The organism is Micromonospora sp. CNZ309 (assembly GCF_002846525.1).
This window is the reverse complement of the sequence record NZ_PJNG01000001.1, coordinates 1447042-1503661: the sequence shown is the minus strand read 5'-3', so window position 1 is coordinate 1503661 and position 56620 is coordinate 1447042. Positions and strand designations below refer to the sequence as shown.

55 protein-coding genes and 1 pseudogene (1 of these 56 cut by a window edge) are annotated in these 56620 nt (G+C 73.8%); 28 read left to right on the top strand and 28 right to left on the bottom strand.

The genetic code is table 11. The features are described from left to right. The 3 genes in view from CLT72_RS05985 to CLT72_RS05975 are tightly spaced (at most 60 nt apart) and all read left to right on the top strand, a layout consistent with a single transcriptional unit that may run on beyond the window. On the top strand, window positions 1-75 hold the 3' end of the coding sequence (locus tag CLT72_RS05985; protein ID WP_101409880.1) for a glycerophosphodiester phosphodiesterase family protein. 687 nt of this gene lie to the left of the window's left edge; only the last 75 of its 762 coding nucleotides appear in the window; the start codon falls outside the window, past its left edge; it ends in the stop codon at window positions 73-75. Window positions 76-93: 18 nt separating this feature from the next. Further along, window positions 94-1482: an MFS transporter gene (locus CLT72_RS05980; RefSeq protein WP_101409879.1), complete on the top strand. Its 1389-nt coding sequence runs from the start codon at window positions 94-96 to the stop codon at window positions 1480-1482. A gap of 60 nt (window positions 1483-1542) precedes the next feature. Beyond that, entirely contained in the window at window positions 1543-2253 is a 711-nt protein-coding gene (locus tag CLT72_RS05975) for a thymidine kinase (protein ID WP_101409878.1), read from the top strand. A 3-nt stretch (window positions 2254-2256) separates the two neighbouring features. Here CLT72_RS05975 and CLT72_RS05970 read toward each other — a convergent pair whose 3' ends face one another. The 3 genes from CLT72_RS05970 to CLT72_RS05960 form a co-directional block, all read right to left on the bottom strand. After that, on the bottom strand, window positions 2257-2715 hold the full coding sequence (locus CLT72_RS05970) for an Rv0361 family membrane protein (protein ID WP_101409877.1): 459 nt from the start codon (window positions 2713-2715) through the stop codon (window positions 2257-2259). Between the two features lie 61 nt (window positions 2716-2776). After that, window positions 2777-3424 carry a response regulator gene (locus tag CLT72_RS05965; RefSeq protein ID WP_101409876.1) on the bottom strand — a complete coding sequence of 216 codons (648 nt, stop codon included), beginning with the start codon at window positions 3422-3424 and terminating at the stop codon, window positions 2777-2779. Continuing rightward, window positions 3421-4377: a HAMP domain-containing sensor histidine kinase gene (locus CLT72_RS05960; RefSeq protein WP_101409875.1), complete on the bottom strand. Its 957-nt coding sequence runs from the start codon at window positions 4375-4377 to the stop codon at window positions 3421-3423. The genes CLT72_RS05965 and CLT72_RS05960 overlap by 4 nt, the downstream gene beginning before the upstream one ends. A gap of 313 nt (window positions 4378-4690) precedes the next feature. Between CLT72_RS05960 and CLT72_RS05955 the strand changes: the two genes are divergently transcribed. Then, window positions 4691-5176 (top strand): cation:proton antiporter regulatory subunit, encoded by a 486-nt coding sequence (locus tag CLT72_RS05955; RefSeq protein ID WP_158241975.1) that lies wholly within the window; start codon window positions 4691-4693, stop codon window positions 5174-5176. A 31-nt stretch (window positions 5177-5207) separates the two neighbouring features. Here the strand turns inward: CLT72_RS05955 and CLT72_RS05950 are convergent, their stop codons facing one another. The 7 genes from CLT72_RS05950 to CLT72_RS05920 all read right to left on the bottom strand — a co-directional run bounded on the left by CLT72_RS05950 (window position 5208) and on the right by CLT72_RS05920 (window position 11596). Further along, window positions 5208-6206, bottom strand: a complete 999-nt coding sequence (locus CLT72_RS05950; RefSeq protein ID WP_101409873.1) for a tyrosine-type recombinase/integrase — start codon at window positions 6204-6206, stop codon at window positions 5208-5210. 47 nt (window positions 6207-6253) lie between these two features. Further along, complete coding sequence (gene abc-f, locus CLT72_RS05945) at window positions 6254-7891, bottom strand: ribosomal protection-like ABC-F family protein (protein ID WP_101409872.1); 1638 nt, start codon at window positions 7889-7891, stop codon at window positions 6254-6256. Window positions 7892-8167: 276 nt separating this feature from the next. Then, window positions 8168-8599, bottom strand: a complete 432-nt coding sequence (locus CLT72_RS05940) for an Hsp20/alpha crystallin family protein (RefSeq protein ID WP_101409871.1) — start codon at window positions 8597-8599, stop codon at window positions 8168-8170. 97 nt (window positions 8600-8696) lie between these two features. Continuing rightward, the gene (locus CLT72_RS05935) at window positions 8697-9158 is read right to left on the bottom strand and encodes a GNAT family N-acetyltransferase (protein WP_250101061.1); all 462 of its coding nucleotides are present in this window, start codon (window positions 9156-9158) and stop codon (window positions 8697-8699) included. Window positions 9159-9183: 25 nt separating this feature from the next. Then, complete coding sequence (locus CLT72_RS05930) at window positions 9184-9702, bottom strand: DUF2087 domain-containing protein (protein WP_101414967.1); 519 nt, start codon at window positions 9700-9702, stop codon at window positions 9184-9186. A 62-nt stretch (window positions 9703-9764) separates the two neighbouring features. Beyond that, a complete protein-coding gene (locus CLT72_RS05925) occupies window positions 9765-10397 on the bottom strand; it encodes a response regulator transcription factor (RefSeq protein WP_101414965.1) in 633 nt (210 codons plus the stop codon). Next, complete coding sequence (locus CLT72_RS05920) at window positions 10394-11596, bottom strand: sensor histidine kinase (protein ID WP_101409870.1); 1203 nt, start codon at window positions 11594-11596, stop codon at window positions 10394-10396. Before CLT72_RS05920 ends, CLT72_RS05925 begins: the two co-directional genes overlap by 4 nt. A 252-nt stretch (window positions 11597-11848) precedes the next feature. On the opposite strand from CLT72_RS05920, the gene CLT72_RS05915 reads away from it, so the two are divergent. From CLT72_RS05915 to CLT72_RS32545, 11 genes are all read left to right on the top strand, one after another. Continuing rightward, window positions 11849-12847 carry an ABC transporter permease gene (locus tag CLT72_RS05915; protein ID WP_250101097.1) on the top strand — a complete coding sequence of 333 codons (999 nt, stop codon included), beginning with the start codon at window positions 11849-11851 and terminating at the stop codon, window positions 12845-12847. Further along, window positions 12844-13524: an ABC transporter ATP-binding protein gene (locus tag CLT72_RS05910; protein WP_101409868.1), complete on the top strand. Its 681-nt coding sequence runs from the start codon at window positions 12844-12846 to the stop codon at window positions 13522-13524. Before CLT72_RS05915 ends, CLT72_RS05910 begins: the two co-directional genes overlap by 4 nt. Window positions 13525-13613: 89 nt before the next feature. Beyond that, complete coding sequence (locus CLT72_RS05905) at window positions 13614-15074, top strand: hypothetical protein (RefSeq protein ID WP_101409867.1); 1461 nt, start codon at window positions 13614-13616, stop codon at window positions 15072-15074. 948 nt (window positions 15075-16022) lie between these two features. Then, complete coding sequence (locus CLT72_RS05900) at window positions 16023-16424, top strand: recombinase family protein (RefSeq protein ID WP_350823338.1); 402 nt, start codon at window positions 16023-16025, stop codon at window positions 16422-16424. After that, a complete protein-coding gene (locus tag CLT72_RS05895; protein WP_101409866.1) occupies window positions 16424-17992 on the top strand; it encodes a potassium transporter TrkG in 1569 nt (522 codons plus the stop codon). The genes CLT72_RS05900 and CLT72_RS05895 overlap by 1 nt, the downstream gene beginning before the upstream one ends. After that, window positions 17985-18653 (top strand): potassium channel family protein, encoded by a 669-nt coding sequence (locus CLT72_RS05890; protein ID WP_199184491.1) that lies wholly within the window; start codon window positions 17985-17987, stop codon window positions 18651-18653. Before CLT72_RS05895 ends, CLT72_RS05890 begins: the two co-directional genes overlap by 8 nt. A 200-nt stretch (window positions 18654-18853) precedes the next feature. Beyond that, entirely contained in the window at window positions 18854-19075 is a 222-nt protein-coding gene (locus CLT72_RS05885) for a hypothetical protein (protein ID WP_350823341.1), read from the top strand. 141 nt (window positions 19076-19216) lie between these two features. Next, complete coding sequence (locus CLT72_RS05880) at window positions 19217-19909, top strand: class I SAM-dependent methyltransferase (protein ID WP_101409865.1); 693 nt, start codon at window positions 19217-19219, stop codon at window positions 19907-19909. A 192-nt stretch (window positions 19910-20101) separates the two neighbouring features. After that, on the top strand, window positions 20102-21301 hold the full coding sequence (locus tag CLT72_RS05875) for an FAD-dependent oxidoreductase (protein WP_101409864.1): 1200 nt from the start codon (window positions 20102-20104) through the stop codon (window positions 21299-21301). 130 nt (window positions 21302-21431) lie between these two features. Continuing rightward, window positions 21432-22328 carry an RNA polymerase sigma-70 factor gene (locus tag CLT72_RS05870; protein ID WP_101409863.1) on the top strand — a complete coding sequence of 299 codons (897 nt, stop codon included), beginning with the start codon at window positions 21432-21434 and terminating at the stop codon, window positions 22326-22328. A gap of 147 nt (window positions 22329-22475) precedes the next feature. After that, window positions 22476-22640 (top strand): zinc ribbon domain-containing protein, encoded by a 165-nt coding sequence (locus tag CLT72_RS32545; RefSeq protein WP_358168012.1) that lies wholly within the window; start codon window positions 22476-22478, stop codon window positions 22638-22640. A 7-nt stretch (window positions 22641-22647) separates the two neighbouring features. On the opposite strand, the gene CLT72_RS05865 is transcribed toward CLT72_RS32545, so the two are convergent. Further along, on the bottom strand, window positions 22648-23052 hold the full coding sequence (locus CLT72_RS05865) for a hypothetical protein (RefSeq protein WP_144082202.1): 405 nt from the start codon (window positions 23050-23052) through the stop codon (window positions 22648-22650). A 47-nt stretch (window positions 23053-23099) separates the two neighbouring features. Between CLT72_RS05865 and CLT72_RS05860 the strand changes: the two genes are divergently transcribed. The 3 genes from CLT72_RS05860 (at window position 23100) to CLT72_RS05850 (ending at window position 27862) form a co-directional block, all read left to right on the top strand. Further along, window positions 23100-25952 (top strand): CHAT domain-containing tetratricopeptide repeat protein, encoded by a 2853-nt coding sequence (locus CLT72_RS05860; RefSeq protein WP_144082201.1) that lies wholly within the window; start codon window positions 23100-23102, stop codon window positions 25950-25952. A gap of 65 nt (window positions 25953-26017) precedes the next feature. After that, window positions 26018-26455, top strand: coding sequence for a hypothetical protein (locus tag CLT72_RS05855; protein ID WP_101414963.1), 438 nt, complete (start codon window positions 26018-26020; stop codon window positions 26453-26455). A gap of 168 nt (window positions 26456-26623) precedes the next feature. Beyond that, window positions 26624-27862, top strand: coding sequence for an IS701 family transposase (locus tag CLT72_RS05850; protein WP_199184706.1), 1239 nt, complete (start codon window positions 26624-26626; stop codon window positions 27860-27862). A gap of 41 nt (window positions 27863-27903) precedes the next feature. Here CLT72_RS05850 and CLT72_RS05845 read toward each other — a convergent pair whose 3' ends face one another. From CLT72_RS05845 to CLT72_RS05825, 5 genes are all read right to left on the bottom strand, one after another. Beyond that, window positions 27904-28269: a nuclear transport factor 2 family protein gene (locus CLT72_RS05845; protein ID WP_101409859.1), complete on the bottom strand. Its 366-nt coding sequence runs from the start codon at window positions 28267-28269 to the stop codon at window positions 27904-27906. 107 nt (window positions 28270-28376) lie between these two features. Continuing rightward, entirely contained in the window at window positions 28377-28817 is a 441-nt protein-coding gene (locus tag CLT72_RS05840) for a DUF6194 family protein (RefSeq protein WP_101409858.1), read from the bottom strand. A gap of 195 nt (window positions 28818-29012) precedes the next feature. Further along, window positions 29013-29846 (bottom strand): nitroreductase/quinone reductase family protein, encoded by an 834-nt coding sequence (locus CLT72_RS05835; RefSeq protein WP_101409857.1) that lies wholly within the window; start codon window positions 29844-29846, stop codon window positions 29013-29015. Between the two features lie 416 nt (window positions 29847-30262). Next, window positions 30263-30739, bottom strand: coding sequence for a DnaJ family domain-containing protein (locus tag CLT72_RS05830; RefSeq protein WP_101409856.1), 477 nt, complete (start codon window positions 30737-30739; stop codon window positions 30263-30265). Between the two features lie 61 nt (window positions 30740-30800). Next, complete coding sequence (locus tag CLT72_RS05825) at window positions 30801-31358, bottom strand: GNAT family N-acetyltransferase (protein WP_101409855.1); 558 nt, start codon at window positions 31356-31358, stop codon at window positions 30801-30803. Window positions 31359-31480: 122 nt separating this feature from the next. On the opposite strand from CLT72_RS05825, the gene CLT72_RS05820 reads away from it, so the two are divergent. Continuing rightward, complete coding sequence (locus tag CLT72_RS05820; RefSeq protein ID WP_101409854.1) at window positions 31481-32131, top strand: LysE family translocator; 651 nt, start codon at window positions 31481-31483, stop codon at window positions 32129-32131. An 83-nt stretch (window positions 32132-32214) separates the two neighbouring features. On the opposite strand, the gene CLT72_RS05815 is transcribed toward CLT72_RS05820, so the two are convergent. Continuing rightward, a complete protein-coding gene (locus tag CLT72_RS05815) occupies window positions 32215-34251 on the bottom strand; it encodes a beta-galactosidase (RefSeq protein ID WP_101409853.1) in 2037 nt (678 codons plus the stop codon). 160 nt (window positions 34252-34411) lie between these two features. On the opposite strand from CLT72_RS05815, the gene CLT72_RS05810 reads away from it, so the two are divergent. Beyond that, the gene (locus tag CLT72_RS05810) at window positions 34412-36751 is read left to right on the top strand and encodes a TIM-barrel domain-containing protein (protein ID WP_101409852.1); all 2340 of its coding nucleotides are present in this window, start codon (window positions 34412-34414) and stop codon (window positions 36749-36751) included. A gap of 49 nt (window positions 36752-36800) precedes the next feature. Here the strand turns inward: CLT72_RS05810 and CLT72_RS05805 are convergent, their stop codons facing one another. The 3 genes from CLT72_RS05805 to CLT72_RS05795 are packed head-to-tail and all read right to left on the bottom strand — an operon-like array spanning window position 36801 to window position 40434. After that, window positions 36801-37763, bottom strand: a complete 963-nt coding sequence (locus CLT72_RS05805) for a carbohydrate ABC transporter permease (protein WP_250101052.1) — start codon at window positions 37761-37763, stop codon at window positions 36801-36803. Continuing rightward, entirely contained in the window at window positions 37760-38770 is a 1011-nt protein-coding gene (locus CLT72_RS05800; RefSeq protein WP_101409851.1) for an ABC transporter permease, read from the bottom strand. Before CLT72_RS05800 ends, CLT72_RS05805 begins: the two co-directional genes overlap by 4 nt. Continuing rightward, the gene (locus CLT72_RS05795) at window positions 38767-40434 is read right to left on the bottom strand and encodes an extracellular solute-binding protein (protein WP_101409850.1); all 1668 of its coding nucleotides are present in this window, start codon (window positions 40432-40434) and stop codon (window positions 38767-38769) included. The genes CLT72_RS05800 and CLT72_RS05795 overlap by 4 nt, the downstream gene beginning before the upstream one ends. 190 nt (window positions 40435-40624) lie before the next feature. Between CLT72_RS05795 and CLT72_RS05790 the strand changes: the two genes are divergently transcribed. From CLT72_RS05790 to CLT72_RS05775, 4 genes are all read left to right on the top strand, one after another. After that, a complete protein-coding gene (locus CLT72_RS05790) occupies window positions 40625-41845 on the top strand; it encodes an ROK family transcriptional regulator (protein WP_250101051.1) in 1221 nt (406 codons plus the stop codon). Window positions 41846-42075: 230 nt separating this feature from the next. Further along, the gene (locus CLT72_RS05785; RefSeq protein WP_101409848.1) at window positions 42076-44529 is read left to right on the top strand and encodes a glycoside hydrolase family 3 C-terminal domain-containing protein; all 2454 of its coding nucleotides are present in this window, start codon (window positions 42076-42078) and stop codon (window positions 44527-44529) included. After that, complete coding sequence (locus CLT72_RS05780) at window positions 44526-45584, top strand: LacI family DNA-binding transcriptional regulator (protein WP_101409847.1); 1059 nt, start codon at window positions 44526-44528, stop codon at window positions 45582-45584. Before CLT72_RS05785 ends, CLT72_RS05780 begins: the two co-directional genes overlap by 4 nt. Continuing rightward, window positions 45581-47827: a glycosyl hydrolase family 95 catalytic domain-containing protein gene (locus CLT72_RS05775; RefSeq protein WP_250101049.1), complete on the top strand. Its 2247-nt coding sequence runs from the start codon at window positions 45581-45583 to the stop codon at window positions 47825-47827. The genes CLT72_RS05780 and CLT72_RS05775 overlap by 4 nt, the downstream gene beginning before the upstream one ends. 72 nt (window positions 47828-47899) lie before the next feature. Here CLT72_RS05775 and CLT72_RS05770 read toward each other — a convergent pair whose 3' ends face one another. The 5 genes and pseudogenes from CLT72_RS05770 to CLT72_RS05755 form a co-directional block, all read right to left on the bottom strand. Further along, window positions 47900-48409 carry an NUDIX hydrolase gene (locus CLT72_RS05770; protein WP_101414960.1) on the bottom strand — a complete coding sequence of 170 codons (510 nt, stop codon included), beginning with the start codon at window positions 48407-48409 and terminating at the stop codon, window positions 47900-47902. 10 nt (window positions 48410-48419) lie between these two features. Next, on the bottom strand, window positions 48420-49244 hold the full coding sequence (locus tag CLT72_RS05765) for an SDR family NAD(P)-dependent oxidoreductase (protein ID WP_101409846.1): 825 nt from the start codon (window positions 49242-49244) through the stop codon (window positions 48420-48422). After that, window positions 49241-50029 (bottom strand): NAD(P)/FAD-dependent oxidoreductase, encoded by a 789-nt coding sequence (locus CLT72_RS32540; protein ID WP_486484363.1) that lies wholly within the window; start codon window positions 50027-50029, stop codon window positions 49241-49243. Before CLT72_RS32540 ends, CLT72_RS05765 begins: the two co-directional genes overlap by 4 nt. A 146-nt stretch (window positions 50030-50175) precedes the next feature. Continuing rightward, window positions 50176-50565: pseudogene (locus CLT72_RS32535) on the bottom strand (flavin-containing monooxygenase); the annotation flags it as partial. Window positions 50566-50626: 61 nt separating this feature from the next. Further along, window positions 50627-51277, bottom strand: coding sequence for a TetR/AcrR family transcriptional regulator (locus CLT72_RS05755; protein ID WP_284039690.1), 651 nt, complete (start codon window positions 51275-51277; stop codon window positions 50627-50629). 70 nt (window positions 51278-51347) lie between these two features. Here CLT72_RS05755 and CLT72_RS05750 point away from each other — a divergent pair, with 70 nt between their 5' ends. Next, window positions 51348-52694, top strand: coding sequence for an MFS transporter (locus CLT72_RS05750; protein WP_101409845.1), 1347 nt, complete (start codon window positions 51348-51350; stop codon window positions 52692-52694). Between the two features lie 114 nt (window positions 52695-52808). Continuing rightward, window positions 52809-53945 carry a coiled-coil domain-containing protein gene (locus tag CLT72_RS05745; RefSeq protein ID WP_101409844.1) on the top strand — a complete coding sequence of 379 codons (1137 nt, stop codon included), beginning with the start codon at window positions 52809-52811 and terminating at the stop codon, window positions 53943-53945. Between the two features lie 153 nt (window positions 53946-54098). Here CLT72_RS05745 and CLT72_RS05740 read toward each other — a convergent pair whose 3' ends face one another. The 3 genes from CLT72_RS05740 to CLT72_RS05730 all read right to left on the bottom strand — a co-directional run bounded on the left by CLT72_RS05740 (window position 54099) and on the right by CLT72_RS05730 (window position 55336). Further along, window positions 54099-54521 carry an SHOCT-like domain-containing protein gene (locus tag CLT72_RS05740; RefSeq protein ID WP_101409843.1) on the bottom strand — a complete coding sequence of 141 codons (423 nt, stop codon included), beginning with the start codon at window positions 54519-54521 and terminating at the stop codon, window positions 54099-54101. 12 nt (window positions 54522-54533) lie between these two features. After that, window positions 54534-54707: a hypothetical protein gene (locus CLT72_RS05735; protein WP_250101045.1), complete on the bottom strand. Its 174-nt coding sequence runs from the start codon at window positions 54705-54707 to the stop codon at window positions 54534-54536. 83 nt (window positions 54708-54790) lie between these two features. After that, window positions 54791-55336: a DUF2089 domain-containing protein gene (locus CLT72_RS05730; protein ID WP_486484188.1), complete on the bottom strand. Its 546-nt coding sequence runs from the start codon at window positions 55334-55336 to the stop codon at window positions 54791-54793. Between the two features lie 60 nt (window positions 55337-55396). Between CLT72_RS05730 and CLT72_RS05725 the strand changes: the two genes are divergently transcribed. Together CLT72_RS05725 and CLT72_RS05720 are read left to right on the top strand one after the other, a co-directional pair. After that, window positions 55397-55987 carry a pyridoxamine 5'-phosphate oxidase family protein gene (locus CLT72_RS05725; protein ID WP_101409840.1) on the top strand — a complete coding sequence of 197 codons (591 nt, stop codon included), beginning with the start codon at window positions 55397-55399 and terminating at the stop codon, window positions 55985-55987. Window positions 55988-56257: 270 nt separating this feature from the next. Then, the gene (locus CLT72_RS05720; RefSeq protein WP_046564157.1) at window positions 56258-56599 is read left to right on the top strand and encodes an RNA polymerase-binding protein RbpA; all 342 of its coding nucleotides are present in this window, start codon (window positions 56258-56260) and stop codon (window positions 56597-56599) included. The last annotated feature ends 21 nt before the right edge of the window (window positions 56600-56620 follow it).

Below are 56620 nucleotides of genomic sequence, written 5' to 3'. Positions count from 1 at the left end.
GTGGATGGCATCATGACCGATCACGTCGGCGTGCTGCGCGACGTCTACCGCAGCCGCGGCCACTGGGCCGCCTGACCCGTTCGAAGGACCCCGATGGCCGAGACCGTCACCCCCGCGGTGGACGACACCCCCGCCCCGACGAGCACCCGCCGCGAACGCAGCGGCTGGTACTTCTACGACTGGGCGATGTCCGCCTTCTCCACCACCGTGATCACCGTGTTCCTCGGCCCGTTCCTGACCACCGTCACGAAACTCGCCGCCGGCTGCGAACTCGGCGCCGACACCTGCAACGGCTACGTCCACCCGCTGGGCATCAAGGTCGCCGCCGGCTCGTACTTTCCGTACCTGGTGTCGCTGTCGGTGTTCCTCACCGTGTTCGCCCTGCCGGTCGTCGGCGCGATCGCCGACCGGTCGGCGCACAAGAAGCGACTGCTCGCCGCCGCCGCGTTCACCGGAGCCGCGGCGACCGTCGGCATGCTCTTCGTCACCGGCGACCGGTACCTGCTCGGCGGCGCGCTGTTCATGATCGCCAACATCGCCTTCGGCGCCGGCGTGGTGGTCTACAACTCCTTCCTGCCGCAGCTCGGCGGCCCCGACGACCGCGACGGCATCTCCAGCCGCGGCTGGGCGCTGGGCTACCTGGGCGGCGGCCTGCTGCTGGCGCTCAACCTCGTCGCGGTCAGCATGCTCGGCGAGGAGGGCAACCACCAGCGCACCCTCGACCTGGCCCGATGGTCGATCGTGTCCGCCGGGCTGTGGTGGGCGGTGTTCACCCTGATCCCGCTGCGCTGGCTGCGCGAGCACCCCACCGCCGCCGCGCTGGCCGGCGGCAATCCGGTCACCGACGGGTTCCGGCAGCTCGGCCGCACCCTGCGCGAGATCAAGGCGTACCCGCTGACGCTGTTCTTCCTGCTGGCGTTCCTGGTCTACAACGACGGCATCCAGACCGTCATCGCCCTGGCCAGCCAGTACGGCACCGAGGAGCTGAAGCTCGGGCAGAGCACCCTGATCGTCACCATCCTGCTGGTGCAGTTCCTCGCCTTCGGCGGCGCGCTGCTGCTCGGCGCCCTCGCCAAGCGCATCGGCGCCTGGAAGACCGTGCTGATCAGCCTGGTGCTGTGGACCGGGGTAATCCTCGGCGCGTTCCAGCTACCCGCCGAGGCGCCGCTGCCGTTCATGATCCTCGGTGCCGCCATCGGCCTGGTGCTCGGCGGCAGCCAGGCGTTGAGCCGGTCGCTGTTCAGCCAGCTCATCCCCGCCGGCAAGGAGGGCGAGTACTACGGCTTCTACGAGATCAGCGACAAGGGCACCAGCTGGCTCGGCCCGCTGGCGTTCGGCATCGTGTTCCAGCTCACCAACTCCTACCGGGTGGGCCTGGTGTCCCTGCTGATCTTCTTCGTCGTCGGGTTCCTGCTGCTGCTGGCCGTGCCGATGCGCCGGGCGATCCTCGCCGCCGGCAACACCCCGCCCCGGGTGCTCTGAGGCCCGCGCCCGTCCGCGCCGGCCGGATCGGGGGGCGTCGATCGGCTAGGCTGCCCGACCGTGACCGACCACGCCGCCGCCCCGACCTGCCTGGCGCGCCCGCCGCTGGGCCCCGACGACTCCCCCGCCGGGTGCGCCGCGGCGCGGGGCGTGGACGGGCGCCCGCTGCACGCCGCGGCGTTGAAGTTCTTCTGGGGGCCCATGGACTGCGGCAAGTCCACGATGGCGTTGCAGATGAACCACAACCACTCCCGGCAGGGCCGCCGCGGCCTCGTCACCACCCGCATCGACCGCTCGCTCGGCCCGCAGGTCACCACCCGCATCGGCCTGGCCCACGAGGCCGTCGAGGTCACCGACGAGCTGGACCTGCGTACGCTGGTGCGCGACACCTGGGCCGAGGGCGTACGCGTCGACTACCTGATCTGCGACGAGGCGTCGTTCTACAACCTGGAGCACATCGAGCAGATGGCCGAGCTGGTCGACAGCTACGACGTCGACGTGTACGCGTTCGGGCTGGCCACCGACTTCCGCTCGTGCCTGTTCCCCGCCGCTCAGCGGCTGTTCGAGCTCGCCGACGAGGTCGCCCGCATCCAGGTCGAGGTGCTCTGCTGGTGCGGCCGCGAAGGGCTGCTCAACGCCCGGGTGGTCGACGGCCGGGTGGTCCGTGAGGGCCTTCAGGTCGTCATCGGCGACACCGTGGACAGCGCCGAGGTGCGCTACCAGGTGCTCTGCCGCCGGCACTACCGCGCGGGCGAGCTCGGGCCCCGCTGACGCTCAGTACGGGTCGCCGCACACCCGCCAGTCGCCGTCCTCGCGTACGACCGACAGCTTGCGCTGCTCGGTGAGACCGCTGTCGCGGGTCAGGCGCACCGTCACCGTGCCGCGCGGGCGCCCACCGCGGGTCGCCACCGACACGTCGACGATCTCGTAGCCGTTGACCACCGGCGGCGTACGCAGCCAACTGGTGAACCCGATCGGGCTCCACCGGCTGCGCGCGTCGGCGCAGAGCCTGTCGTACGCGCCGTCGGTGTCGCCCGCCGCCACCGACCGCAGGAACCCGTCGGCGGTCTCCCGCACCGGGCCGCTGGCCTGCGTGACCACCTGCACGTTCCAGGCGCCCAGCCCCGCCACCCCGACGCAGCACAGCAGCACGGTCACGCCAGCGAACACCAACCCGGTACGCACCGGGCGACGCCGCCGGGCCGGCCGGTTCCACGGCTGCTCAGCGCCCACCCGTCGACCGTAGAGAACCGGTGGCCCCGCCCGCAGGAAAGTCGGCCCGCTCGCCGCCCGGTCACGCCTCGATGAGCCCGGCCCGGATGGCGTAGCGGGTCAGCTCCAGCCGGTCGCGGAGGCCGAGCTTCTGCAACAGGTTGGCCCGGTGCCGTTCGACGGTCTTGACGCTGATGAACAGCAGGCGGGCGATCTCCTTGGAGGAGTGCCCCTCGGCGACGAGCTTGAGGATCTCCTCCTCGCGTTCGGTGATGGTCCTGGCCGGCAGGCTCTCGCCCCGGGCGCTGCGCTCCAGGTAGGTGCGGATGAGGGCGTTGATCGCACCGGGATACAGGAACGGCTCGTCGCGTACGGCGGCGCGGCACGCCTCCACCAGGTCGCGGTCGGCCACGGACTTGAGCACGTAGCCGTTCGCGCCGACCTTGAGGGCCTCGAAGAAGTACTGCTCGTTGTCGTACATCGTCAGGATGAGGATGCGCAGGCCCGGCTGCTGCCGCGACAGCTCCCGGGCGGCCTGCAGACCGGTCAGCCGGGGCATGGCGATGTCGAGGATCGCCAGGTCGGGCCGCTCGCTGCGGGCCAGGGCGATGGCCTCCGCGCCGTCGCCGGCCTCGGCCACGACCGTCAGGTCCGGCTCGCTGTCGAGGATGAGGCGTACGCCCCGACGCACCAGGGCGTGGTCGTCGGCGAGCAGGATGCGGGTGGTCACGACCGCTGCTCCCGGCCGCCGAGGGGCACCCGCAGCCGCACCTCGGTGCCGCCGTCGGGGCCGGGCGCCACGCTGAGCAGGGCGCCGATGAGCAGGGCGCGCTCGCGCATGCCCCGTACGCCGGCACCCTCGGCGGCGTCGCCGACGCCCCGGCCGTCGTCGCGGATGCGCAGCTGCACGTGGCCCGGCTGACGGGCCAGCGACAGCTCGACGGTGGTGGCCCGGGCGTGGCGCACGGTGTTGGTCAGGGCCTCCTGCGCCACCCGGTAGATCACCAGCTCGGCCTCGCCGTCGAGGGCCGGCAGGTCCGCGTCGAGGTGCTGGCGCACGGACAGGTCCGTGTGGCCGGTGACCTCCGTGACGAGGGCCTTCAGGGCACTGGTCAGGCCGAGTTCCTCCAGTACGCCGGGGCGTAGCCGGCGCGCGATGCGGCGGATCTCGTCGAGGCTGTCGCGGGTGGTCTCCTGCACCTGGGCGAGCTGGGCGCGGACCTCCTCGGGCGCGTGCCGGGCGACCTGCTTGAGTTCGAGCAGGACCGCGGTCAGCGTCTGACCGACCTCGTCGTGCAGTTCCTGGGCGACGCGGCGGCGCTCCGCCTCCTGGGCGGACAGGGCGCTGGCGGCGCTGGCGGCCCGCTCCGCCTCCAACCGGTCGATCATCGCGTTGAAGGCACGGATCAGGTCCGCGATGCCGGCCTGCCCGGCCGGCACCGGGCGGGGCTCGGGCTGAAGCAGGTCGAGCGTGGTCATGGCCCGGGTCAGCCGGTGCAGCGGCGCGAGGCCGACGCGCAGCAGCGCGGCGTTGGCCACCAGCATCGCGGCCAGGCCCACGGTCAGGACCACCGCCTCGGTGAGCAGGACGGGGGTGGACACCGTGACCGGGCCGAGCAGCAGCAACGTGGCGGCGACGAGCACGGCGGCGTTGAGCAGGAAGATCCGCCAGAACAGCGACACGGCGGCTCCTCTCCTCGCGGCCCGTTCCTGACGCCGAGCGGCGTCGGCGGTTTCCCGCGCCTCGTCACGCCACCCACCGGCCCGCCCCGCGGCGGTGATCACCCTCATCATCCTCAGCATGTCGGCCGGGGCGCGTGCGGTAAATGCGTGCTCGCACCCATTATCCGTCGCGCCACCGCCGGCAGGACCGCCGGCCGGGGTTCGCCAGCACGGCAAATGAGTGTCAGCCCCGATGTCGACCCCGCCCGGCGGCGATGACCATGAACGTGAGCCCGGGGCCCGGAGCAGCCCCGGGCTCCACAGGAGGACAGAGATGCAGATAGAACGAGTGCCGCTGCCCGGCATCGGCGTCGGCTACACCGTGCACACCGAGGAAGGTCAGGTGCTGGGGATCGTCTGCCACCGTGGCGGCCGACGCGACGTCGTCGTCTACGCGCCCGGCGACCCGGACACCGTGGAACGGTCCGTGACGCTGAGTCCGGCGGAGGCGCAGGAGGTGGCCGAGCTGCTGCACCCGATCGCCACCGTCGATCACGTCACCCACCTGGAGCGGCACCGGGAGGCGATCAGCGTCGCCGAGCTGCCCGTCACGGCCGCGTCGCCCTACGACGGGCGGACCCTGGCCGAGGCCGTCGCGCGTACCCACGGGGTCAGCGTCATCGCCGTCGTGCGCGACGGGCGGACGATCACCGCTCCGGGGCTCGGGCACGTCCTCGTCCACGGCGACGTCCTGGTCGTCGCCGGGGCCCAGCCGAGCATCGGCGCGCTGAGCCGCGCGCTGGTCCACGCCGAACGGTAGGCCGCGAGCAACCGACGCGGGACCGGCCGCCTCAGCCGCGGCGGCGGGCCCGGGCCGCCCAGATGGCGTACGCGGGGTCGCGGTCGAGGTTGTGCCGGTCGCGGTCGTAGCGGCGGGTGGTGCGCGGGTCGGCGTGGCCCATCGCGTCCTGCACGTCCTCCAGGGGCACCCCCTCGGCGCGGGCGGTGGTGGCGAACGCGTGCCGCAGCGAGTGCGGCGACAGCCTCGCCCACGCCGCGATGCCGGCCGAGCGGGCCAGCCGGCGCACCAGCCGGAACATGGCGTGCCGGTCCAGCCGGGCTCCGCTGGCGGTGACCAGCAGTGGACCCGTCAGCTCGTGCACCGCCACGCCCTGCGCGGCGGCCCGCTGGGCCAGGTAGGCGTCGAGGGCGTACGCGGTGCCGGGGGTCAGGGCGCGCCGGCGCAACTTGCCGCCCTTGCCGACGAACCGCACGCTGCGGTGGCCCCGCTCCGCGCCGAGGTCGGCCAGGTCGAGCGAGACCAGCTCGCCGACCCGCAGCCCGAGGTCGGCCAGCAACGCGACCGCGGCCCGGTTGCGGGCGGCGGTCGGCCCGGTGTCGGCCTCGGCGGCGGCGAGCAGCGCGTCGACCTCCTCGGGGGTGAGGCCGACCGTCGCGGAGTGGTCCCGGTCGATGCGGGGGCGGTCGGCCCCGGCGACCGGGTTGGCCTCGACGGCGCGCAGCTTGACCAGGAAGTCGTACCAGCTCGACAGGGCCGAGAGCCGGCGGGCGACGGTGGCCGGGGTCAGCGGCTTGCCGGTACGCGCGGCGAGGGTGGCCTCCAGGGCCCGGGCGTACTCGTTGACGTGCAGGAAGTTCGCGTGCAGCGGGTCCAGCTCGCGGGCCGCGCACCAGGCGAGCCAGCCGGCGACGTCGCGCCGGTACGCGTCGCGGGTGTGCTCGGACAGCCGCCGGTTGCGCAGCCACGCCTCGGTGAAGTCGACGGGTCCCCCGGGCAGGGCCAGCGGGGTGGGCCGGCTTGGCCGCGCCGGAGCGTTCGGGGAGAACATGTGAAAAAGGTTCTCAGCTTCGGGTCGGGAACGGGAGGAGGCGCGCCCTACGCGATCGTAGCCACCGCCGGTTGCTCGACGAGGCGCCGGCCGGTCAGCCGCCACCGCCGGTCGACCCCGACCGCCTCGGCGAACCAGGCGTCGTGGCTGACCATCACCAGGGTGCCCCGGAACTGCCGCAGCGCCTCCTCCACGACGTCGAGGGCGTCGAAGTCGAGGTAGTTCGTCGGCTCGTCGAGCAGCAGCACCTCGGCCGGGCTGTTCACCAGCACCGCGAGCAGCAGTCGACGCAGCTCACCGGCGGAGAGCACCCGCAGCGGCGCGTCCCACTGCTCCGGGCCGAACAGGTGGGCGTCGAGCAGCCGTTCGGCGTCGTCGACGTACACCGGCACCCGGGAGCGGAAGAAGTCGCGCACGCTCACGTCGGTGCGCAGCGCGTCGTGGGTCTGCGGCAGCACGGCGACCGCTCCGGCGGCGACGACCTCGCCCCCGGCGGGGTGGTCCTCGCCCGCGAGGACCCGCAGCAGGCTGGTCTTTCCGGTGCCGTTCGCGCCGGTGAGCAGGATCCGCTCGCCCGCGCGGACGCTCACATCGACGCGGTCGAGCAGCACCCGGTCGGCCACGCGCAGCGTGAGGCCCCGCGAGCGCAGCACCTCGCGCCCGCCGGTGGACTCCTGCGGAAACGCCAGCGTCAGCGGCGGGCGGGTGCGGGGCTCGGCGAGCCAGCGGATCGAGTCCATCTGCCGGCGCAGCCGCCGCTCGCGGGCCTTGGCCTTCTTCGCCACCTTCTTGGCGTAGCGGCGCTGCTGGTCGGCGCCGAGGCCGCTGCGCACGGACTCCTCGACCCCGCGGGCCTGTTGTTTGGTGCGGTCGATGTCGGCCAGCCAGCGCCGGTGGTCCTTCTGCTGGGCCTCGTAGTCCAGCAGTAGCCGCTGCCAGCGGCGGGTCTTCTCCGCCCGGTAGTCGGTGTAGCCGCCGGTGTAGGTCTGCGGCGTCTCGTGGATGCCGTCCAGTTCGACGATTCGGGTCACCGTACGGTCCAGCAACGCCCGGTCGTGGCTGACGAGCAGCACCGCGCCGGGAAAGGCCGCCAGCCAGTCGCCGAGCCAGCCGATGCCGTCGGCGTCGAGGTGGTTGGTCGGCTCGTCGAGCACCAGCAGGTCCGGGGCGTGCAGCAGCACCCGGGCGAGGGTGAGCCGGGCCTGCTCGCCCCCGCTGATGCGGCGCAGCGGGGTGTCGTCGTGCAGGTGGTCGATGTCGAGTCGCTGGCGGACCTCCGTCAGCCGGGCCTGCGCCCGCCAGCCGTCGAGTGTCGCCCACCGCTCCTGCGCGTCGCCGTACGCGGCGAGCACCGTGTCGTCGCCGTCGGCCATCCGCCGTTCCAGCTCACGCAGCCGCGCGGCCAGCGGATGCAGCTCGCCGAGACCGGCGCCGAGGAACTGCCCGACGGTGGCGTCCGGATCCGGCACCTGCTGGGCGAAGTAGCCGACCCGTAGGCCGGGGGCCAGGGCCACGTGCCCGCCGGACGGCGGCTCCTCGCCGATGAGCACCCGCAACAGGGTGGACTTGCCCACCCCGTTCGGGCCCACGAGACCGACCCGGTCGCCGGCGTTGAGGACCAGCTCGACGTCGGTGAACAGCGGCTCGGTGTCGTAGTGCTTGCTGACGGACACGACCTTCAACATGGGTGATCCTCCGCGGGACGACGGGCGGGGCCGTCGACGCCCGGGTGGGCGCACGGCCGGGGCCGGCGGCGGCGGGGCGCTGCCCTGCCGCGTCCTGCGGGATCACATCGTCGGTCGGCTCCTGGTGGCTCGGCTGCACGGATCGTCGTCGAGTCTGGCACGGGCCCCGGACGCCCGCCATCGGTTTACCGCCGCCGCGCACTCGTCGCCCGCCGCAGCGGAAACACGACGGGGGCGGGCAGCCACACCGGCCGTCCCGCCCCTTGTCCGCCAAGATCAGGCGTTGATCTCCTTGCGACCGTTGCCGTTGGCCGTGGCCGTCACGGTCACTCGGCGGGGCTTCGCCCGCTCCGCGACGGGGATCCGCAGGGTCAGCACACCGTTGTCGTAGCCGGCCTCCAGCTTGTCGGTGTCGAGGGTGTCGCCGAGGAACAGCCGTCGGGTGAAGGTGCCCATCGGGCGTTCGGCGGCGACGAGCTCGACGTTCTCGCCGGACGTCCGGCGACGCTCGGCGCGTACGGTCAGCACGTTGCGCTCGACGGTGCAGTCGATGCTGTCCGGGTCGACGCCGGGCAGGTCGAACGCCGCGTAGAACCAGTCGCCGTCGCGGTAGGCGTCCAGGGGCATGACCGCGGGGCGCGCGGCGGTGCCGAAGAACTGCTCGGTGATCCGGTCGATCTCACGGAACGGGTCGGTACGCATCAGCATGGTCCTGCCTCCTCGGTTCTCCTGGCCGAAGGTCCGTCTAGTTGAGTCGAGTCGACTCAACTTCCTCTTCAGTATTTAGCGCGTCACGGCCGTGTCGTCAACTCAGCACCTTCTCGAACCAGTGCTCGGCGTAGACGCCGTCGTTGTACGCCGGGATCTCCCGGTAGCCGTGCCGGGCGTACAGGGCGCGGGCCTCCACCAGGTCACCCCGGGTGTCCAGGCGGATCCGGTCGGCCCCGGTGGCCCGGGCCCGCGACGCCACGGCGGCGAGCAGGGCCGCACCGCCCCCGTGACGGCGGTGCGCGGGCCGCACGTACACCCGGGTCAGCTCCGCCCAGCCCGGCCGGAACCGCAGCCCGGCGCAGCCGGCGGGAGCGCCGTCGCGGTACGCGACGAGCAGGATCCCCGTGGGTGCGGCCAGGTCGTCGCTCGGGTCCTCGGCCATCGCCGCGGCGACCTCGCCCGGCCTGGCCGCACGGCCGTGGTAGCGGCGGACCATCTCCTCGAAGTACGCCTCGAGCAGGGCCCTGGCCTCGGGCCGGTCGGGACGCGTCGGCACCGACGCCCAGTCTGTCGCGGTCACCTCAACCGCCGATGCGCCAGTAGACGCCCCGCTCCCGGGCCAGCAACTGCTCGTCGATCAGGTACCGGCGCAGCGTCACGTGGTCGGAGCCGCCGCCCTCGCACCAGCGCCGCAGCACCTCGTCCACCTCGCGCTCCGGGTAGCGCACCCCCGGCTCGAAGGACCCCGCCAGGTGCGCCAGCACCACCCGCCGCCGGCCGCGCTGCGCCGGCAGACCGGTCAGCGTGTCGCCGCGCACGAAGGTGCGCAGCACCCGGTCCGTGGGATCGTCGGCCGGTCGGGCCGCCGACGGCGTACGGGCCGCCTCCCGCAGCCGGTCGGCGTCCACCCGCAGATCGCCGTCGCCGCCGGTCACCAGGCCCGCGTGGACGAGCCGACGGATCGCGGTGAGCACCTGCCGCGCCGGCAGACCCGTCCGGTCGACCACCGCCGGGGCGTCGGCGCCGCCCAACACGATCGCCGCGAACACCCGTCGCCGTACGTCGTCGGCGAGTGCCCCCGCCAGCGCCTGCGCTGTCATGCCGGCCACCCTGCCAGCCGGCGTACGCGCACCGCACGTCATTTCCGCCCGCGCGGGCCCGGTCACCGACGGATCAACCCACGGGCCCGGGCGACGGCGACGGCGGCGGTACGCGAGTCGACGCCCAGCTTGCCGTAGACGTGCACCAGGTGCGTCTTGACCGTGGCCTGGCTCAGGTGCAGCCGCCGGCTGATCTGCTGGTTGGACAGGCCGTCGGCGACGAGTTCCAGCACCTCCGTCTCGCGGCGGCTCAACGCGGTGCCCGGGGCACGCACCCGACCCATCAGGCGACGGGCGACGGCAGGGGCGAGGGCGGAACGGCCGGCGGCGGCGGCGCGCACGGCCGCGGCGAGTTCCTCGGGCGGGGCGTCCTTGAGCAGGTAACCGATCGCACCTGCCTCCACGGCGGCGAGGATGTCGGCATCGGTGTCGTAGGTGGTCAGCACCAGCACGACAGGGCCGCCGGGGCGGGCGGTGATGGCGGCGGTCGCCTCCGCACCGTCCATCCCCGCGCCGAAGCGCAGGTCCATGAGCACCACGTCGACCCGCTCCCCCTCGGCGAGCGCGACGGCCCGCTGTGCGGTCGCGGCCTCGGCGACCACCTCGAAGTCCGGCTCGGTGGCCAGGACGGCGCGCAGCCCGGCCCGCACGACCGGATGGTCGTCGGCCAGCAACAGGCGGATCCGAGCGCTCACGAGCCCGCCGCCCCGGTGCCCGGACGCGCGAGGCCGACGGCCAGCCGGGCGCCGCACCCGGGCGCCGACTCCACGACCAGACTGCCGCCCAGTTCCTCGGCCCGGGCCCGCATCGCGGCCAGCCCGAACCCGCCGTCGCCGCCCGGCCGGTGGACGGCCGCGCCCACGTCGAAGCCGCACCCGTCGTCGACCACGTCGAGGACGACGTCGCGCCCGCCGTAGCGCAGCGTCACGTCGGCGCGCCCCGCCCCGGCATGGCGCACGGTGTTGGCCAACGCGGACTGCGCGATCCGCAGCAGCGCCACCTCGTGGCTGGTCGGCAGGCGCACCGGCGTCCCGTCGACACGCAGACGTACGGCCAGCCCGGACGCGGCGGCGGTCGCGTCGCACAGCCGCCGCAGCGCCGCCGGCAGCGAAGCGCCGTCGAGGCCCGGCGGGGCCAGGGCGCGTACGAAGCGGCGCGCCTCGACCAGGTTGTCCTGCGCCGTGCGGCGGGCCTGCTCGACGTGGCCCGCCGCCACGTCGAGCCGGTCGGGGAACCCGCGCTGGGCGGCACGCAGCAGCAGCTGGATGCTCGACAACCCCTGGGCGAGGGTGTCGTGGATCTCGCGGGCCAGGCGTTCCCGCTCGGCGAGGACCCCGGCGGCGTGCTCGGCGGCGGCCAGCTCGGCGCGGGTGGCCCTCAGCTGCTCGATCAGCCGCCGGCGGCGCTCGCTCTCCCGGTACAACGCCTGGTAGCCGAGGACCGTGCCCACCGACACCGCGGCGCCGATGGCCGGACCGATCACCGCGCCCGGCGTGAGCGCCCCCTGGTGGCCGGCGACACCGGCGACCGCCGCCACGGTCGTCGCCGCCACCGCCACGATCCCCCCGCGCACGGGCAGCAGGTGCAGGTGCAGCAGGAACAGCGGAAACGCGAACCACACCCCGTCCGGGGTCAGGGCCAGCAGCGCCAGCCACCCGCCGGTCAGCACCGCCAGCCAGGCCAGCGCGGCAGGCCGGGACCGGCGCACCAGCGGCAGCGCCACCCCGACGGCGTAGGCGACGGCCAGCGCCACGGCTGCGGCGAGCACGGCGGCACGCCGCGGGCCCGGCCCGGTGACGGCCCGCACGGCGGCCACCGCGAGCAGGAGCCCGACCAGCAGGTGCAGGCAGACGCGCAGCACCCGCAGCGGCCGAGCGAGCGATTCCGGGTTCACGATGCCTCCAGGCTAGGACGCCGACGGCCGCCGCCATCAACCAAAAGGTTGATCCCGACGTACGCAGTTCGACGCCCCGAACCCGATCGGCGGCGCGATGGCGTCGGCCGCCATCCGGACGACGGTTGGTGCCGGGCCGCCACCGCGGCTTCAGGCACCTACCGGAAGGCTGATGCGATCGTGTTCGTCGCGTGGAGAGATCTACGGTTCGCCAAGGGCCGCTTCGCCCTCATGGGAACGGTCGTGACGCTGATGACGCTGCTGGTGGTCCTGCTGTCCGGGCTGACCGCCGGCCTGGGACGCGGCAGCACCTCGGCGATCACCGACCTGCCCGCCGACCACCTGGTGTTCTCCGCCCCGGCCGACGGGCAGAAGCTCTCGTTCACGGAGTCCACCGTCAGCCGCGAGCAGTGGCGGCGCTGGCAGGACGTGCCGGGGGTGAGCGCCGCCGCGCCCCTCGGCATCGCCACCACCCGCGTCGACGCGGGCGAACGCAGCGCCGCGCTGTCCGTGTTCGGCGTCCCGCCCGGCTCGGGCCTGGCACCCGCCAGCCTCGCCACCGGACGGGCCGTGCTGTCGCGCGGCGCGGCCGACGCGCTGCACGCCCGCCCCGGACAGATCGTGTCCGTCGGCGCGCACCGGCTGACCGTCGCCGCGGTGGCCGGCGACGCCTCCCACAGTCACACCCCGGTGATCTGGACCGAACTGCACGACTGGCAGGCCCTGGCGCCCGGCGCCGACGGCGACGCCGCGACGGTCGTCGCGCTGCGCACCACCCGCGACGCCGACCTGACCGCCGCCGACCGAGAGCTGCACACCCGTACGGTCACCCGCACGCAGGCGCTGTCCGCGATCGGCTCCTACACCGCCGAGAACGGGTCGCTGCAACTGATGCGCGGGATGCTGTTCGGGATCTCCGCCCTGGTCGTCGGCGCGTTCTTCACCGTGTGGACCATCCAGCGTGCCCCCGACGTCGCCGTACTGAAGGCGCTCGGCGCCACCACCGGACACCTGCTGCGCGACGCCCTCGGGCAGGCCCTGGTGCTGCTGCTCGCCGGCACCGCCGCCGGCACCGCGCTCGCGGTCGCGCTCGGCGCCGCGGCGGCCGGCACGGTGCCGTTCGCGCTCACCGCCGGATCGGTGCTGTTCCCGGCCGCCGTGACGATCGCGCTCGGCGCGGCCGGCGCCGCCCTGTCCATCCGCCGCATCACCTCCGTCGACCCACTGATCGCCCTGGGGAGCGCCCGATGAGCCTCGCACTCGCCGACGTCACGCTGACCTACCCCGACGGCGACGCCCGGCTGACCGCGCTCGACCGGGTCAGCCTGCGTGTACCGGCCGGCACCACCACCGCCGTCATCGGCCCCTCCGGCTCCGGCAAGTCGAGCCTGCTGGCGGTGGCCGCCACCCTGATCACCCCCGACTCGGGAACGGTGCTCGTCGCCGGCACCGACACCGCGGGGCTCGGCCGCGCGGGCACGACCGCGCTGCGGCGGGAGAAGATCGGAATCGTCTTCCAGCAACCCAACCTCATCGCCTCGCTGACCGCCGCCGAACAGTTGCAGGTGATCGCCCACCTCGCCGGCGGTTCCCGCCGCGCCGGCCGCGCCCGCGCCGCCGAGCTGCTGGCGGCGGTGGGGCTCACCAGCCAGGCCGACCGTCGCCCGCACCAGCTCTCCGGCGGGCAGCGCCAGCGGGTCAACATCGCCCGCGCCCTCATGAACGATCCCGCGGTGCTGCTGGTCGACGAACCCACCAGCGCGCTGGACCACGAGCGCGGCGCGGCGATCGTCGAGCTGGTCACCGACCTCACCCGCCAGCGCGGCACCGCCACCGTCCTGGTCACCCACGACCGAGAGCACCTGCACCGCGTCGACGCGGTCGCCGAGATGATCGACGGCCGGCTGCGCCTGCCGGCCCCGGCCTGACCGCCCGGGCGGTGCCCGCCCCGCTGCACGGCGCCGCCCGGTGCGGCAGAGTGACACCGACGGCCGGCGAGCGAGGAAGGGCGGTTGGCGTGGAGGGTCCGACCGGGGTGGTGTTCCCGAAGACCGACGCGGGACGCAGTACGTCCGCGCTCGGCCGGGCGGTCGTCGCCGACGCCCTGCGTGCCGTCGACCCGGTCGGCGCGCGCTCGGCGGAACACGAGACGAACTGGCGCCACGGCTACCTCGGGCACTTCCGACGGCTCGTCGAAGCCGGGCTGCTCTCCCGCGACGCCGCGGTGACGATCGCCCGCGACGGGCTCGCCGCACTGCACCGCCGGATGAGCGTGGTGCACGCCGACGGCACCGAGACCGGCCTCGGCGAGGTGTTCGACACGCCCACCGGGACCGGGCCGCTGCACACGGCCACCGTCGCCGGCACCGGTGAGGTCGAGCGCGAGTTGTCCCTGCCGTACCGGGGCCAACGGCTGCGCGGCGCCGACCTGCGCCGCCGGCTCGACGCGTGGGTGGACGCCGGCGTCATCGAACCGTCCTGCGCCGAAGCGGTACGCGCCGTCATGGCCAACCCGGACTGGCTCGACCTGCGCGACCAGCGCGTCGTGGTGCTCGGCGCCGGCGCCGAGATGGGCCCGCTGCCGTCCCTGCTGCGCTGGGGCGGCGACGTCGTCGCGGTCGACCTGCCGCGCCCGGACATCTGGCGGCGCCTGCTGCACACGACGCGCCGCTGCGGCGGCCGACTCCACCTGCCCGTCCCCGCCGGCACCGACCCCGACGACGGCAGACTGACCGAGCACGCCGGCGCCGACCTGCTGCACCACCTCCCGCAGGTCACCGACTGGCTGCTCGGCCTCGACGGCCGGCTCGTGCTGGGCAACTACGTCTACGCCGACGGCGCGACCAACGTCCGCCTCGCCACGGCGCTCGACGCCCTCACCCTGCGGCTACAGCAGCGCCGCGACGACGTGGCGCTCGCGTTCCTGGCCACCCCCACCGACGTCTTCGCCGTCCCCGGCGACGCCGTGCGCCACGCCGAACGCGGCTACGCGGCGCGCGGCGTCGTCCGCCGGTCGCTGCGGGTCGCCTCCGGCGGCAGGCTCCTGCACCGCAACTACCCGCCGGGCGCCGACCCCGGGATCAACGACAGCCTCGTGCCCCAGCAGGGCCCCAACTACGCGCTGGCGAAACGCCTTCAGCGGTGGCGGGCCACGGTGGCCCGGGACGCGGGGGCGACCGTGTCGTTCACCGTCGCCCCGCCCACCCGCACCCGCTCGGTGCTGCGCAACCGCGCGCTGGCCGCCGCGTACGCCGGAGCACACCGCTTCGGCATCGAGGTGTTCGACCCGGCGACCAGCAACACGCTGATGGCCGCGCTGCTGGTGCACCACCTGCGTACGGGCGGCCCGGCGATGGCGCATCCCTGGCAGGACGAGGCGTACGGCGCCGCGCACGGCGGACTGTGGCGGGTGCCGTACGCCCCGCGCAGCGCCCTGGGCCTCGCCGTCCTGCTCGGGCTCGGCGGCGCGCGCACCTGAGCGTCGCCGAGGGGGCGGCGTGTTCGAGCGCGTACCCGTCCCGCCGGATCACGCTTCCGTCGCAGGTCTCGATTCCCGCTACGCCGAGGCGAAACGGTTCGGAGTCCGGTGTCCCGTCACGTCGTTGCCGGCCCCTGGACCTGACCTTCAGTTCGCTCTCATGTCTCCCGCAGATGTGGCGCACCGGTAGTCCTGAGCCTGACGCCGCGCGTCGTACTCCTCCGGTCTGATCCGGTAGAGGGACCCCCGGGGTGTCGGCTCGGACCTGGTCCGGTCTGGCCCTGCGGTTCTTGTGGTTGTCGGTGCTGGCGTACTCGCGGCACGAGGCGCACCTGACAACACTGCTCCATCTTGGGGGTTACACAAGAACAGTCATTATGATGTACGGGCGATTCGCCCCTTTCGTCCGCGCCAATTACTGGATTGTTGTTACCGGTAATCCGATAATAGGTCGGGAGGGCGCCCGCCTCGTTCGGGTGCGCTGAGCCAGCCCTCCCTCGCCGTCTGGTGCCGGCCGGGCGAGTGGAAGGCGTTCGTCCATCCGGTCGGCGGCTCCGGTGAGACGATCGAGAGTTCAAGAAGTGGTACGGAGCCTCGACTGCGCCGGGACTGCCCATGTAGGGGTGTTTGGTAAGAACCGCGACACCAGGGGCCAGATAGTTGATCTTCACGGGCCGCCCGGGGCGGTCGGCGGTCGTTGAGCTGGCGTCCCGCTAGGGGATCGTTCACCGGGCGCCGGTGCTGACTGGATGTGGGGTGCGGCGAGCTGCCGGTCTGCTGTCCCGTAGGACCTGCCCGATGGCGTGCCCGGTGAGGGGGAGTTGAAGGGTACAGTCGCGCGGTGAGCGGTTTGTTGATCGGCTGCGCGCGGGGGTCGACGGATGAGCAGGACCTGACATCGCAGTTGGACGCGCTGCGCGCGATGGGGTGGGCGCGGACCGGATCTACGTGGACGCGCACACGATCGTGCAGGAACTGACTCGTGCTGAGGTGAAACTCAACCTCGGCGGTCCGGTGCATGACCCGACCGACCCGGTGGGCAGGTTGCTGTTCACGGCGCTGGCGATGGTGGCCGAGTTCAAGGCGGACCTGGCGCGGTTGCGCACCCGCGAGGGGATGAAGGTGGCCAAGGCCAAGGGCCGCCTGCGGGGCAAGCAACCTAAGTTGAACCCGAGGCAGGAGGCTCACCTGGTGGCGTTGCACGCCGCGGGGAAAGCACAGCGGCGCCGAGTTGGCGGAGCTGTCCGGTGTGGTTCGGTCGACGGTGTACCGGGCGGTCCAGCGAGCGGCGTCCGCGTGACAGGGCTGGCCCGCGGCAGCGGCATCCCGCCGGGGCGGATCATGGCGTGATGGATTCGACCTGGGCGCAGCTGGCGGTGGGGCTGCTCGCGGTCGTGGCGGTCTTCGTCGCGGTGGGGCTGGGCGTGGCGCTGTTGGCCTGGTCTCCTCTGACCGGCGGTGATCCGAAGGCGGACGGCTGGTGGCGGCTGGCGGGGCGGCGCCTGCGCGACGGTGTGCGCCGGCTGGCCGCCCTCGCGGTGACCGGGGCCCGTCGGGTTCGCGTGCCGACGGCGGCGACCGCGTGGTTGTTCGATGCGGTGCGGCACCCGGCTCGGCTGGTGGTGCTGGGCTTCGCAGCGGCGGTGCTGGCTGGTTCAGCGTTGTTGCTGCTGCCGGTCGCCACCGAGAGCGGCCGCAGCGCCCCGCTGATGACGGCGGTGTTCACCGCGACGTCGGCGGTGTGCGTGACCGGGTTGGTGATCGAGGACACCGGCACCTTCTGGTCCGGGTTCGGCGAGGCGGTGATCCTGGTCCTGATCCAGATCGGCGGGTTCGGGATCATGACCCTTGCTTCGGTGCTCGGCCTGCTGGTGGCCCGCCGGCTGAGGATACGGCTGCAACTCGGCACCCAGGCCGAGACGAAGGCGCTGGGCGTGGGTGAGGTCCGCCGGGTCGTGCTGGGCGTCGTGCGGGTGAGCCTGATCGTGGAGGCGGGCGTGGCAGCGATGCTGGCCTGGCGGTTCGCCGAGGGCTACGACCACACCACGGGCCGGGCGATCTACCTGGGGGTGTTCCACGCGGTCTCGGCGTTCAACAACGCCGGCTTCGGCCTGTACTCGGACAGTCTCATGCAGTTCGTCGGCGACCCGCTGATCTGCCTGCCCATCGCCGCCGCGGTGATCCTCGGCGGGCTCGGGTTTCCGGTGCTGTTCGAGCTGCGTCGGGGGCTGCGCACGCCGCGCCGCTGGTCGATCCACACCAAGATTACCGTAGGGATGACGGTCGTGCTGCTCGCCGGTGGCTGGGTGACGATCAGCGTCGCGGAGTGGTCGAATCCCGGCACGCTCGGTGGTCTCGGGCCGGGCGGGAAACTGCTCGCCGGCTTCTTCGCCGCGGTGATGCCGCGCACGGCCGGGTTCAACAGCCTCAACGTAGCCGAGTTCAGCGACGTCACCCTGCTCGTGAACGACGTGCTGATGTTCATCGGCGGGGGCAGCGCCGGCACCGCCGGCGGCATCAAGGTGACCACGTTCGCGCTGCTGGGCTTCGTCATCCTCGCCGAGATCCGCGGCGAGCCCAGCGTCCACGCCCTCGGCCGCCGGCTGCCCACCGGGGTGCAGCGCCAGGCGTTGACCATCGCGCTGCTCAGCGTCGCCGCCGTCGCCGCGTCCACCGTCGCCCTGCTGGCGCTGACCCCGTTCCGGCTCGATCAGGTGCTGTTCGAGGTGACCTCGGCGTTCGCCACGGTCGGACTGTCCACCGGCATCACCGCGCAGGTCGGCACCGCCGGGCATGTCATCCTGACGCTGCTGATGTTCATCGGCCGCCTGGGGCCGATCACCGCCGCGACCGCGCTGGCGCTGCGTGAGCGGACCCGGCGCTACGAACTACCCGAGGAGCGACCGATCGTTGGCTAGGAAACCCGCCACCAGTAACCGTATCGCCGTGCTCGGCCTCGGCCGCTTCGGCGGTTCCATGGCACTCGAGCTGATCCGCCAGGGCTGGGAGGTCATCGGCGTCGACGCCGACCCCACGGTGGTGCAGACCTACGCCGATCAGCTGACCCACACCGCCGTCGCGAACACCACCGACGAGGTCGCGCTGCGGCAGCTCGGCGTGCACGAGATGGCCCACGCCGTGGTGGGCATCGGCACCGACCTCGAAGCCGGCATCCTCACCACCGGCCTGCTGGCCGACCTCGGCGTACCGAACATCTGGGCCAAGGCCGTCAACCGCCAGCACGCCCGCATCCTGGAACGCGTCGGCGCCCACCATGTCGTGCTGCCCGAGCACGAGATGGGCGAACGCGTCGCCCATCTCGTCACCGGGCACATCCTCAACTTCATCGAGTTCGAGGACGACTACGCCATCGCCAAGACCCGCGCCCCCGAGGAGACATTCGACAAGACCCTCGCCGACGCCGCCCTACGCTCGAAACACGGCATCACCGTGGTGTCGATCAAGCGGCCAGGTGAGGGTTTCACCTACGCCACCGCCGCCACCGTCGTCTACGCCGGCGACATCCTCATCGTCGCCGGCAAGACCCGCCAGGTCGAAGCGTTCGCCAACCTCAGCTGACCATCGCTGGGATAGGCCGCGCTGCACGCGACGATGCCGTATCGACTGTGACCGCCGTCAGTCGAGCGGTTCCAGATCCTCGTCCTCGCCGTCGAGGTCTTCGGCGTTGAGCGCCAAAGCCTCACGCAGCCAAACCCAATCATTCCGACGCCTGACACACCTCCAACAGCCCTCACGCCCAGATCATCTTTTGGCCCCTGGTGTCGCGATTCTTACCAACACCCGACGAGGGCGGCCCCACCCTGGGCGGCCATCGCGACTGGATCCAGGACGCCGGGCACGTCGACTGCCCCGCCTGCCGGCAGCCGATGGACCATCTCGGCCCGGTCGGCGGGGCCGACGTGGACTTCGGTGAGGGCGCCTACTACCTGCACCTGCACGCGCCCTGCGGCTTCGCGGCGGTGAACCACCAGCAGAGCTGACCGCTGCGGCCCCCGAGCAGAAACCGTGGCCGCTTCGCGATCCCGACGCCGGCGCGGGATGACCGGCGGCCCACGTCGTTGAGGCGCCAGGTGACCCGATCCGCCTTGCGGCCCGCGCCACCGTCCGGTCAAGCTTCGCGGATGCCCGCAGCCCACGCGTACCACGGCCAGGCCGGTGACGTCTTCGCGGCGCACGCCGCCGACGGTCCGCACAATGCCTATACGGACCGACCGGCCATGCTCACGCTCGCCGGCGACGTCGCCGGTCTCCGGATCCTGGACGCCGGCTGCGGCGGCGGCCACCATGCAGCCGAGCTGGTCGGCCGGGGAGCCAAGGTGGTGGCGGTGGACGGCAGCGCGACGCTCGTCCGGCACGCCCGGACCCTGCTCGACGATCGCGCCGAAGTCCGGCAGCACGACCTGGACACTGCGCTGGAGTTCGCGGCCGACGCGTCGTTCGACGGGGTCGTCTGCGCGCTGGTGCTGCACCACCTCACCGACCGGGCCCGATTCCTCGGCGAGGTACGGCGAGTGCTGCGGCCGGGCGGCTGGTTCCTGCTGTCGACGACCCACCCGACGTCGGACTGGAGGTACTTCGGCGGATCGTACTTCGACGAGAGCTGGGTCGGGTTCCCCGTCGCCGACGGGACCACCATGCGTTTCCAGCGGATGACCCTTGAGACTCTGGTGACCGAGGTGCTCGACGCCGGGTTCGTGCTGGAGCGGCTGGTCGAGCCGAGGGCGGTCGAGACGCTGCGCGCCATCAACCCGGAGCGCTACGAGCGCCTGACCGAGCGCCCGAGCTTCGTAGCCCTACGCCTGCGCCGCCCCTGACGACGCTGCTGCGACTCGTCCGCCGACACGTGCTCGCTGCAGTCGTCCGGGCATGAGCCGGCGACGGTACGCAACCGTCCTCATCCCCGTCCCCGCCCGGCTGCGGTTGCTGCGTGACCCGCCTCACTCGTGTCACAACGCCCGGTCGTCCGGTGTCTTGAGGTCGAAGGCCCCGCGAGCGGAGGAGACACCATGACCGGGAACACCGAAGTCGTCGTGATCGGCGGCGGATACGCCGGCGTCATGGCGGCCAATCGCCTGACGCAGCGCGCCGACGTGCGCGTGACCCTGATCAACCCGCGCCCCACCTTCGTCAATCGGGTCCGCCTGCACCAACTGGTGGGCGGGTCCGACGACGCGGTCGTCGACTACACCGACGTCCTGGCCGAACGCGTACGGCTGGTCGTCGACACCGCGACCCGGATCGACGCCGCCGAGCGCCACGTGCGGCTAGCGACCGGCGGCACGCTCGGCTACGACTACCTGATCTACGCCGTGGGCAGCGGCAGCGCCGACCCGGACGTACCCGGAGCCGCCGAGTTCGCGTACCCGATCGCGAGCCTGGAGGACGCGCGGCGGGTGCGGCCTGTCCTCGACGCCGCCCCCGACTCGGCCCCCGTCACCGTGGTCGGCGCGGGCCCGTCGGGCATCGAGACCGCCGCCGAGCTGGCGGAGACGGGCCGCGCCGTGACCCTGGTCTGCGGCGGGGTGCTCGGCCCGTACCTGCATCCTCGTGGCCGACGCGCGGTCGCCCGCTGGCTGGCGAAGCTCGGCGTCACCGTGCTCAAAGGCCCCGACGCGACGGTGACGGCGGTGGCCCGCGACGCCGTGCGGCTCGGTGCCGGCCGCGAGCTGCCCAGCGCGGTCACCATCTGGACAGTCGGATTCGGCGTGCCGGACCTGGCCGGCCACAGCGGGCTGAGCACCGACGCCCTGGGTCGCCTGCGCACCGACGAGACACTGACCAGCGTGGACGACGCGCGCATCGTCGCGGCCGGAGACTCGGCGGCACCGTCGGATCTGCCGTTCCGGATGGGCTGCCAGTCGGCGATGCAGCTCGGGCCGCAGGCCGCCGAGACGGTGCTCAGCCGGATCGCGGGCCGGCAACCCGCGCCGGTCGCGGTGGGCTTCGCCGGCCAGTGCATCAGCCTGGGGCGGCGCGCCGCCGTCTTCCAGTTCGCCCGCCGCAACGACACCGCCGTGCGGTTCCACCTCGGCGGCCGGCCGGGTGCGAGGCTCAAGGAACTCGTGTGCAGGAGCATCGTCTGGCAGCTGTCGTACGAGGCGCGCAAGCCCGGCGCGCGCGCCTGGTGGATCAGCGACGGCACGCGCCAGCAACTGCTCCAAGCCAAGCGGAGCGAGGCGCCGACCACCGCAGGCCAGCCGGTCTGAGCCGGCATCGGTGGTCCGGCCCGGCCCGCTCGTGCGGCGGCGCATCCACAACGGGGGGAGCCGCCGCACGAGGGCGGTCGTCGGCGGAGCGCCCGGCCAGGCCGGCCGGGAAGGAAGGAGGGAACCGGACATGAGCGAGGACGCCACCGATACGGCGACCGCGGCTTTCGTCGCCTACCGCAACCTGCTCTTCACCGTCGCGTACGAGATGCTCGGATCGGCGGCCGACGCCGAGGACGTGCTCCAGGAGACGTGGCTGCGGTGGAGCAGGGTCGACGTGGGACGGATCCACGACCAGCGCGCCTACCTGGTCCGGATCACGACCCGGCAGTCGCTCAACCGGCTGCGCACGATGAAGCGCCGCAAGGAGGCGTACGTCGGTCCGTGGCTGCCCGAGCCGCTGATCACCGCGCCCGACGTGGCCGAGGACGTCGAACTCGCCGAGAGCGTGTCGATGGCGCTGATGATCGTCCTCGAGCGGCTCTCACCGACCGAACGCGCCGTCTTCGTGCTGCGCGAGGCCTTCGAGGTCAGCTACGACGAGATCGCGGCCGCCGTCGGCAAGAGCCCGGCGGCCGTACGCCAGATCGCGCACCGCGCCCGCCGGCACGTCGACGCGTGCCGCCCCCGCGCGGTGGTCTCCCCCAGCGAGGCCCGCGCAGCCCTGGAGGCGTTCCGACGCGCGCTCGAGACCCGCAACGTGGGCGACCTGCTGGCCGTCCTCGCCCCGCAGGTCGTCCTGGTGGGCGACGGCGGGGGCATCAGGCAGGCGGCGCTGCGGCCGATCGTCACCGCCGACAAGGTGGCCCGCTTCATCGTCGGCGGCCTCGGCAGGACCGACGGTGTCCTCACCGGCGACCTGACCGTGGTCAACGGCAGCCCGGCACTGCTGGTACGCCTGAACGGCGAGATCGACGGCGTCATGGCGATCCGCGTCGAGGCCACCGGCATCACGGGCCTGTACTACGTCCGCAACCCGGAGAAGCTGACCCGCCTCGGCGCCGAGACGCCGCTGACCCTGCGTTGAACGCCGGCGGCGCGACACCTCGGACGGTCAGGTGCCGCGCTGGTCGGGCGAGCCGTCGGGCCCGGCCGACGGCGAAGCGGCGCGGAGAAGTCGGCGATCGGCTGGTCCCTACCGGCCTTTGTGGACGCTCGGGTCACCCTTCGGCCGATGGCCGCCGCGCCGCGGGCGCGTAACGTACGGTGTCGAAGCGGTGACCCCGGACCAGTCAGCGTCGATAGGAGCACCATGATCGCGGAGACGGTGGAATGCGCCTACTGCGGACAGCCAAAGTCGGATCGGGTGCGCAAGTGCCCACACTGCGGCAACGGCTGACGATCCGCTACCGCACCCGCACCTGCATGACCTGCCCCTCGGGATCGGCGCGCACCTCGAACGGGCGCTGATCGGCGGTTCCCTCCGCCGACCATGACCGGTCAACCAGTTGCGCCACCTCCAACACCTCGATCGTCGCGTACCCGACCGAGGTGAGGTGACCCGCGATCGCCGTGGCGATGCTGGCGGCCGTCGAGGAGGAACGCCTCGCCAGGAAGCCGCGTGCGCGCAGCTGAAGCGCCACGGCCTTCAGCACGTCGTAGGTGAAGTTCCCGGTCACACCGGCCAGGACGGCGTCACGGAGGAAGTCGGTGACGTCAAGAGTGTGGGCCGCGTCCGACAGTTCATCTTCGGCAACGCCGTCCAGCACCAGGGAGGAACCGTCGTCCAGGGGCACGAACAGTTGCGTCATGCACACATGCTGGCAGACCCGCGCACCATGATCGTAGGAAGGATCGCGTGGAGGCTTACCCGGGACGCGGGCGCGTGTGGTGGCTCGGTTTCTGGCAGACCGCCGAGTACGCCCACTGGTGGCTCAGCGCGGACGTACGCCTGCTCGACAGCGCCGGCCCGCTGGCCGTGGGCTCGGTCGCCCTCGACCGCCTGGCCACGCCACTGGCCGCCCTCTCGGCCTCGCTGCCGGGTCTCGTCGCGAAGGAACGGGCAGCACTCGCCGACGTCGACCGCCGCATCGCGGAGGCACGTCCCCAGCACGACGACCCCGCGTCGACGGCTTCCGCCATCGCCAGGCGCATAGAACTCCTCGGCGAACGGGTCGCCGTGCTCAACGGTGCCGCCCGTCGATCCTGGACCGGCGCGATGGTCGACCCGGCCGCCAACCTCGCCCTGTTCCGCGAACTGGGCGGCATCCTGCTTCCGGAGGAGCTTCGCGATCGGATCCGGACGGCGGACGCACACGACACGACGCTCGTCGTAGCGCCGGGTCCCGGCCTGTCGAGCGTGCCGTGGGAGCTTCTCGTCATCGACGACGAGCACGACGTCCGGCTCATCGAACGCGCGAACGTCCTCGGTGGAATCAGCCCGGCCATGCTGGTCAACCTGGCCAGACCGGCGGCACCCTGGACTGGCGACGGTCCGGCCGTACGGGTCGTCGATCCCACTGCGGCCGGGAGCCGGAACGGTGGCGGGCGCATCTACCCCGACGGGGTGCCCGAGGCGTGGCGCCGCCGCAGCGGCGACACGGACGCGCTGCTCGGCGCGGGTGCGACGGTGGGCTGCTCGCCCTCGGAGCTGGCCGCGGCCCTCCAGTCGCAGACGTGGTCCCGGCTGGTGTTCGTCGGCCACGCCTCGGCCACGGACCCGGCGATGCCGACCTCCGCCGGCCTGGAGTTGGCCGTCGACGGGGAGACCGGGGACGCGCGGCTCACCGCCGGGCAGTGGCTGAGGGAACCCGCGCGGTGGCCCGCCCCACGCCGGGTCGGCTTCGTCGCCTGCCAGTCCGACGACGCCGGGTACACCGAGCAGATCGGTCTCACCCTCGCGGCGATGAATGCGGGTGCGCGCACCGTGATCGCCACCCGTTGGAGCCTGCCGAGCGACGGCTCGGAGCGCCTCGTGGCCGGCGGGGCGCCGATCGGCTCGGCCACGACCGCGCTCGCGCTGGCCGTCGATGCGGTGCTGGAGACGAGCGATCCCGTCGGGGCCATCAGCGAGTGGCAGCGTGACCGACTGAGCTGCTGGCGGTCCGCCAGTGGCGACGCCGCACGCCGCCTGCACGCCCCGTTGGTGTGGTCGGCGTTGGTGACCTACGAGATTCCGGACGCTGCGGTCCGAACGATCCCAGGGGTCGACCACTCCACGCAGCGACGCCTCGACCCGGGGTCACCACGTCCCGACGTCCCCCGGTGGCAACCGGGCGACGACGCCGCCGAGGTGGCGGAGAACAGGTTGGCAGCCGGCGTGGCGGCGTTCGGCCGCGCAGACTGGCCCGAGGCGCGCGAGCACTATCTCGTAGCCCTGGCCGCCTTCGCCGCCCGCAAGGACCTGAAGGGCGTCGCCGACGCCACGACCAACGTCGGCAACGCCGCGTACTTCATGGGCGACCTGGAGGAGGCTGCCGACCGGTACCACACGGCCCTGGCCCTGTACCGGGACCTCGACCTCGATCGGCAGGCGGCCGTCGTCGGGCAGAACCTGGGCAACGTGTCGTTTCAGCGCGGCGAACTCGATGTCGCCGCGCAACAGTACCGGGAGGCCGCCGACGCCCTGCTCAGGGACGGGTTTCGTCGGCACGCGGCGGACACGCTGGTGAACCTGGGCGCGGTGCTGATCGAACTGGGTCGCCCGCGCCCCGCCCTCGAACACCTCGACCAGGCCGGGGACCTGTACCGGGAGACGTGCGACGAAGGCGAACTGGGCGGCAAGCTCGCCGAACTCGACCAGAACACGGCGTTGGCGCTGGCCGGGGTGAAGTCCTTCGAGCGTGCCCGCGCCCATCTGCTCTCCGCCCTGCGGCACTGGCAGACCGACGATCCGTCGCCGGAGCGGGCCGCGCGCATCAACCACAACCTGGGTCTCGTGGCGTTCCGCGCGGGCAACCTGCCGGAGGCGCAGCTCAGGTACTCCCGAGCCCTGGAGCACTTCCACGCGGTGGGCAACGAGCACGAGGCGGCCGACGCCAGGCTCGGCCTGGGAACGGTCGCCCGCAACCGGGGCGACGGGGGCGAGGCCCGGGCGAACTTTCGGCAGGCGCAGGAGCACTACCGCAGGACGGGGCAGTGGCTGGCCTACGCCCAGGCCTCGTTCAACGAGGGGCTGACCTATCCGAGCGACAGCGGCCACAGATTCGACCTGCTGGCAGGCGCGTGGGCGGCGATGCAGTCGATGTCGTGGCGGCTCTCGCACGTCAGCGAGCGGGCCGGCTGGCGCGCAGCCCTCGACCACGCCAACGACGAGGTTCTGGAGTCCGCTCGCCGCAGTGGACGCACGCGTCAGTTCGTCGAGCTGCTCGAGTCGTTGCGGATAGCCGGCACGCTGCGCCGCGCCGCGCCGACACGACCGCCTCCGGCGCACCCGTCAGAGGTCGACCGGGACGCCCCGTTCGTCGAACCACTACCGTCGATGACGCTCTCCGCCGGACCGCTCACGCCCTGGGCGCCGTCGTCAGCCGCCGACGAGGCGCCCTGCGACGCACCACCGTGGATCGACTGCGGCTGGCCACCCACCCTGGTCGGCGTCGTGGCGCGCGCCGAGGAGATCATCGCCGTCGCCGGGGCGACGGCACCTCCCCTACGCCGGGGGACGGTGTCGCTGATCCCGCTGCTGCACCGACATCCGCCTGCCGACCGGTGACGACCAACCAGTTCCCGGACGGCACCGTTACGCGATCCAACCAGACCACGGAGGTGGCTCACCCCATGTTCCCACTCGAGCTGGCGCACCGGGCCAAAGGCACGCCTGTGGAGACCCTGCACAAACTCGTCGAGGCGGCAGGTCTCGTGATCACCGTGCAGGGTCCCGGCGAACTCGGCGAGATCGTCCGCGACATCGTTGCGGCGGCACCCCGCCTCGCCGAGGACCACGAGGTCAGAGCCGACGGCCTGATCATGAGTCGGGTGGGTCTCTACCGCGTCTTCTGGGGCGCGCTGAAGTGGCCCGGCGGAAGTCTGGCCATTCTGGTCCCGCTCTCGCTGCACGACGGACAGGACGTCAGCGAGTGGACCCGGCACTTCATGAACGAGGTGCTCGACCCGGTCCGGGGCCTGTCGCGGCAGGGCTACTCCGTCGGCGGGGGCGGCAACGGAATGGTGACCGAACGGGACTTCTGTCACGCCTTCACGCAGGCTCACACCTAGTACTCCAGCCGGGGATGTTGACCTTGGCTGAGCTGGGGCTTGGTGTGGTGTGTGAACGGGTGCAGCCACCGTCGATCATGGGCGGTTGTGTGGACTGACCATGACGCGGCGGTGGCTGCGGGATACAGGGTAGACGCTCAGCGGTGGCGGGTGTTGTTCGACGGCCTGATGCTGACGGTCGGGGGACGTTTCCGCAGGCCCGAGCCTCGCCGTCGGGTGCGTGACTTCGTCCGGGGCCTGCTGGCGCCGTTACCGTCGAAGAACTGCTGGACGATCGCCGAGCACGCCGGTGACAGCGGCCCGGACGGGATGCAGGACCTGTTGACCCGGATGCGCTGGGACGACGCCGCCGTTCGTGTCGATGTCCGCGAGTTCGTCGCCCAGCACCTCGGTGATACCGAGGCGGTGCTGGTCATCGACGAGACGGGGGACCTGAAGAAGGGCCGGCACACCGTCGGTGTCCAGCGGCAGTACTCAGGCACGGCCGGGAAGATCGAGAACTGCCAGCTCGCCGTGCACCTCGTCTACGCCACCGACACCGCTCACGCGATGCTCGACGCGGCCCTCTACCTGCCGAAATCCTGGTGCGACGACCCCGAACGCCGGACACGGGCCGGTGTCCCCGAGCAGGTGCGGTTCGCCACGAAACCGCAGCTGGCGTCCCGGATGATCACCACCGCGGTCACCGCCGGGCTGCCGTGCGGGTGGGTGGCCGGCGACGAGGCCTACGGCAACGATCCACGCCTGGCCGCCCGGCTACGTCAGCTGCGCCTGGGCTACGTCCTGGCCGTGGCCCGCTCCCACCAGGTCACCACCAGCCTCGGCGTCCACCGCGTCGACGCCCTGGCCACCGGTCTTCCCACCACCGCCTGGCAGCGCATCTCCGCCGGCCGAGGCGCGAAAGGCCACCGCTGGTACGACTGGTCCTACACCGCCCTACCGCACGCCACCGACGCACACGGCGGACACCACTGGCTCCTGACCCGCCGCAACCGCCGCACCGGTGAACTGGCCTTCTACCGCTGCTGGTCACCGCAACCCGTCCCACTCCACCGCCTGGTCACGGTCGCCGGCCGCCGCTGGAAAATCGAAGAATCGTTCCAGGCCGCGAAGACCGGACTCGGCCTCGACCAGCACCAACACCGCCGCTGGACGTCATGGCACCGCTGGACCACCCTGGTGATCCTCGCCCACGCATTCCTCGCCGCCGCGACCGCCAACCACCACCATCAACCGGCCGGGCTGATCCGACTGACCGTCAACGAACTACGCCACCTGTTCCACGTCCTGATCATCGAACCCACCCGCCGCCGAGCGGACCCACTGCTCTGGTCCATCCGCCGACGACGCCACCAAGCCCAAGCCATGACCAGCCACTACACCCGACAAGACCTCACCGAGCCGTGATCACAATCCCCGGCTGGAGTACTAGCCCGCAACGGTCGCGGTCAGCGGTGGTCGTTCTCCTTCAGCTCGATCACCCAGGCGCGCCGCTCGGCGATCTTGCCGTCGCGCATGACGAACACCTCGGCCATCGACATGCGCATCTCCTCGCCGGTGTCTCGGCGCACCGAGCCGACGAGCTCGGCCATGACCGTGTCGCCCTGCTCCACCATGCGTACGACCTCCAGGTGGGGCGGCGGCACGAACCCGGGCCCCTCGATGGCGGCGTCGTAGGCCTCCTTGCCCTTGAGGTGGAAGGCGCCGAACACCGTCCACTCGATGTCGTCGGTGAGGCAGGACAGGATCTGCCCGTGGTCGTTCCTGCGGAAGCCGTCCAGGTAGGTCTCGACGGTCTGCGTGTTGCGTGACATCCGGCGGTGTCCCCTCGTCCTCGGCGGGCCTGCCCGACGGCAGACCCGCCGAAGCTAACCCCGAGGTGCGACAGGCCCGGGCGGGACGCGCCGCCCGGGCGCGCATCTCAGGAGGAGGTCTGCCGCGACCGGTGGTTGGCGTGCTTGCGGGCCGCGAAGGCGTACGCCTCGGCGAGCAGTTGCCGCACCGTGGCCAGGGTCGCCTCGCCGGGGGTCACCACGCACACCCAGTGCTGCGGCGCGTAGACGGGATGCGGCAGCACGGTGTCCGTCACCGTGTGGTCGACGCCGTCGTCGCAGCCGTGCGGGAACAGCCTCGCGTACGCCGAGCGGGTCAGCCCGATGTTGAGCCGCCACGCACCCGGTCTGCCCAGCGCGGAGGCGTCGTCGTAGTGGTCGCCCGTCACGATCGTCGCGAACGGCAGCTGTCGCTCGGCGGGCAGGTCACGGCCGGGGTCGTAGATGTAGAAGGTGTCGCCGTTCGCCTCGAGGGTGCGCACCCCGCCGAAGGTGTCGCGGATGTGGCGCTTCATGTCCCCAACGTCCATGCCTCAATTTTTTCATTGAGATGCTTGTTGAGGCTTCGAGTCAGTCGTGAGGTGCCCGGAGGCCGTGAACCCTCAAATCGGGGCGCAACCGGGCGGCGAACGGCGTGGATCCCGCTCCCGCCCTTAGCCCGCGACGAGGATCGGGTGGGGCTCCGCCCGCGAACCGGGTGCGGTCGCGGGCGGAGCCGCCTGCGATCAGCCGGCGCCGTCGAGGACGGGAATCAGCTGCTCCTCCTCGTACGTCAGGTGGGCCTCCAGCTCGGTGGTGAGGCGCTCGACCTCCCGGCGGGCCTCGGCGGGGTCGGCGTCGGGGTCCCCGACCACCTGCTGCAGGCGTGCGACCAGCGCCGCGATGCGTTGGTGCTCCTCGCGCAACCGTGCCAGGGTCGGGGCGAGGTCGGGGCGCTGCCCGTCCAGGCGGGCGAACATGCCGTCGTCCTCGTTGCGGTGATGATGGTGCAGGCCGTGGCAGAAGGTCAGGCAGTTGACCCGCAGTTGCGCGCCCAGACCCGGACCGCTGCGGGCCACCTCGTCGCGGACCAGCGCCAACTCGCGGCGGAACGCGTCGTGGACCAGTTTGAGCGCCGCTCCCCAGGACGCCGCTTCCGGTGGGCCGCCCGTCACCTGGTGCAACGCCACCACGGGGATCACGCGCGAGGTCTTCGCCTGGTATGCCGCCCACCCCGGATCGGCCTCCACGGCGCGGGCGAAGATCTCGTCGCGTTCGGCGCCGGTCAGCACCTCCGCGCGGGCCTGGTAGGTGAAGACCCCGTCCTCGACGGTGGCGTGCGGGTCGGCGACAAGGTTGTGGTACCAGTCCGGGTGCCTCGGACCGCCCCCGGCCGAGGCGATGACGAGGATGCGTTCCTCGCCGTCGGGCAGATAGCCGACCGGGGTGGTGTGCGGGGCGCCGGAGCGGGCCCCGATGGTGGTGAGCAGGATCAGGCGGGCCCCCTCGAAGGGGCCGCCGACCCGGCCGGAGTTGGCACGGAACTCGTCGATGATCTGCTGGTTGAAGTCGTTGGGCAATGCTCTGCTCTCTGCTCGGGCAGGAGATGCGGCCACGGTGGATCGCCCGCCCGGCGACCGGTGGCGGCGAGGATGTGGGATACGCCGGCGTGCGACCGGCGTGGACGGCGCAAAGGCGTGTGAGGGAAACGCGACGCGGTGGACGTGGCGTCGACACCGGCGGATGCGGGGCGTCGGCGGGCCGCGGGCCCGCCCCCGGCTCACCTGCCGGCCGGGTGCCCTGTCCGCTCGTGGCCCATGGCCGACCCGGCAGTCACGATTGCGACCCTAGTGCCGCTGCCGGCGGCCGGCAAGCGCCATTCGGTCCCGGGTACGGAGTTGGACGAGCCGGGTCGGGCGACCGAGGGTGACCGGCAGAGCTGCCGGACCACCGCCGCGCACGTGGCGCACGACCTGCTGGCGTACGCCGGCCAGGGTCAGCGGGCGATCCGACGCCGCCAGGGTGGCCGCCAGCCTCGCTGGCGCGGTGCGGCCGGCGCGGCCGGCGGTGCCGGCGCCGTTGCGGCAGCGGTCTCCCGCCCGGCCCGCCAGCGGCGGACCACCTCGTCGGCGTCGACGGGACGCACCGCGACCCGGGGGCCGGTGGGCGTACGCAGCCACGCGAGGATCTGGGCGTTGAGGTCGGCGACGAAGGCGCGTACGGAGGCCTCGGTCGGCAGGTCCCGCACCTCGTCGGGCACCTGCTCGATGCGGCGGCGCAGTTGCAGGGGCGTCGGCAGCAGCAGATCGGTGGGCAGTTTCTCCCGCTCCAGGAAGCTCTTGATCCACCACGACTCGTCGTACGGCTGGCCACGGCCGGGGATCGGCTTGCCCATGCCGGGCAGGTTGTCGAACTCGCCCTGCTCCTGCGCCGCGCGGATACGCGCCTCGACCGTCGCTTCCCAGCTGTCCACCCGCCGACACCTCCCCGCTCCACGGTAACGCGGCCCACCCCGCCGGGACCGACGCGACGAGTCAGCGCCCGGGCCCGGGCGGGCATTCCCGGGCCCAGCGGGCGTGCCGGTGGCCGTCGCGGGGGAACGGCGGGCGGGCCGGCAGCACCTCCTGGAAGCGGTAGCCGGCCTTCTCCGCGACGCGGCAGGACGCCGGGTTGTCGATCTGGTGCAGCAGGTCCAGCCGGCGCAGGCCGGCGAACCGGTCGAACGCCCACTCGGTGACCGCCGTCAGGGCGTGCGGGGCGACGCCCCGACCCCGGGCGGGCGCGGCCGTCCAGTAGCCGACCTCGGCGTCCCCGCCACCCCGCGTGACGCTCTTGAGGACCACCTGCGCCACCAGGGTCTCGCCGGCGGGCCGCGGCTCGAGCACCGCGAAGCTGAAGCGGCGGCCGTCGGCCCAGTCCCGGCGTGCCGCGGCCAGGAACCGGCGGGCCTCGGTGACGGTGGTCACCGGCGCCCGGGTCCAGCGTCGCAGCACCGGGTCGCGGTACGCGGCGATCAGCGCGTCGGCGTCGTCGTCACACCAGGGTCGCAGCAGCAGTTCCGGCAGGGTCGCGGTGGCCGACGCGCGCAGCATCGGCCCAGTGTGCCCGTTGCCGCGCGAGCGGTGGGGGCGGGCGATCGCACGCCGGGGCGCGCGGATACGGGTCCTCGGCGCGGCGGCGTACGGCGTAGGGTCGGGGCGGAACGGGGGGCGACATGGTCGGTACGGGTGCGCTGGTGGGTATCGCGCTGGTGGCGCTGGGGATGGTGCTGACCCCCGGCCCGAACATGGTCTACCTGGTGTCGCGGTCGGTGACCCAGGGGCGACGGGCGGGGCTGGTGTCGCTGCTCGGCGTCGCCGCCGGATTCGGCGTCTACCTGGCCGCCGCGGTCGCCGGCATCGCCACGGTGTTCGTGCTGGTGCCCGCCCTCTACACGGCGGTCAAACTGGCCGGCGCGGCGTACCTGCTGTGGCTGGCCTGGCAGGCGCTGCGCCCGGGCGGGCAGTCGCCGTTCGCCCCGCAGCCGCTGCCGCCGGACGGGGCGCGGCGGCTGTTCACGATGGACCTGGTCACCAACCTGCTGAACCCCAAGATCGCGATCCTCTACGTGTCGCTGCTGCCGCAGTTCATCGACCCGGCCCGCGGTCACGTGGCGGCGCAGAGCCTGCTGCTGGGGTCGACCCAGATCGCGGTGGCGCTGACGGTGAACGGGTTGATCGTGCTCAGCGCCGGCTCGCTCGCCGGGTTCTTCGCGCGCCGGCCGCTCTGGCTGCGGGTGCAGCGACTGGTGATGGGCACGGTGCTGGCGGGGCTGGCGGTGCGCATCGCCGCCGACCGCTCCCGCGCCGCCGTCGCCCTGCCCTGACTGTGCCCGCCCCGGGCCCGCCGCCGACGGCGCGGCGGACACCCGTGCGCCGGGACCGGCGTCGGTAGTCGCCGACCGGGTGGTCAGCCGTCGGCGCGATCCGGGGCGCCACGGCGGCCGGCGGCGTCGCTCTCCCGGAGCACGGCGGCGCCCCCGGCGGGCAGGTGCACCTGTGCGTCGACCGTCGCGCCGGTGAGCAGGTCGATTCCGGCCGCCGGGACCCGCTGCGGCCGGTCGGTGTGGTTGAGCAGGAACAGCCAGCTCGCCCCGGCGCCGCGTCGGCGGACCGCCTCCACCCCGGCCGGGGCGGTCGGGCAGACGGGTGACGCGCCGGCCGCCCGCGCCGCGTCCGACAGCAGCCGTCGATAGGTGACGTCGTCGGGTCGGGTGGACAGGTACCAGGCCGTGCCGGCGCCGAAGCGGTGGCGGGTCACCGCCGGCAGCCCGGCGAGCACGCCGTCGGCGTACGTGTCCACCGGCTGCGCGCCGGCGAGGCGTACCGTCTCGGCCCACAGGCGGCCGGTCCCGCCGCCCGACAGGGGCACCGTCTGGGCGTCGGCGAGCGGGTGCAGCTCCTCGACCCGTACGCCCAGCACGTCGCGCAGCGCCCCGGGGTGCCCCCCGAGGCGCACGCGGGCGTGTTCGTCGGCGACCCCGCTGAGCCACGTCACCAGCAGGTGGCCGCCACCGCGCACGTACCCGCCCACCCAGTCGGCGGTGGCGTCGGAGGCCAGGTAGAGCGCCGGCAGCACCAGCAGCCGGTACGCGTCGAGCCGGTCGCCGGGCAGCACCACGTCGCACCCGAAGCCGGCCCGCCACAGCGCCCGGTGCGCGGCGGACACCTCGTCGCGATGGTCGAGGTGCGGCGACGGCATCCCCGGGTGACCCAGGGCCCAGCCGCTGGCGGCGTCCCAGGCGATCGCGACGTCGGCGTCGACGGTGCCCTCGTTCGCCTCCGAGATCCGCTCCAGCGTCGCGCCGAGGTCGACGGCCTCCCGGAACACGCGGGTGTCCGGGCCGGCGTGCGGCACCAGGGCGGAGTGGAAGCGTTCCGCCCCGCCCGCCGGGGCCCGCCACTGGAAGAACATGACCCCCCGCGAGCCACGCGCGACGTGCGACAGGCTGTGCCGGGTCATCCGGCCGGGTTCCTTGGCGTGCATCCGACCGCCGGTGTGGATCTGGTTCGGGGCGCTCTCCATCAGCAGCCACGGCGCCGACCGGTCGCCGCCGGCGCCGTGGCGGGCCCAGCCCCGGGCCAGGTCGGCGGCGAGGGCGCTCTGTTCCTCGGCGCCGCCGTCGACCGCGTCCGGGTAGTGGTCGATCGCCACGATGTCCACCTCGGCGGCCCAGCGGGCGTGGTCGACGGGCACCCAGTCGCCGAGGACGTGGTTGGTGGTGATCGGGATCGCCGGGTTGGCGGCGCGCAGCAGGTCGCGCTGCTCGGCGTACGCGGCGAGCAGCGTGTCGGACCAGAAGCGGCGGAAGTCCAGCAGGTGTCCCGGGTTGGCCAGGTACTGCGTGGCGCGTGGGGTGTCGACCTGCGACCAGTCGGTGTAGTGCTGGCTCCAGAAGCTGGTGGCCCAGGCGGCGTTGAGGGCGTCGAGGCCGCCGTGCCGCTCGGCCAGCCAGCGCCGGAACGCCCGTGCGGTGTGGGCGCAGTGGCAGGTGGTGCCGTACTCGTTGTGCACGTGCCACAGCGCGAGGGCCGGGTGGTGGGCGTAGCGCTCGGCGAGGACGGCGGCGATTGCCCGGGCGGCGGCCCGGTAGGCGGGCGCGGCGGCGCAGTAGGTGTCCCGGCTGCCGTGGTGCAGGCGTACGCCGTCGGCGGTCACCGGCAGCGCGTCGGGGTGCGCCAGCGAGAACCAGGGCGGGGGCGACGCCGTCGGGGTGGCCAGGGCGACGGAGATGCCGCCGTCGTGCAGCAGGTCCAGCACCTGGTCGAGCCAGTCGAAGGTGTGCCGGCCGGGCTCCGGCTCGAGCCGCGACCAGGCGAACACTCCGACGGTGACCAGGTTGACCCGGGCGCGGCGCATGAGGGCGACGTCCTCGCGCCAGATCTCGGCCGGCCACTGCTCGGGGTTGTAGTCGCCGCCGTAGCGCAGCGCACCGGCACCCCACATCGCCCACCGCCAATTTGTTGGAGAGGCATCCAAAATATGGATCTGGTTTTCGCCTGTCAACGGCGAGGCGGCGGTAGCGCAGCGAAGGTCATCGTTGACAGTTAGTTGGGAAGCCAAAGAAACTGGCGAGGCCGTCGGAACCAGCCTGGAGGAGACCCCGATGCCCTACCGACCGCCGTTGGTGCCGTACGAGACGTTCGTGGCCGACCCACCCGACCTGCCGGTGCGGGGTCCCGGCGAGGACGGGGCCGCCGTGGTCGGCCGGGCCGAGGTCGTCGCGACCGGCCCGCACGGGGTGACGTTCAAGGCCGCGCTCTCCGACGGCGCGAGCATGGCGCTGCGCGTCGACGCCGCCGGCGAGGGGGTCATCCGCGTACGCCTGGCCGACGACCCGCAGGCGCGCAGCCGCAGCGCCCGGGCGCTGCCACTGGTGCACCCCGGCACCCACCCCGCCACCGTCACCGTCGACGACGCCCACGTCCGCGTCGACGCCGGCGCCGTGGTCGCCGAGATCCGGCTCGACCCGTGGCACCTGCGTTTCCTCGGCCCGGACGGACGGTTGCTGCTCGAGCAGGACCGGGGCACCCGCGACATCAGCGGCCGGCGGCGCACCCTGCCGTTCGGCCGCTCCACCACCGACGGCACCCCCGGTGCCTGGCACGAGAGCTTCGTCGCCCCCGGCGACGAACGCTTCGTCGGCTTCGGCGAGAAGTTCACCCCGCTGGACAAGCGGGGGCAGCGGGCGCTGATGTGGAACTTCGACGCCTTCGGCGGCGAGTCCGACCGCTCCCACAAGAACGTGCCGTTCTACCTGTCCGACCGGGGCTACGGGGTGCTGGTCGACAGCGGGCTGCCGGTGCAGTTCGACGTCTGCCAGTCCACCCACAGCAGCGTGCAGCTCCTGGTGCCCGACGACCTGCTCGACTACTACGTGCTGGCCGGCCCGACCCCGGCCGAGGTGCTCGACCGCTTCGACCGGCTCACCGGCCGGCCGTACCTGCCGCCGAAGTGGGCGTTCGGCGCCTGGGTCTCCTCCGGCTTCTTCCCCGACTCGCAGGAACGGGTGCTCGAACGGGGCCGCCTGCTGCGCGAGCGGGGCATCCCGTGCGACGTGCTGCACCTGGACTGCTACTGGCAGGTCGCCGGCCGCTGGTCGGACCTGCGGTGGGACGACGAGGCGTTCCCCGACCCGACGGCGATGCTGCACACCCTCGCGGGGCAGGGCTTCCGGGTCTGCCTGTGGATGAACCCGTACCTGATGACCGACAGCCCGCTCTACGCCGAGGCGGCCGAGGCCGGCTACTTCCTGCGCCACGCCGACGGCAGCCCGTACGTCGCCGACGTCTGGCACGGCAGCCACCCGGCCAGCGCCATCGTGGACTTCACCAACCCGGCCGCCGTCGAGTGGTTCGCCGGGCTGCTCCGGCCCCTGCTGGAGCAGGGGGTGGCGGTGTTCAAGACCGACTTCGCCGAGGGCGTGCCCGTCGACGCCGTCGCCCACAACGGCATGACCGGCGTCGAGCTGCACAACGTGTACGCGCTGCTGTTCAACGACGTCGTCGCCCGGGTCACCGAGGAGGTCGCCGGGCACCGCACCGTGTGGGCCCGCTCGTCGTACCTGGGCGGTCAGCGGCACAGCGCCCAGTGGAGCGGCGACGTCAACGCCACCTGGCCGGGGCTGGCCAGCACGCTGCGCGGCGGGCTGTCGCACGGACTGTCCGGCGTGCCGTTCTGGAGCCACGACACGGGCGGCTTCCACGGCACCCCGACGCCGCAGCTCTACGTGCGCTGGACCCAGTTCGGCGCGCTGTCGCCGCTGGTGCGTCTGCACGGCACCACCAGCCGCCTGCCGTGGGACTTCCCCGCCGAGACCGAACGCGACGCGGTCGCCGCCCTGCGGCTGCGCTACCGGCTGATGCCGTACCTGTGGTCGGTGGCGGTGCGCGCGGCCGCCGACGGGGCGCCGATGATGCGCGCGCTGCTGGTGGACACCCCCGACGACCCGACGGCCTGGACCACCGACCTGCAGTACCGCCTCGGCACCGACCTGCTGGTCGCGCCCGTCACGGACCCGTCCGGGCGGCGCGACGTCTACCTGCCGGTGGGCGACGACTGGATCGACGCGGCCACCGGCGAGCGGCACCCGGGCGGGCGGCACCTGCGGGTGGACGTACCGGCGTACCGGCTGCCGCTCTACGTCCGCCACGGCGTGCTCGTACCGGTGGTCGCGCCGGGCGACACGGTGGGCGACGGGCCGTTCGCCGACGTCACGATCGTGAGCTGGGGCGCCGTCGACGCCCGCGCGGTGCTGCACGACGTCGACGGCGACACCGTCGTGACGGCCGTACGCGACGGCGGCACCCTGCGCGTGGACACCGACGGACCGCTACGGGTGACGCGCGTCAGCGTGGCCGGCGCGGACACCCCCGACCGGCTGCTGCTCAACGGCGAGCCGGTGCCCCCGGCTCCCTTCGACGCGTGGCTGCCCGATCCCACCTGAGGTGCGGCGGCGCCCGACCCGCCACGGGTCGGGCGCCGCACGGGACCACTCAGCCCTTCACCGCGCCGGTGATGACGCCCTTGGTGAAGTGCCGCTGCACGAACGGGTAGACGACCACCGCGGGGATCACGGTCACCACCACCACCGCCATCTTCACCGCCAGCGTCGGCGGGTACGCGGTGACGCCGGGCAGGCTGACCGCCGCCCCGGACACGTTCGGCGACTGCCCGGCGAGGATGTAGCTCTGCAACACCCGTTGGATCGGGAACTTGTCGTTGTCGTCGATGTAGAGCACCGCGTTGAAGTAGGCGTTCCAGTAGCCGACCGCGTAGAAGAGGCCGACGACGGCGATCACCGCCCTGGACAGCGGCAGCACGATGCGCAGCAGGATGTGCAACTCCCCCGCCCCGTCGATGCGGGCGCTGTCGAGCAGCTCGCCGGGCACGTTCATGAAGAACGCCCGGATCACCACCAGGTTGAACACGCTGATCGCGCTGGGCAGGATCAGCGACCAGATGCTGTCCTTGAGCCCGAGGCCGGTGACCACCAGGTAGCTGGGCACCAGGCCGGGGAAGATCAGGAAGGTCAGCAGGAAGAAGAAGAGCAGCCCCCGGTGCCCCACGGACCCGGGTCGCGACAGCCCGTACGCGGCCAGCACGGTGAGCACCAGACTCACCGTGGTGCCGAGCACCGTGACGAGGGTGCTGATCCACACCGCCCGGCTGATCTGGCCGCCGCTGAAGATGGTCACGTACGCCGACGGGTCCATCTCGCGGGGCACCATCACCATTCCGCCCGCGGCGTCGATCGTGTCCCGCGAGGCGAGGCTGGTCACCAGCACCGCCCACAGTGGCACGAGCACGGCCGCGACCAGCAGCGTGAGCACCACCGCCTTGGCCACGGTGCCCGGCACCGTGGGTGGCTCCTCCCAGGCGGGGCGCCGCGACCGTCGTCGCGGGTGCGGATCCGGGCGGGTCGGCGCCACCGCGGCGCCACCGAGTTGCGCGGTCATGACTTGGCGTACACCCCCTGCTCGCCGAGCCGGTGCGCCACCTTGTTGGCGGTGAGGATGAGCACCAGCCCGATGACGGCCTTGAACAGCCCGGCGGCGGCGCCGAGGCCCCACTGCTGGGTGCTGATCGCCTGGTGGTAGACGAACGTGTCCAGCACCTCCGCGGCCTCCCGGCCGACCGCCTCGCGTTGCAGGATGAACTGCTCGAAGCCGACCGACAGCGCGTCACCCAGGCGCATGATGAGCAGCAGCACGATCACCGGGCGCAGGCCCGGCAGGGTGATGTGCCACAGCCGCCGCCACCGGCCCGCGCCGTCGGCCGCCGCCGCCTCGTAGAGGTTGGGGTCGATCGCGGCGAGCGCGGCCAGGAAGACGATGGCGCCCCAGCCGATGTCCTTCCACACCGCCTCGGCGGTGACCAGCACGATGAAGGTGTCCGGGTTGGTCATGACGTCGAACGGCTGCATGCCGGCCTCGCGCATCTCCTGGGCCAGCAGCCCGGCCCCGCCGAGCATCTGCACGAAGAACGTGACCACGAGCACCCAGCTGAAGAAGTGCGGCAGGTAGACCACGCTCTGCACGAAGCCGCGCAGCCGCGCGGAGACCAGGCTGTTGAGCAGGATGGCCAGCAGGATCGGCAGCGGGAAGAAGAAGACGAGCTGGAACGCGGTGATGGTCAGGGTGTTGCGCACGGCGTCCCAGAACAGCGGGTCGCCGAAGAGCGCCTCGAAGTTGCCGAAGCCGATCCACTCGCTGTGCCAGAACGCCTCGACGGGGTCGTCGCCGACGAACGGGTTGTAGTCCTGGAAGGCGATGACGTTGCCCAGCGTCGGCAGGTAGTGGAAGACCAGCAGCAGCGCCGCCGCCGGCGCCGTCATCGCCAGCAGCGGCCAGTCCCGGCGCAGCCGGTCGCGCAGGCCGCGCCGGGCCCGCACCGGGGGCGTACGGCCGGCGGGCGGGGCCTGGCCGCCGGGCGCCGGGGCGTCGGTGGTGACCGGGGCGCTCATCGGCCGTTGTCGGCGAGCGCCTTCTCGTGGAACGCGCGCCCCTCCTCGCCACCGGCGGCGAGGAACTCCTTGCGGACCTGCGCCAGGTCGCCGACGGGACGGCGGCCCCGCAGGATGTCACGGATCTTGTCGTCGGTCGGCTGGATGATCTTCGACCAGTTGGCGGGCAGCTCCAGCTTGATGCCGGCGAACAGGTCCTTCTCCATGAGGGCGATGTTCTTCTGGTAGTAGCCCAGGTAGTCGCGTACGTAGTCGGGGGTGTCGCCGCTGCGCACCTTGACCGGGACCCGGCCGCCGATGTGGGTGTACTGCGCGCCCAACTCCTTGCGGCCCAGCTCGGTGGGGACCGGGCTGCCGTCGGCCGCGCGGGTGAAGTGCTTGCCCTCCACGCCGAACTCGCGCAGCTCGAACTCGCGGCTGCCGAAGGGTGCGGCACACCAGTTGAGCACCCGCAGCAGCTCGTCGACGCGCTCGGGGCCCAGGCCCTTCTTGACGAAGGTGAAGAAGATGGGCTTCTCGCTGCCCCAGACGACCGCCTGCGCCCCGGCGACGCCGAAGACCGGCAGCGGCTGCATGTCGAAGCTCGGCAGCTGCTTGACCCGCTCGCCCTGCATGCCCTGCCAGGCGCCGAGGCCGTCCTGGTACATGAGGATCTTGCCGGCCTTGAACAGCTGCTTCTCGTCGGCGCCCTTGCTGGCCACGGTGTCGGGGTGCACGAGCCCGTCGGCGAACAGCTTGGCGGTGAACTCCAGGGCGGCGGCGAAGGCCGGGTTCTCGAACTTGTGCTCCAGGCCGCCGTCGGGCTTCTTGCGCCAGGTCTGCTGGCAGCCGAAGAACTGCTGCACCATCTCGAAGACGCTGCCGAAGGCCCACACCCCCTTGGCGGGGTCGGTGGCCTTGCGGCCGAACTCGTGCAGCTCCTCGGGGGACGTCGGCGCCGCCAGGCCGGCCGGGGCGAGCAGGTCGGCGCGGTGGAACAGGGCGTACGCGAACGGCCCGTCGGTCGGGAACGGCACCGCGTACAGCCGCCCGCCCCAGACCGAGTACTCCCAGGCGCCGGTGGGCAGGGCGGCCAGGTAGGGGTACTTCGCGGCGGCGTCGCCCTTGAGGTGGTCGGTGAGGTCCTCGAACAGCGCCTTGACCGCGTCGGAGAATCTGGCGACCTTGTCGACCTCCCAATTGGGCGCGCTGAGCAGGTCCGGCACGTCGCGGGCGCCGAGCATCGCGTTGAGCTTGTCGGCGTACGTGCTGCCGTCCTGGAGGCTCGGGTGCACCTCGACGCCCAGCCGGGCGTTGACGGCAGCGAGGTAGGAGTTGCGGCCCACCGTGGGCGGGGCGGGCCCCCACCACGGGCTCATCGTGCGGATCGGCGCGCCACCCCGGCCGGGCTGCTCGGTGACGGCGTCGACGAGGGTGCGGGGATAGCTGAGGTAGCCGTCGGGGATCGGCCCCTGCCCGGGGATGTCGGGCGGGAGCAGCTGGGCCGGCTTGTGGGTGGGCAGCGCCGCGCGGATGGCGTCGGCCTTGGTGGCGCTGCCCCTGCTGCCGGCCTGCTTGCTGCAACCGGCCAGGGTGGCGCCGCCCATCGTCGCGGCGGCGCCGAGGCCGAGCAGGCGCAGCAGGGACCGGCGGTCGGTGGATGCGCCCGGCGGGGACGGCTTCACGGCGCACTCCCTTCGTCTTCGGTGGCGGTATCGCGGACCGCGCGGGTGCGGCTAGAATTAGTTGGGGTTCTAGCCGAACAAACTAATCGACGGTGATCCGTCCCACAAGACAGCGGCCACCGCGACGTACGCGATGATGGGGCGCGGCACCACCGGGATCTCGCACCGTCGCCCAAGGAGCGGACAGATCGTGATCAGCAGCCACAACGAACCGCGGCCGAGCGACCTCGGCGACGTCCGGACGGCCAACCGTGCCGTCGTGCTGCGCCACGTCCGCCGGCACGCACCCTGCTCCCGCGCCGACATCGCGGCGCACACCGGGCTGAACAAGGCCACAGTGTCCAGCCTGGTCGGTGAGCTGGTCGAGCGGCGACTGCTGCGCGAGACCGGGCTGACCGAGAACCGGGTCGGCCGCCCCGCGACGATGCTCGTCCTCGACGGCGCCCCGTACGCGGCGCTGGGCATGCAGATCGGCGCCGACGAACTGGTGGTGCTCGCCACCGACCTGGCCGGCACCCGCCTGCTCACCTGGCGACGGGCCTTCGCCGCGCCGTCGTCCTCCCCCGCCGAGACCGTACGCGCGCTGGCGGCCCTGGCCCGCCGGGCGATCACCCGGCTGACCGGGCAGGGCCGCCGCGTCCTCGGCTTGAGCGTGGGCGTGCCCGGCCTCGTCGACGCCGACGGCGCCGTGCCCCGGGCCACCGCGCTGGGCTGGCAGGACGTGGCTCTCGCCGCCGACCTGCGCGCCGCGCTACGCGAGCCCGACCTCGCCGTCGACGTCGACACCGACGCCAACCTCGCCGCCCTGGCCGAGCACCGCCACGGCGCGTACGCCGGCACCTCCCACCTCGTGCACCTCACCGGCGGCGCCTCGGTCGGCGCGGGGATCGTCGCCGACGGCCGGCTGCTGCGCGGCGCACGGGGGTTCGCCGGCGAGGTCGGGCACCTCACGCTCGACCCGGCCGGCCCCGGCTGCGCCTGCGGGCGGCGCGGCTGCCTGGTCGCGTACGCCGGGCTGCCGGCGGTGGTCGGCCGCCTCCTGCCCGACACCCGACAGGACGGGCCGGTCACCGACTTCCTGCCCGAGATCGAACGGATCCAGGCGCTGGCCCGCCAGGACGACCCCGCCGTCCTGGCCGGGCTGGCCGACGTCGGCTGCCACCTCGGGCACGTCGCGTCCGTGCTGGCCAACCTGCTCAACCCGCAGGCCGTCGTGGTCGGCGGGCACTTCGCGACCCTGGCCCCCTGGCTGCTGCCGGCGGCCCGGGCGGAGTTCGCCGCGCGCACCCACGCCCCGACCGCGGGCGGCTGCCTGCTCGACGCCTCCACCCTGGACTCGGCGGCCACCGCGCTCGGTGGCGCCACCGCCGCGCTCGCCGCCGTCGAGTCGGGACGGCTGCCCGCCGCGTGATGCCCGGGCCGGCCGGGCCTTGACCGCCACCGGCCCGGGGTGCCAACCTCGAACCGCCGCCTCGTGGTTCGGGCACCCGGGCGGCATGTCTCGGGCAGTCGTCGAAGCGCTTCACCGCTTCCGGGCCGGCGACCGCCATCCCCCCTCACACCGCGACGCCGCTCGCGCCACCCTTCGTCGAAGCGCTTCGACACGGGCGTCGGGCGGACCCACGGAAGGCGACCCGACCCATGACCCACCACCGCGCCCCCGCCCCGTACGCCCTCGTCGACGACCTGCTGGGCCGGCTCACCACGCCGGAGAAGCTCGGCCTGCTGCACCAGTGGCAGGCGGCCGTGCCCCGGCTCGGCCTGCCCCCGTTCCGCACCGGCACCGAGGCGCTGCACGGGGTGGCGTGGCTCGGCGAGGCCACCGTCTTCCCGCAGGCGCTCGGCCTCGCCAGCAGCTGGAACCCCGAGCTGGTCCGGGCCGTCGGCGCCGCCGTCGGCGACGAGGTGCGCGCCAAGCACCACGCCGACCCCGAGCGGGTCGGCCTCAACGTCTGGGCGCCGGTGGTCAACCCGCTGCGCGACCCCCGCTGGGGACGCAACGAGGAGGGCTGGTCCGAGGATCCGTGGCTGACCGGCCGGCTCGCCACCGCGTACGCCGAGGGGCTGCGCGGCGAGCACCCGCAGCGGCTGCGCACGGCTCCGACGGTCAAGCACTTCCTCGGCTACAACAACGAGACCGACCGGGCCACCACTTCCAGCGACCTGTCCCCCCGGGTGCTGCACGAGTACGAGCTGCCCGCCTTCCGCGCCCCGCTGGCCGCCGGCGCGGCCGTGGCCGTGATGGCCTCCTACAACCTGGTCAACGGGGTGCCGGCACACCTGAGCCCGCTCATCGCCGACGAGCTGCGCCGCGTTGCGCCCGAAGAGCTGATGGTGGTCGGCGACGCCGGCGCGGTGGGCAACATCGCCGGGGTGCAGGGCCACCTGCCCGACCACGTCGACGGCTACGCCGCCGCCCTGCGCGCCGGCATCGACAGCTTCACCGAGGACGACGCCGACAGCGCCCCCACCGTCGCGCGGCTCGCCGAGGCGCTCGAGCGGGGGCTGATCACCGCGTCCGACGTGGACCGCGCCGTCCGGCGGATCCTCACCGTCCGGGTCCGCCTCGGCGACCTGGACCCGCCGGGTGACGACCCCTTCGCGGGCGTCGCCCCGGACGCCGTCGGCCGCCCCGCGCACCGCGACCTGGCCCGGGAGGCGGCCCGCCAGTCGATCGTGCTGCTGCGCAACGACGGGCTGCTCCCGATAACCGACCCGGCGCTGCGGGTGGCCGTGCTCGGCCCGCTGGCCGACGCCGTGCACACCGACTGGTACAGCGGCACCCCGCCGTACGCGGTCACCGCTTACCAGGGGCTCGTCGGGCGGCTGGCCGCCGTCACCACCCACCCCGGCGCCGACCGGATCGCGTTGCGCGTCGGCGGGCGGTACGTCGGCTGTCCGGACAGCCCCGACGGCGGCCCGCTGAGCCTCGGCGCCGACGCCGCCGCGTTCGACGTCTTCGACTGGGGACGCGACGTGGTGGCGCTGCGCGCCGTGGGCAACGGCCGCCACGTCGGGGCCGACGAGGCCGGTCTGCTCGCCAACGACCGGCCGGGGCCGGGCGGCTGGGTGGTCCGGGAGACCTTCCGCCTCCACGAGGGCCCCGGCGGCACCGTGCTGCTGCACCACCTCGCCTCCGGCCGGTACGTCGCCGCCGACGCGCACGGACGGCTGCGCGCCGACGCCCCGACGCCGGACGACGCGACCCGGTTCACGGTGGAGCTGCTGGCCGACGGGGCCGCCGAGGCCGCCGCCCTGGCCGCCGACGCCGACGTGGCGGTGGTGGCACTGGGCAACCACCCGATGGTCAACGGCCGCGAGACCGAGGACCGCGTCGACCTGGCCCTGCCCGCCGGGCAGGAGGTCCTGCTGCGGGCCGTGCACGCCGCCAACCCGCGCACCGTACTGGTGCTGACCAGCAGCTACCCGTACGCGGTCGGCTGGGCCGAGGCGCACCTGCCGGCGGTGCTGTGGTCGTCGCACGGCGGCCAGGAGCACGGCACCGCGCTGGGCGACGTGCTGGTGGGCGACGCCGAGCCGGGCGGCCGGCTCACCCAGACCTGGTACGCCGACGCCGCCGAACTGCCCGACCTGCTCGACTACGACGTGATCGGCTCCGACGCCACCTACCTGTACCACCGGGGCGACCCGCTGTACCCGTTCGGCCACGGGCTCAGCTACACCCGCTTCGACTACGCTGGCCTCCGATTGAGCGCCGCCGAGGCCACCGCAGGCGAGGAGGTCGAGGTGAGCGTCGAGGTCACCAACGCCGGCGACCGTCCCGGCGAGGAGATCGTGCAGCTCTACACGCGCCAGCGCCGCTCCCGCGTCAAGCAGCCGCTGCGCCAGCTGCGGGACTTCGCCCGGGTCAGCCTCGCCCCCGGGCAGCGGCAGGTGGTGCGGCTGCGGCTGCGTACCGCCGAGCTGAGCTGGTGGGACGAGGCCCGGGGCCGCCGCGTGGTGGAGGACGCCACCCACACCGTCCTCGTCGGACGTTCCGCGCGCGACGTGCGGCTGGTCGGCGCCCTCGCCGTACGCGGCGACGAGACGGCCGACGGCCGGGCGGCCGTGCCGGCGTCGGGGCGGGCGCGGTGAGCGGCTCGCGCGGGCGCCCGTCGCCGGAGCAGCCGACCATCGCCGACGTCGCCCGGCACGCCGGGGTCGCGGTGAGCACCGTGTCGTACGTGCTCAGCGGCAAGCGCGCCATCTCCGCAGTCACCCGCAACCGGGTGCTGGCCAGCATCCGGCTGCTCGGCTACCACCCGCACGCCGGCGCGCGGGCCCTGGCCAGCCGCCGGGCCAACGTGATCGCGCTGGTCCTGCCGCTGCGCGCCGGGATGCAGGTGCCCGTGGTGATGCAGTTCGCCATGGCCGTGGTCACCACCGCCCGCCGCTTCGACCACGACGTGCTGCTGGTCACCTCCGACGAGGGGCCCGCCGGCCTGCGGCGCGTCGCCGCCACCGCCCTGGTCGACGGCGTGCTGGTCATGGACGTGGAGCTGGACGACCCTCGGGTGCCGCTGCTGCGGGAGCTGGCCCGGCCCAGCGTCCTGATCGGTCTGCCCGCCGACGCCAGCGGCCTGACCTGTGTGGACCTGGACTTCCACCGGGCCGGGTGGGCGTGCGTGGCGCACCTGGCCGGGCTGGGGCACCGGCGGGTGGCGCTGCTCGGCGCGCCGGCCGCCGTCTACGACCGGGGTACGGGCTTCGCGCACCGTACCCGCGCCGGCGTGGTCGAGGCCGCCGCCGGGCACGGCGTCGACGCGGTGACGCTGCCCTGCGAGGAAGGCGCGGTCGCGGTCCGCCGCAGCCTCACCGACCTGCTGGAACGCCACCCCGACGTATCGGGTCTGATCGTGCAGAACGAGGCTGCCGTGGATCCGGTGCTGGCCACGCTGCCCGCCCTGGGCCGGCGGGTGCCGCGGGACGTGTCGGTGGTGGCCGTCTGCCCGGACCGCTTCGCCGAGCAGGCCCACCCGATGCTCACCGCCGTGCCGGTGCCCGCCGAGGAGATCGGCACGCGGGCCGTGGCGCTGCTGATGGGCAAGCTCGACGGCGAGGCCGTGCCGGAGGTCACCCTGCTGCCGCCCCGGCTGACCGTACGCGACAGCACCGCCGCTTTCGCCCCGGCGGCGAGGACCGGCCGGTGACGGGCGGGCCGCCGCCCGCCGTGCACCGCATCGTCGACACCGCCCCCGCCACCCGCTGGGAGGACGCCTTCCTCTCCGGCAACGGCGAGGCCGGCATCATGGTGTACGGCCGGCCGCACGCCGAGCGCATCATCGTCAACCACCACCGCTTCGTCCTGCCCAACGGCACCCGCGACGCCCGGCCGCCCGAACTGGCCGCCCTGCTGCCGCGCGTCCGCGAGCTGATCCTCGCCGGACGACGGGCGCAGGCCAGCCGGCTGCTCGCCGGCGACGGGGTGCTGCGCTGGACGCAGTCGTTCCATCCCGGCTTCGCCCTCACCATCGACGCCGTGGCGCCCGGCCCGGTCGACGGCTACCGGCGGCGTACCGAGTTCGGCACCGGGGAGGTCGTCGTCGAGTGGGCGGGCGGGCGGCGGCGCTCGTTCGTCTCGCGGGCCGACGCGCTGGTGGTCACCCACCTCGACGCGGGCGCCTGCGAGGTGGGTGTCACCGGCGAGCTGCCCGGCCGGCCGGAGTCGGTGCGCTACACCGTCGCCGCGTACCGCCGGGGTGACCTGGTGTTCCTGCGGGTGCGGGGCCGCTATCCCGACGCGGGCGGCGCGTACGGCTTCGAGGGGCTCACCCTGCTGCGCGGCGACGTGGCGGTCGGCGGCGACCGGGTGGTGGTGCGCGGCCCGGCGCTGCTGATGACGGTGCTGGACCGGCCCGACACGCCGCCGTGGCGCACCGGCGAGCTGGAGGGGCGGTTGGCCGCCCACGCCGGCGCCGACTACGAGAGCCTGCTGGCCCGGCACGTGGCGCTGCACGGGCGCGCCTACCGGCGGGTGAGCCTGGACCTGGCGGTGCCGGCCGCGCAGCGGGACCTGCCCGTGGGTGAGCTGATCGCGGCGCAGAACGCCGACCCGGGCACGCTGTGCCCGGCGTTGCTGGAGCGGCTGTTCCACGCCGGGCGGTACCTGCTGCTCAGCTCCAGCGGGGTGCTGCCGCCCCGGCTGACCGGACTGTGGCTCGGCTCGTGGGACGCCGCCTGGGCCGGCGACTTCACCACCGACGCCAACCTGAACCTGCAACTGGCCGGCGCGAACGTCGGCGCCCTGCCGGAGGTCGTCGCCGCGCACGCGAACCTGGTGCGCGGCCAGGTCGACGACTGGCGGCGCAACGCGCGGGCGATCTACGGCGCCCGGGGCCTGCTGGCGCCGAGCCGTACCGACGGCGAGCACGGGCACCTGTTCCACCTGCACGAGGACTGGCCGTTCGCGGCGTGGTTGCCCGGCGCGCACTGGCTGCTGCACCCGCTCTACGAGCACCATCTGGTCACCGGCGCGCCCCTCGGCGAGGTGGCCGGCTGGCTGGTGGAGGTGGCGGACTTCTTCGCCGACGTCCTCACCGTCACCGACGAGGCGGGCACGGTGGTGCTCGTGCCGTCGTACTCGGCGGAGACCGGCCCGTACGACGAGCGGGGGCGGGCGGTGCACGTGGCCGTGAACGCCACCATGGACATCGCCGCCGCCCGGCACGCCCTGCGTACCGCCGCCGAGGTGAGCGGCGTCGACCGGTGGGCGGGGCTGCGGCGGCGGCTGCCCGCGTACCGGGTGGACGGGCGCGGCGCGCTGGCCGAGTGGGCCTGGCCCGGCTACCAGGGCGACGACGAGCACCGGCACGTCAGCCACCTCTACCCGGTGTGGCCGCTGGACGAGATCGACCCGGACGACACCCCCGAGCTGGCGCGGGCCGCGCACCGGGCGCTGAGCCTGCGCGGCGACGAGAACCTGTCGGCGCACGGCAGCCTGCACCGGGCGCTGGCCGCCGCCCGCCTGCACGACGGCGTCCTGACCGCCGCGAACCTGTGCAAGATCCTCGGCAACGACATGTTCTTCCGGTCCCTGATGAGCGCGCACAACCCGGGCCTGGTGACGTACAACGCCGACGCCGCGCACGCCCTGCCGGCGGTGCTGATCGAGGCGCTGGTGCAGTCCCGCCCGGGGCTGCTGCGGCTGCTGCCGGCCCCGCTGCCCGGCCTGGGCGCCGGGGTGCTGCGCGGCGTGGCCTGCCGGGGACGCGTCGGCGTCGAGGAGCTGTCGTGGGCTCCCGGGCGGGTGCGGGCCCGCCTGCTCTCCCCCGTGGCCCAACGGCTGCGGGTGCGCAGCCCGTACGGCGAGCGGGACGTGGAGCTGGTGGCGGCGACGCCGGTCGAGGTGGCCTTCGGCGCACCGGGGAAGAGGGCGGTGGCCGGGCCGGGGTGACCTGGTGGCCCGGCCGCCGACGGAAGGGCTGGGTGGTCCCCGTGCGCTCGGCCGCCTACGGGCGGGCCGCGCTCAGAGCGCGTCGGGTCGGTCGAGCGCCGGATGCCGTTCGCCGGGCGCGGCGTGCCAGACGGGGGCATCCTCGCGCAGCGCGGTGTCGACGCGCAGCCGCACCCACTCGTTGATCTCGGGCAGGTCGCCCGGGTCGAACCAGGCCACGTCGATGGACTCGTCGTCGTTGACGCGCGGCTCGCCGCCGACCGCCCGGCACCGGAACCACACGTTCAGGTATTCGCAGACGTCGCCGTTGGGGTAGACGACGGGATGGGTGGCGAGGCCGGCGAGACGCTCGATGCGCACGTGCACGCCGGTCTCCTCGTACACCTCCCGCACGACGGCGTCGGCGGGTTGCTCGCCGGGGTCGATGAGCCCGGCGGGCACCGACCAGAGCCCGTTGTCGGCGCGCCGGGCCAGCAGCACCCGCCCGGCGTCGTCGCGCACGATCGCGCTGACGCCGGGCAGCAGGAGCAGGTCGTGTCCGACGTGGGTGCGCAGTCGGGCGACGTATGGGGAGAGAGCCACGCCGGTCACGCTAGCCGGTGCCCGCGCGGTGGCGGCGCAGCATCCCGGCGGCCAGCGGCGCGGCGTCCAGGTCGCCGGCGGCGACCCGGGCGGCGACGGTACGGCGCACGAGCCGGTCGGCCAGCGCCGGCGCGTGCCGGGCGAGGGCCAGTTCGAGGCGCCCGCGCCGGGTGGTGGCCACGTCGCGGGGTGCGCGTCGGGCGGTGGCGGCACGCAGGATCGCCGCGACGACGCCCGCTACGGGTTCCGGGCGCGACACTCCCCGCAGCGACAGTCCGGCGTCGGCGGTGCTGTCGTGGATCGGTGAGGCGACCATGCTCGGGTAGACGACGCTCACCCCGACGTGGGTGCCCACCTCGTGGCGCAGCGCGTCGGCGTAGGCGACCAGGGCCCGCTTGCTGACCCCGTACGCGGCGGCCAGGGGCAGCGGCAGCAGGGCCATCCGGCTGGCGACGAAGACCACCCGGCCGCGGGCGGCCTCCAGGGCGGGCAGCGCGGCGGCGGTGGTCCGCCAGGCGGCGAGCAGGTTCACCTCCAGCTGTTGGCGCACCACCTCGCCCGGCGGTAGTTCCGCCGGGGCGGGTCCGCCGACGCCGGCGTTGTTGACCAGCAGGTCCAGCCCGCCGAGGCGCGCCACGGCGGCGGCGACGGTCGGTGCCACGGCAGCGGGGTCGGTCAGGTCGCAGCCGAGCACCGGTACGCCGTCGACGGTGTCGGCCTGACGGTCGACGCCGACGACCCGTGCCCCGGCGGCGGTGAGCGCGGCGCACAGGTGCCGGCCGAAGGTGCCGCTGGCCCCGGTCACCAGCACCCGGCGGTCCCGCAGGGCGCTCATGCCGCGGCTCCGGTGGCGCGGGCGCGGCGGGCGCCGGTGACCAGTTCCCGTCTCAGCTCGGCCAGGTACGCGTCGAAGTCCACCCGCATGGCCGGTCGGCGCTGCCCCCAGCGGGCGGTGGCGGCGCGCAGCTCGGCCCGGCAGGCGGCGCGCTGCGCGTGCGGCTCGGGCAGCGCGTAGCGGCCGGACAGCTGCGCGGCGACCAGTTTGGCCTGCGCCTCGACCAGCGGGAACGCGGCGCCGGTGGACTGCATCAGCCCGACGAAGGTCAGGCCGGGGGCGTCGAGGTGGAACACGTGCCGGTACAGCGGCAGGGTGTCCGCGCCGTCGCCGAGCAGCGCGGGGTCGAGGAAGGGGACCTGCACCCGGTAGCCGGTGCACCAGATCACCAGGTCGACCTCGTCGACGCGGCCGTCGGTGAAGGTGACCCGCCCTCCGTCGAAGCCGGCGATGCCGGGGCGGGGCTCGATCTCGCCGTGGGTCAGCCGCGACAGCAGCCCGTCGGACAGCGTCGGGTGGTCCTGGAGGAAGCCGTGGGTGGGGGCGGGCAGGCCGTAGCGGGTGGGCGCGCCGACGGTCGCGGTGAGCAGCCGCTGGGTGATGCGCTGGCGCAGCCGCCACGGCAGCCGCCGGGCGAGGGCGCCGTTGAGGGTGTCCGACGGGCGCCCCAGCAGGTGTTTCGGCACCACCCAGACGCCGCGTCGCAGCGACAGCAGGGTGCGCCGGGCCGCGTACGAGGCGTCCACGGCGATGTCCATCGCGGAGTTGCCGCCGCCGACGACCAGGACCCGCCGGCCGGCGAGCTGTTCGGGCCCCCGGTAGGCGTGGCTGTGCAGCTGCTCGGCGGTGCAGGTGCCCGGCGGGGTGGGGTGGGCGGTTTCGGCACCCGGTTGTGGCCGTTGGCGACGACGACGGCGTCGACGCTGACGTCGACGGGGCCGTCGGGTCCGGCGGCGTGCACGCTCCAGCGGCCGTCGCCGCCGCGTTCGACCCGCTCGACGGTGTGCCGCAGCCGCACCGCGTCGTGCAGGCCGAAGCGGTCGGCGTAGTCGGTGAGCCAGCCGGCGACGCGGGCGTGGTCGGGGTAGTCCGGCCAGTGCGCCGGCATCGGGTGGTCGGCGAACTCGGTGCGCGCCTTGCTGGTGTTCAGGTGCAGGGTCCGGTACGCGGGCGAGCCGGACGCCCCGTACACCCAGAGGCCGCCGACCCGCTCGGTCGCCTCGAAGCCGACGGCGGGCACGCCGGCGTCGGCGAGGGCCTTGAGGGTGGCCAGTCCGGCCGCGCCCGCGCCGATGACCGCCACGGACGGCTGCGCACCCATCGCCGACTCCTTCCCGTTAATCCAACGTGCGTTGGATAATGGCCCGGTACGCCCGGGCACGTCAAGGCGTCGCCGGCCCGTACAGCCCGTCGAGGAAGCGGTGCACGAAGGCGCGGAACTCCCGCCGCTGGCGCGCCTGCGAACCCCCGCCCGCGGCCAGGGCCACCACGTGCCCGTGCACCGCCCACACCAGGCTGCGTACCGTCACGTGCGGCGCCGGCTCGGCCAGCGCGCCGGCCGCCGCGGCGGCGGTGAGCAGGTCCGCGACGAGCCGGTACAGCGGGGCGGCGTAACGCTCGTCGAGTTCGGCGTGCCGCTGCGGCTCCAGCCAGCGGCGCAGCCACAGCGCGGTGGTCTCGGGCCGGTCCTCCAGGAAGTCCACGAACACGTCCACCAGGTCGTGCAGCGCCCGCCGGACCTCGGCCGGCCCGCTGTCGAGCGCCTGCCGGGCGCGCCCCGCCGCCGCCTCGAGCACGTCGCGCTCGGCGGCGAAGACCCGGGCGAAGCAGGCGTCGTAGAGCTGCGCCTTCGTACCCGTGTGGTGCGAGACCGTGGCGACGTCCACGCCGGCCGCCGCCGCGACCTCCCGCAGCCCGACGGCGTCGAAGCCCCGCCGGGCGAACAGCGCGGTCGCGGCGGCGAGCACCACCTCCCGGGTGGGTCGGGTCTCCTCGCGGCGGGGCCGCCCGGGTCGGCGGCGGGGCATGGTCATGGCCGCCATTCTGCCCCTACAATCCAGCATCCGTTGGATTGCGGGCGGCATGCCCGCAGAGGAGGCCGTCATGACCGGGCTCGACCAGCAGCCGGCCGGCACGCGCGGCGCCACCCTGCCCCGTGGGCCGTTGCTCGGCTTCGCCGCCGGTTCCCTCGGCATGGGCGTCTGGGTGACGGTCCCCGGCCTGCTGCTGCTCTACTTCCTCACCGACGTGCTGGCCGTCACCCCCTGGCTCGCCGGCCTGGCGCTGCTGCTGCCGAAGGTCGCCGACGTCCTGCTGCACCCCTGGATCGGGCACCGCTGCGACGTCGAGCAGACCCGCCGGGGCGACCGACGGCGGCTGCTGCTGCTCGGCTGCGCCCTGCCGCTGGCCTTCGCCGCCCTGTTCGCCGTGCCCGGCGCACTCACCGGCGCGCCGGCCGCCGCCTGGGTGGCGCTCGCCTTCGTCGCCGGCAACCTGCTCTTCGCCGCCTACCAGGTCCCCTACCTGGCCACCCCCGCCGACCTGCGCATCGGCTACCACGAACGCACCCGCCTGATGGCCTTCCGGATGGTGGTGCTGACCCTCGGCATCCTCGCCTCCGGGCTGCTGGCGCCGCTGCTCGCCGGCGGGCAGGACGCCACCCGGGGCGGCTACCAGCGCATGGGCGTGCTGCTGGCCGTCGGCATGCTGGCCACCATGCTGATCGGGGTCGCCGGCATCGGTCGGCTGCGCCGGGCCGCCGCCGCGACGCCCGCACCGCACGGCGGCGGCTGGCGGGGCCTCGCCGTGGCGCTGCGCGACCGGCAGTTCCGGTGGCTGGTCGCCGCGTACCTGGCCATGTCGAGCACCACCCACCTGGTCCTGGCCGGCGTGCCCTACTACGCCGAGTACGAGCTGGGCCGCCCCGGCCTGACCACCGTGCTGGTGGCCGCCTTCGTCGCCCCGGCCCTGCTGGTCACCCCGGCCTGGCTGGTGGCGGCCCGCCGGGTCGGTAAGCAACGGGCGCTGCTGGGCGCCCAGGGCGCCTTCGCGGCCGGCTCGCTGGTGCTCGCCGTCGGCCGTCCGGCGGGGCTTCCCGTGCTGGTGGCGGCCGTGGCGGTGCTCGGCGTCGCCTTCGCCGGCATGCAGCTGCTGCCGTTCTCGATGGTGCCCGACGTCATCCGCGCCAGCGGCGGCGCCGCCGGCACCTACACCGGGGTCTGGACGGCCACCGAGGCCACCGGCGCGGCGCTGGGCCCGTGGGCGTACTCACTGTGCCTGGCCGCGGGCGGGTTCGTCGCCTCCACCGCCGGGGCCGGCGTCACCCAGCCCGACGGCGCGCTGGACGCGATCCGCTGGGGCTTCGGGCTGCTGCCCGCGGCGGCGATGCTCGTCGCGCTGCTGCTGCAACGCCGCTACACCCTGGACCGTACGGCCCGCACGGCCGGCTGAGCGCGTCGACGCCGCACGCGGCGGCCACCGTCTGGTGCGTCGGCCACGGGCGAGGGCGGACCGGTCGGGCGCTGCGGCGGGGCCCAGTGGGCCCGGCAGTAGACTGCGCCCTCGATGGACGCCGAGCCCACCTCCGTTGAGACCCGCCCCTGCGCCCACTGCGGACGCCAGGTGCCGCAGCGTGTCGGCGCCGGCCGGCCGTTCCGCTACTGCCGCGACAACGACGGCGCCTGCCAGCGGGCCTCCCGCAACAGCCGGATGCGGCACCGCAACGCCCCCGGCCTGCCCGGGCAGGTGGCCCGCACCTGGGAGGCGGTGGACCGGCTGGAGCAGGTCGCGGAGACCCTCGTCGACGCCCTGCACGCCGAGCTGTCCCCGGTCGGCGTGGAACGCCAGCTCGCCCAGGCCCGCGCCGACGCGGCCACGCAGGTCGCGGCGGCGCAGACCGAGCGCGACGAGGCCCGCCGCGACGCCGAGGACGCCGCCGCGGCCGCCGTCCTGGCCCGCGAGCAGGCCCGCTCCGCCACCGCCGAACGCGACGCCGCCCACGCCGAGGCCCGCTCCGCCGCCGAGCGGGCCTCGGCGGCGATCGCCCGCGCCGACCGGGCCGAGGCCGCCCGCGACGACGCCCGCCGGCAGGCCAGCGCCGCGGAGGCCCTGCGCACCCAGGCCGAACGCGACCGTGACCAGGCCCGCCACGAGCTGCGTGCGCTGCGCGTCGACGTCGACGCCGAGCGACGCCGCGCCACCGAACTGACCGGCGAGCGCGACGCCGCCCGCGCCGACGCCGACCGGGCGACCCGCGCCGCCACGGAGGCCCTCGACCGCGCGCAGCGCCTGCACGCCGAAGCCGAACAGGCCCGCGAGCGCGCCGAGCAGGCCCGCGCCGAGGCTGACGTCGCCCGTACGGCCGCCGCCGAGGCCGACACGGCCCGGCAGCGCGCCGAGGCGACCAGCCGCGACGCCGAGGCCGCCCGGCAGCGCGCCGAGGCGACCGCCGAGCAGGCCCGCGCGCAGGTGGCCGACCTCGCCGGGCACCGCGACACGCTGCGCGCCGAGCTGGCCGCCGCGCGCGAGGTTGCGGGCGCCGCCGAGGGCCGCGCCGCCGACCTGGCCGTACGGCTGCGTGCCGCCGAGACCGACCGCGACGAGGCGCAGCGGCGTGCCGCCCAGCTCGCCGACCAGGTCAGCCACCTCGCCGCCGCCCTGGCCAACCTCGGCGCCGCCGGCCCCGCCCGGCCGGCGCCGTGAGCGAGGCGCACGCCCCGCACCGGCACGGGTCTGCCCGGTGTCGACGCCGACCCGGCTAGGATTCAGGTTCGCAGTTCCACCGTGCTCTGCCGTGGCGGACGCGGCCTCGGGAGGGTGTTCCCGCACCCTTGCCGAGGGTCCGTCGCACGGCGACTACTCGCAGAAGACCCGCACCTTGGCGTCGGGCTGGTCGACCTCCACGGTCATCTCGTCGAGGTGCTCCACGAGCGTCTCGAGCTGTTCCGGCTTGAGCTGCGTCAGGTCCAGCGGCACACCCGACCTGTGCAGCTCGGCGTTGGCCTGACCCAGCGCCTGCGGCGGGATCAGGGCCGCCAGCCGCACGCCGGCGCGCAACAGTTGCAGCGGCACCCGTACGTTGACCCGGCCCGGCTCGCCGTCCTCGACGGTGTCCACCACCACCCGCAGGTACTTCGCCTTGTTCCTGGGCCGGGCGTCGACACTCGATGCGACCGGCGGCTGGTCGCGTTCGAGAGCGGCGAGGAGCTGCTCGGCCTCCGCCGCGGTGATCCTGCCCTCGGCCAGCATGTCGAGGATGTCCCTGCGTTGTTCGGTCATCGGCTCTCTCTCCTATCGGATGGCGACGAGCACGGCCGTGCGGCCCTGCTCGATGTCGATGCGGGTGCCGGGCAGTGCGGACACGACGCGCCACGCCGTGCCGAGCGCGCGCGTCACGCTGACGCGGTACGCGAGACAGGTCACGGCCGCCACCAGCACGACCAGGACCACGAGCGGTGCGCACACGAGCACGACGGGAAGCACCGGGACCCGGATCCGCACGGGACGGCCAGTCGGGCGTCGCACCCGTACGCTCACCGACCGCGGCATCACGCGCGGCTCTTTAGTTCGACGACCGCCTGCTGCGCGGTGATCTCGCCGCGGCGCAGCCGGTCGATGACGTCGGCCCGCGACGGCGCCGGATCGGTCTCGACGAAGTCGAGCATCTGCGTGATCCGGTTCAGTCGTGACTTGACCGTCGGGTAGCTCACCCCGAAGATCCGTTCCATCTCCTTGATGGAGCCGTGGCACCGCACGAACGCCGTGACGAAGACCTGGTCCTCGACGTTGAGCTGGGCCAGCTGCGGCAGCTCGAACTCGCCCTCGATAGCGACGCCGTTGCCTGCCAGGCGCACCCGCTCGACGAGGAACGGCTGGCCTCGGGTCAGGTTCGTCAGTTCCTGCCAGTCCATCGCCTGCTCTGTCATTCCTGAAGTTATACCTCCAAAGAAATTAACTTTGAAGATGTCGACCTTGATTTTCTTGATTTCGCTTCGTCGCTTCTCCCGGGCCGAGGACGCCGCCGTCGCCGGGCAGGGTCGCTCGCTGCCGTCGTTGCTCTCCGACGGTGAGCGCGGGCGCGTCGCCGCGTCCACGCGTTGAGCACCGCGCCGCCGGGGCAGCCGGGCCGGACGTCGGCGGGTCATGATGCCGGGGTGGGAAAGACACATGAGCGCATCGAGGGCCGCCTGCGCACCTTCATCGAGCAGCAGCCGCTGTTCTTCACTGCCACGGCACCGCTGTCGGCCGACGGCACCATCAACCTGTCGCCGAAGGGGCTGCGTGGCTCGTGGGCGGTGCTCGACGCGCACACGGTGGCCTACCTGGACTTCGCGGGCAGCAACGCCGAGACGATCGCGCACCTGCGGGAGAACGGCCGGATCACCCTCATGTGGTGCGCCTTCGAGGGGCCGCCAAACATCGTGCGGGTGCACGGGCGCGGCGAGCCCGTGTTCCGCGACGACGCCCGCTGGCGGGAGCTGACGGGCCACTTCCCCGACATCGACCCCACCGTGCACGGCCTGCGGGCGATCATCGTCGTGACCGCCGAACTGATCCGCGACACCTGCGGCTACGCGGTGCCGTTCATGTCCTACGACGCCGACCGCGACCTGCACGGCCGGCGCTTCGCCCGGGAGGACGACGCGTCGCTGAGCGACTACTTCGCCGGCAAGGACAACGTGGCGCACAGCATCGACGGCCTGCCGGGCCTGCCGCTGCCACTGCCACCGACCCCGGCGAGCTGAACCGCCGCCGCACACCTGGTGTCGCCAGCGCCGGTGGTGGCCGGCGCGTCACCGGCCAGCGCGAGCTGCGCCGACGCGGGACGGCTACCATCGCCGTTGGCACCGCGGAGACACCGCAGGACCCGACCCGGCGCGGGACGATCCCGCCGGGCAGCTGGCATGGCCCGCTACCCTTGTGCAGGCCCGCCCGGGCATCCGGGCGGGAATGGCCCGGCGGGAACGGACCGTTACACCGAGTAGACCAGCACCACGAACGAGGGGAAGTCGATCATGGGCGAGCGTATGCTGCGTGGCAGCCGTCTGGGCGCGGTCAGCTACGAATCCGACCGCAACACGGAGCTCGCGCCGCGTCAGACCCGCGAGTACCTCTGCGCCAAGGGCCACCAGTTCGAGGTCCCGTTCGCCGTCGACGCCGAGGTCCCCACGACCTGGGAATGCAAGTTCGACGGCAGCGTGGCCCGGCTGGTCGACGGCAGCGAGCCGGAGCAGAAGAAGGCCAAGCCGCCGCGCACCCACTGGGACATGCTGCTGGAGCGGCGCTCCATCGCCGAGCTGGAGGACATCCTCGCCGAGCGGCTGCAGGAGGTCCGCACCCGCCGCGGCCGCGCCTGAGCCACACCGCACACGACGGCG

Bases quoted from the DNA above. Each gene is read 5' to 3' on its own strand.
- CLT72_RS05805 (WP_250101052.1), bottom strand. From the start codon at position 37,763: ATGACCGCGCAACTCGGTGGCGCCGCGGTGGCGCCGACCCGCCCGGAT.
- CLT72_RS05845 (WP_101409859.1), bottom strand. From the start codon at position 28,269: ATGTCACGCAACACGCAGACCGTCGAGACCTACCTGGACGGCTTCCGC.
- CLT72_RS05980 (WP_101409879.1), top strand. From the start codon at position 94: ATGGCCGAGACCGTCACCCCCGCGGTGGACGACACCCCCGCCCCGACG.
- CLT72_RS05875 (WP_101409864.1), top strand. From the start codon at position 20,102: ATGACCGGGAACACCGAAGTCGTCGTGATCGGCGGCGGATACGCCGGC.
- CLT72_RS05765 (WP_101409846.1), bottom strand. From the start codon at position 49,244: ATGAGCGCCCTGCGGGACCGCCGGGTGCTGGTGACCGGGGCCAGCGGC.
- CLT72_RS05785 (WP_101409848.1), top strand. From the start codon at position 42,076: ATGACCCACCACCGCGCCCCCGCCCCGTACGCCCTCGTCGACGACCTG.
- CLT72_RS05720 (WP_046564157.1), top strand. From the start codon at position 56,258: ATGGGCGAGCGTATGCTGCGTGGCAGCCGTCTGGGCGCGGTCAGCTAC.
- CLT72_RS05745 (WP_101409844.1), top strand. From the start codon at position 52,809: ATGGACGCCGAGCCCACCTCCGTTGAGACCCGCCCCTGCGCCCACTGC.
- CLT72_RS05750 (WP_101409845.1), top strand. From the start codon at position 51,348: ATGACCGGGCTCGACCAGCAGCCGGCCGGCACGCGCGGCGCCACCCTG.
- CLT72_RS05740 (WP_101409843.1), bottom strand. From the start codon at position 54,521: ATGACCGAACAACGCAGGGACATCCTCGACATGCTGGCCGAGGGCAGG.
- CLT72_RS05880 (WP_101409865.1), top strand. From the start codon at position 19,217: ATGCCCGCAGCCCACGCGTACCACGGCCAGGCCGGTGACGTCTTCGCG.
- CLT72_RS05825 (WP_101409855.1), bottom strand. From the start codon at position 31,358: ATGCTGCGCGCGTCGGCCACCGCGACCCTGCCGGAACTGCTGCTGCGA.
- CLT72_RS05910 (WP_101409868.1), top strand. From the start codon at position 12,844: ATGAGCCTCGCACTCGCCGACGTCACGCTGACCTACCCCGACGGCGAC.
- CLT72_RS05865 (WP_144082202.1), bottom strand. From the start codon at position 23,052: ATGACGCAACTGTTCGTGCCCCTGGACGACGGTTCCTCCCTGGTGCTG.
- CLT72_RS05955 (WP_158241975.1), top strand. From the start codon at position 4,691: ATGCAGATAGAACGAGTGCCGCTGCCCGGCATCGGCGTCGGCTACACC.
- CLT72_RS05930 (WP_101414967.1), bottom strand. From the start codon at position 9,702: ATGACAGCGCAGGCGCTGGCGGGGGCACTCGCCGACGACGTACGGCGA.
- CLT72_RS05855 (WP_101414963.1), top strand. From the start codon at position 26,018: ATGTTCCCACTCGAGCTGGCGCACCGGGCCAAAGGCACGCCTGTGGAG.
- CLT72_RS05840 (WP_101409858.1), bottom strand. From the start codon at position 28,817: ATGGACGTTGGGGACATGAAGCGCCACATCCGCGACACCTTCGGCGGG.
- CLT72_RS05820 (WP_101409854.1), top strand. From the start codon at position 31,481: ATGGTCGGTACGGGTGCGCTGGTGGGTATCGCGCTGGTGGCGCTGGGG.
- CLT72_RS05895 (WP_101409866.1), top strand. From the start codon at position 16,424: ATGGATTCGACCTGGGCGCAGCTGGCGGTGGGGCTGCTCGCGGTCGTG.
- CLT72_RS05815 (WP_101409853.1), bottom strand. From the start codon at position 34,251: ATGTGGGGTGCCGGTGCGCTGCGCTACGGCGGCGACTACAACCCCGAG.
- CLT72_RS05915 (WP_250101097.1), top strand. From the start codon at position 11,849: ATGACGCTGCTGGTGGTCCTGCTGTCCGGGCTGACCGCCGGCCTGGGA.
- CLT72_RS05940 (WP_101409871.1), bottom strand. From the start codon at position 8,599: ATGCTGATGCGTACCGACCCGTTCCGTGAGATCGACCGGATCACCGAG.
- CLT72_RS05850 (WP_199184706.1), top strand. From the start codon at position 26,624: ATGCTGACGGTCGGGGGACGTTTCCGCAGGCCCGAGCCTCGCCGTCGG.
- abc-f (WP_101409872.1), bottom strand. From the start codon at position 7,891: ATGTTGAAGGTCGTGTCCGTCAGCAAGCACTACGACACCGAGCCGCTG.
- CLT72_RS32545 (WP_358168012.1), top strand. From the start codon at position 22,476: ATGGCCGCCGCGCCGCGGGCGCGTAACGTACGGTGTCGAAGCGGTGAC.
- CLT72_RS05870 (WP_101409863.1), top strand. From the start codon at position 21,432: ATGAGCGAGGACGCCACCGATACGGCGACCGCGGCTTTCGTCGCCTAC.
- CLT72_RS05800 (WP_101409851.1), bottom strand. From the start codon at position 38,770: ATGAGCGCCCCGGTCACCACCGACGCCCCGGCGCCCGGCGGCCAGGCC.
- CLT72_RS05810 (WP_101409852.1), top strand. From the start codon at position 34,412: ATGCCCTACCGACCGCCGTTGGTGCCGTACGAGACGTTCGTGGCCGAC.
- CLT72_RS05755 (WP_284039690.1), bottom strand. From the start codon at position 51,277: ATGACCATGCCCCGCCGCCGACCCGGGCGGCCCCGCCGCGAGGAGACC.
- CLT72_RS05950 (WP_101409873.1), bottom strand. From the start codon at position 6,206: ATGTTCTCCCCGAACGCTCCGGCGCGGCCAAGCCGGCCCACCCCGCTG.